This is a genomic window from Pseudomonas sp. FG6 (assembly GCF_057809015.1).
Window position 1 is genome coordinate 55,347 of the sequence record NZ_JBMDJD010000009.1, and the last position, 56,383, is coordinate 111,729.

Sequence of the window (56,383 nt, forward strand, 5' to 3'; positions counted from 1 at the left end):
GGATCGGTGAGCTGGCGGCCAAGGCCGGCCTGGCCTGGCAACGTGACGACGGCCTGGACGTGCTGGCGGTCCGCTGGGCCACCGGGCGCGGTAACCGCAACGGGCGCTGCGCCTACCAGTTTGCCCGTTATTGGGTGGGCCTGAAACTGTTGGAGAACAAGGCATGATCGACTTGAAAAGTGCAGGCGAAGGCCTGGACGGCTATGGTTTGTTATCGGCACAGCTGGCGTCCTTGCTGGCCGATGAGCGCGACTTCATCGCCAACGCCGCGCAGTTCTCGGCGTTTCTGTTCAGCCAGCTGGACGACCTGAACTGGGCGGGTTTCTATCTCAACCGCGATGAAGAGCTGGTGTTGGGGCCGTTCCAGGGCCAGATCGCCTGCGTGCGGATTCCTTTCGGTCGCGGCGTGTGCGGCGCGGCGGCAGCGAGCCGTCAGACCCAGCGCGTCGAGGACGTCCATGCGTTCCCTGGTCACATCGCCTGCGACAGCGCGTCGAACAGCGAGCTGGTGGTGCCGCTGGTCAAGGAGGGACGCCTGATCGGCGTGCTCGACCTGGACAGTCCGAAGCTGGCGCGCTTTACCGAACATGACCAGGCCGGCATCGAAGCGTTGGCGGCGATATTCCTGCGCCTGACGGATTGCTGATCATGGCTTGAGCCCCGCTTTGGCCAGCAGGCTGTCGGGATCGACGTCATCGATCTGCTGCGGTTCGAGGAACTGGCTGGCGTAGTCCAGGTAGATCCTCTTCTCGATGAACAGGCCGAACAGCTCGGGATCGATATGGGCGTCATGGCACAGGGTCGCCATGATGCCCAGGGCTTCGCTCAGTTTCTTGGCTTTCTTGTAGGGGCGATCGGCCGCCGTCAGTGCTTCGAAGATATCGGCGATGGCCATCATGCGTGCCGGCAGGCTCATCTCTTCGCGCCGGAGCCGTTTGGGGTAACCGCTGCCGTCCATTTTTTCGTGATGACCGCCGGCGATCTCCGCCACGTTTTGCAGATGGCTGGGGAAGGGCAGTTGGCTGAGCATCAGGATCGTCTGCACCATGTGGTGATTGATGACATAGCGCTCCTCGCGGGTCAGCGTGCCGCGCGTGATGCTCAGGTTATAGAGCTCGCCGCGGTTGTATTTCCAGGTCGGGACATCGAGCTGGAAGCCCCACGGATTGTCCGCCGGAATCAGTTCTGACTCGTGGCGCTCGAACAGGTGCTCGGGTTTGTCCGCCAGCAGCGGCTCGGAGACCGGCAGTGTTGGCTTGGGCGTGCGCGCCTGGCGCCGACCTTCTTCCCAGGAGACGCCGAGGCGATCATCGAGGGTCCGGGTCCATCGACGTTGGGCAATGTCTTGCAAGCGTTGCAGGTCGGCACCGGCCATGGCCTCGGACCCCAGGTTGCAGTGGGCGACGAAAACGAAGTCGTCGTCGAGGCCGGCCAATGTCGCGTCGCGCCGTTGCGCCAGGGCTGACGGTTCGCCGCCGCCCGTGGCCATGGCCTGCCAGTAATCGACCCAGGCATCGCGCTTGAGCACCTCGAAGCGGGTGCGTATCTCGTGGATCCGGTCGTTCAGGGTTTCCAGCTTGGTGGCTTTGTCCACCACGTACTCGGGGGTGGTGACCTTGCCGCAGTCATGTAGCCATGCCGCGATGTGCAGCGCTTCCCATTCGTCTTCGGTGGGCTGGTAGCCGTCGAAGGCCGGTGCCTGGCTCGCGGCAGCCGCCTGGGCGAGCATCAGCGTCAGCACCGGCACCCGCTGGCAATGGCCGCCGGTATAGGGGCTCTTGGCGTCGATCGCACCGGCCAGCAGTTGAATGAATGAATCCAGCAATTGTTTCTGCCGGGCGTGCAGGCGTTGGCTTTCGATGCTCACGGTGGCGGCACCGGACACGGCTTGAAGGAACGCGATGCGGTCGGGCTGCAATTTTTCCAGCTCGGCTTCGGTGCCGCTGTCGTTGATCAGCAGCACCAGGAATCCGACGGTTTCCTGGTGACGGTTGCGCAGGCGGATGCCGATCAGGTGAACCCGCGGCGCCTCCAGCACCCGAAGGATGCCCTGCAGGTCGGCGGCCTGTTCAAAGCCCAGGGAGGTGACGAGATTGTCCGAGGCCGCCAGTTGCTGTAGCCATGGGGCGCTGTCGTTCGCCTGTAGCGAATGGTCTTTCAGGGCAAAGGTGTCGAGGTCGCGAGGCGTTCCATCGATCACCAGGCCGCATGGCCTGACCCGGTCCTCGTCATTCTCGCGCAGGTAAATCAGGCCGGCCTGGGCCTGGCCGATTTTCACTGTCTCGAACAACACTCGCTCCAGCAGCGGGCCCAACCGGGTTTCGGCGCGCAGGCTGGCGGTGATTTCAAAGAAGCTGGCCAGGGTCTCTTTCATGCGGGCCATCGAAACGCTCAACTGATCGACTTCCAATACCGGGGAACGACGGGACACCGGGTAATGGAAATCGAAGCTGCGGATGGCATCGGCCTCCTGCACCAATGCGCGCAGCGGCTTGACCAGGATCCTGGAAGTCAGCCAGCCCAAGGGCAGGCACAGCAGCAAGGTCGCAAGCGTGATCAGCGCGCCTTGCCAGCGCATGCGATAGGCGTCGGCGAGCAACTCGTCCTCGGGCACCAGCAATGTCAGCTCAAGGCCTTGGGGACCACCTTCCTGCATGTGGCTGCGGGAAACGATCCATTCACGTCCCGCGGCGTTCAGGCGCGGGTTGTCGGTGCTGTGGTCGAGCGCTGCCGCGATGGCCGGGTTCAGGTCCCGGGCCTTGATCAGGCGGGCCGATTGGTTGTCGACCAGCAGCCGGCTGCTGTCGGGATAACCCACGGCGTTGCCTTGGGGATCGACCAGCACGAGCTCGGTGCCTGCGCTGACCTTGTGCTTGGCCAGGGTCTCGGAAAGGGCTGCCAGGGTCAGGTCGGCACCGATGACCGCTTGCTCGCCGCTGCGCCGGGCGAGGGTGGTGCCGATGTTGCGGATGGAGAAGAACACGTAGGGCTCGGTGGTGATCTGGCCGGGGGTTTCCATTGCGCTGCGAAACCAGCCGCGACTGCGCGGATCGTAGGTTTCGCTGGTAATGTCCAGGCGACCGACAGGCATCAGGGCCTCGTCGTAGAACAGCGACTGGCCGTGGACCTGACCGTTGTCAGCGCGTTCCACGGTCCAGGCCTGGTAGGCCGCGTTGGCGGGTGCACTCAAGGCTGTCTTCAGCGCCTGAGTGCGCAACGGGCGGACCATGAGGAAGTTGCCCTGGCTGTCGCCCAGGTACAAGGACGCCAGGTTCGGGTTGTCTCGCAATGCCTGGCTGAACGGTTGGAGTAGGGCCAGGCGTTGCGCCATGCCGGGCGCGCGCGTCGCCGGATAGTCGGCCAGCAGGCCCAGCAGGTGCCGGATCGGTTCGTAGGTGTCGTACAGGTCCAGGCGCACATCCTGTTCAATCCGGTTGAACAGTTTCTCACTGCTGGACAGGATGATCTGCGTGGTCTGTTGGTAATTGAAAATGCCCAGCACCACCCCGGTCAGCAACAGCAGCAGGGTGAACATCGCGCTGATGTGGACATGCAGGGGAAACCGGCGTTGTTCCGGACGCGGTGCGCTGGGCATTTCAGTCACTCCAAGTGTCAGGGGCACGGCGGGTTCGTCACCCGCGCAGGCCGCTCGTACGCACTGCTGAGCAAGCAGCATAGTAAAAGTGCAATCATTTTGCCTTACCGATCTCCGTTTCCAGCGCTTGCTCCAGCTCGACCATGGCCTGGTCGAGGGCCGCGATGCATTCGTTGACTCGTTCGGGCGCCTGCGCCTCAAGGCAGGCTCGCTCCAGTGCCTCGCACTGCTGGAGCAAGGTGGTCGCCTGGACGATCCGTGCAACGCCTTTTATCTTGTGCGCCGTTTCAGTCAGCGCTTGCCGGTTGCCGCCACGAGCGACGCCAAGCAGCTCCTGGCGGTCCGAGCGGTTGCTGCTGAGCAGTTCCGCCAACAACCGTTGATTGGAGGCCGGCAGTCCGCCGGTCAACGCTTGCAGGCTCTGCAGGCTGAAAACCGGCGCTGAGCTGGTTGACCTGACGGTTTTCATCCATTGGCTCAAGGCGTTCAGGCTGATCGGCTTGAACAGGCAGTCGTCCATGCCGGCGTCCCGGCAGCGGTGTTTCTCCTCCGGTTGTGCATTGGCGGTGAATCCCAGGATGGTGCAGGCTGGCCGTTGCTGTTCGGCTTCGAGGCGACGAATCGAGCGACTCAGTTCGTAGCCGCTCATGATGGGCATGTTGCAATCGGCGATGACCAAATCGAAGTGACCGTCCTGCCAGGCCGTCAACCCTTCGGCGCCGTCCTGGGCGACCTGGTAGGCATGGCCCAGGTATTCCAACTGCTGTGACATCAGCAGGCGATTGGCCGGATGGTCGTCGACGACAAGCACGTTCAGGATCGCCGTGGGCGTTTCGACCGTGGGGGTCGCTGGTTCGCGCAGCGCTGCCGCCGCGGGCAGGACGGTCAGTTGCAGGCAAACCTGCACGTGGGTGCCGGTGCCCGGTTGACTGCGCATGTGCAGGTTGCCGCCCATCATCTGGCACAGATCGCGACTGATCACCAGTCCCAGCCCCGCGCCCTTGCGGGCCATGCGGCTGGTGTTGTCGACCTGGGCAAACGGTTCGAACAGCCGTTGCAGGTCCGCCGGGTTGATGCCGATGCCGCTGTCGCAGACTTGCAGGTGCATGCGCAGGAGGTCGTGCCGGGCGGTGCGGGTCAGCCGGACTTTCACCGCGACCTGGCCCTGCTCGGTAAACTTGAGGGCATTGCTGATGAGGTTGGAGAGCACCTGCTTGAACCGCAAGGGGTCTATCAACACGTCCGGGTTATCCTCGGGTGACTCGAACTGCAAGGACAGCCTCAGGTTCTTCTGCCGGGCCAGGCCTTCGAATACGCGTATGACCGATTGCAGCAGGGCCTTGAGGTTGACCCGTTCGGGCGCCAGGCTCAGGTGGCCCGATTCGATGCGGGCGATGTCCAGGATATCGCCGATCAGGTCCAGCATGCCGGAGGCCGATTCGTAGGCCACTTCGATGGCCGAGCGGTCGACCAGGCCTTTGTCGGCCTGTTTCAGGGCCAGTTCAAGCATGCCGATCACGGCGTTCATCGGCGTGCGTATTTCGTGGCTCATGGTCGCCAGGAACGTGCTCTTGGCCCGGTTCGCATCTTCGGCCTGTTTCTTGGATGCTCGCAGTTCATCGAACAGCTGCCGCCGCTCGCTGATATCGATCCAGCCCCCGATGATGCCTTGCACTTGGGCGGCGGAGTTTCGGTAGGGCAGAATCCAGTGGTAGATGGTCAGTTGCCGGTCGCCGACGTGCAGCGGGCGATCGACGATCAGCGCCGTGCCTTCGGCCATGACACGCTGGTAATCCGCCTGGTATTCCTGCGCTTCGAAGGCATTGCTCATGGCGCCGGGCATGCTGTCCTTGCCGATGATGTCTTCGCGGTTGGCGCCGAACACCTGCAGGTAGCTGTCGTTGCAGCTTTGCAGGCAACCGTGGCGGTCCCTCACGTAGATGGGATGCGGGGTGCCGTTGAGCAACGCATGCATGAATTCGAGTTGATCATTGAGGGCGGTTTCTGCCCGTTGGCGCTGCCTGATCTGCCGTTGCATATAGGCATTCCAGGCCAGGGAAAGCAGGAGCAGCAGGCCGACACCGGCAGCGACCTGGAAGAACAAGCGGTTGTAAGTGCGCCAGGTGTGTTCGGATGCCGAGACATAACCCCGCCAGCGGTTGTTGATGACGCCCAGTTCGTCGGGGTCGATGCTGGTCAGGGCCTTGTCGAGGATGGCGCTCAACTCGGTCGCGTCCTTGGCGGTGGCCAGCGCGAACAGAGCTTGCTGGGTGCCTACGGTGCTGCTGATGTGCAGGGTGTCCCGCCAGGAATGGGAGGCGATGAAGTAGTTGGCCATGAGCAGCGAGTTGACGCTGCCGTCGACCCGGCCCTGGGCGAGCAGTTCAACGGCGTGCAGAGGGCCATCGGTCTCGGTGATCTTCACGCCCGGATACTGTTGGCGGAGCCATTCGATGACCGGGTTGCCCTTGGCGATCGCCAGGCTCCGGCCCTCGAACTGGTCGAGCGTCCCGGGGGTGTCGGACCGTTTGCGGGTCAGCAGGACGAACGAGCTGTCGAGGTAGGGGCGGCTGAATTTCAACTGATGCTGGCGTTCGCCGCTCGGCAAAAGCGCCGCGATCACGTCGGCCTGGCCGCTGCGGACCGCGGCAATCATTTCGCTGTCGCTCTGGCGGCGTTGCACCTCCAGGCGCAGGCCGGTGCGAAGGCGGATCAGTTCCAGCAGGTCGGCGCTGATCCCGCGAAAATCGCCCTCCGGATCGAAGAAAGTCAGGGGAGCGAGCGTTTCGTTCACCACCACCCGAACCACCGGATGGCTGGCCAGCCAGCGCTGTTCCCGCTCGGTCAGTTGAATCCTGTGGTCCGTGAGATACAGGTCGCTGCCAGCACTCCAGCGCTTGGCGATGGCGGTTTGTTCGGCGACGGGAACCTGTTCCAGCGTGGTGTTGATAATTTCCAGCAAGTGGCTGTCACGGCGGCGTACCGCAAAACCGAACCCGTAGGATTCATGCTTGCCGAAGCTGGCCATGCGGATGTTGCCCAGGTAGCCCTTGCTGATCAGGTAGTGGGTGGAAATGGTATCGCCGAGAAAGACATCGGCCTGGCCGAAGGCGACGGCGTTGATGGCGTTCTGGTAGGAGGGATAGGGCGTGACGAGCGCCTTGGGGTAGAGCTGCTCGATCTCCTGCGGTGGCAGGTAGTGGTAGACCATGCTCAGCCGCAACCCTTCAAGGCCCTCGGTCAAGGGCCGGATTTCATTCGTCCGGGTGACCAGGACTGGCTGATCCACCGCATAGGGCGTCGAAAGCACCAGCTCGGGGTCGCGGGCTTCGAAACCGTTGGCCGTGCCAAGCAGGTCGATTTGCCCATTCTTGAGCGCCGTGATGGCGGCTTCCCGGGAAGCGAAGCGCAGGACTTTCATCGGCAGGCCGGTCGCTCGGGCGATGAGGGCGGCGTAGTCGGCGGTCATGCCTTCATAGTCGCGCCCGCTGGTGGCAAGGTCGAAGGGGGGATAGTCGGGTGCAGAAGTTCCCAGTACCCATTCGTGCCGGCCCTGTAGCCAGGCGCGTTGGGTGTCGTCCAGCCTGGTTTCGCCATGAGCGTCGCTCGAACGTCCCAGGAGCCTGTAGTGTTCGGGTACATCCGACGCTGCGATTCCCGCTGTATAGAGCCCGGCGCTTAATAGCAGCAGGCATGCCTTCATGCACTTGAGCATCCTGTTTGTTCTCACACCAGTGCGTTGCGCTTTGCCATTTCAATCAGCTCTACCAAGGATTTGACTTTAAGTTTTTGCATGAGCCGCTTTTTATAGGTGCTGACGGTTTTATTACTTAGAAACATCCCCTTGGCTATTTCCTTGTTGGTTCGGCCTTGGGCAAAGAGTTGCAAGACCATCAACTCCCGGTCATTGACGCTTTTAAACAAGTCCAGCTCCAGGCTGCGCGGATCGTCGGGGCGTACCGGGTTCAACGCTTGGCTGGGGAAATAGTTGTAGCCGGACAATACGGCCTTGATGGCGCTGACCAGTTCACTGAGGTCTTCTTGTTTGCAAACGTAACCGGAAGCACCGGACTGCATGCAGCGGATGCCGAAAAGCGTCGGGGATTGCGCCGTCAGCACCAGCGTCTTGAGGGGGGTGGTCATGGCGTTGAAGCGAGAGAGGATTTCCAGCCCGTCAAGTTTAGGAATACTGATGTCCAGGATGACCAGATCCGGCATGCATTCGCGCACCATTTGCATCGCGTCGACGCCATTGTCCGTTTCCCCAACGACTTTATAGCCCTCGTGCTCCAGGAGCATGCGAACAGCGAGGCGGATGACCGGATGATCGTCGACAATGAAAACGGAGTTCATGAATAAAGTATCCTGCGCACTTAATAAAGGGCGCACCTTAGCCCAGTTGTTGCCAGGGCCGTACGAGCAGACAGGTATGCAACTACAATTTCGGAAGTTTCCTACAAAAAAAGAGGCAGGGTATTACGACGTAATCGGTTTTTTAGTAGGCGGGTGACAATAAGAAGTGTGGTTGCTCAAGTATGTGAAAGGATATTTCCTGGAATGAATGGTTGGCTACAAACAGATGGGAAGCGGGTTTATTCGATGTTTACGTTCAGGGCTCGGTGGACAGCCTTCAATTCTTTTTGAAGGGCTGCGAGGATCTGCGTTTACCGGCGATGTCCTGTGGGAGCCAGCAGGCCCGGCTCCCACAGGCGAGTCTCACTGGCGGGTGCGACCGGTCATTTCCTGGGCCATTTCGCTGGCATAGCTGTCAGTCATCCCGGCGATGAAATCGATCATGCGCAAGAAGGCGCTGTGCAAGGGGCCGTTGGGGTCGGGGGCGTTGTTGCCCAGCAGGTCAAGGATGCGGCGATTCTTGAACGAGGGCGATCGACCGCCGTGCTGTTCAAGGGCCGCGCCGCAGAAGCCGTTGAGCAGGATCTCCAGGGTGGTATAGGCGCCAATTTCATTCAGCGTCTTGCGCTTGTCCTGGAAAATCTTCTTGCGGGCCATGTCCTTGGCGTTCAACACGCAGCGCTTGGCCGGGCCATGCATGTGCTCCACCAGATCCCCCTGCAGGGTGCCGGCCAGCAACGCCTCCTGTTGTTCGACAAAGGCCCGGGCGGCGGCATTGGTCAGGTGTTCGATGGCTTTGCCCCGCAGGATCGCCAGTTTGCGTCGCCGTGAGTCCAGCGGACCCAGTTGGCGGTAGGTGTCCGGGAGATCGTCGCCCACCAGGTCCAGTAGCAGCGATTCCACCAGTGAGTATTCCAGGAGCTCCATCTCTACGCCGTCTTCCAGGTCGATGAGCGCATAGCAGATGTCATCGGCGGCTTCCATCAGGTACACCAGTGGATGCCGTGCCCAGCGCTGATCTTCGATTTGCGGCAGGCCGAGTTTATGGGCGATCTGCTCCAGCAACGGCAGTTCGCTCTGGTAACAACCGAACTTGTGCTTCTTGTAGCCCAGGGAGTCGGCGTGGCGGGCGGTCCAGGGGTACTTCAGGTAGGTCCCGAGGGTGGCATAGGTCAGCCGGGTCCCTCCGTCGAACTGATGGTATTCAAGCTGCGTGAGGACACGGAAGCCCTGGGCGTTGCCTTCGAAGTTGAGGAAGTCGCCGCGTTCGGCCTCGCTCATGGCGTCGAGCCAGCCCCGGCCTGCTGCCTGCTGGAACCAGTAGCGGATGGCGTCTTCGCCCGAGTGACCGAACGGCGGGTTGCCGATGTCGTGGGCCAGGCAGGCCGATTGCACTACCATGCCCAGGTCGCTTGGCTCGCACCAGTCGGGCAGGACGTTGCGGATGGTTTCACCCACGCGCATGCCGAGGGAACGGCCCACGCAACTGACTTCCAGCGAATGGGTCAGGCGTGTATGGATATGGTCGTTGCTGGAGACTGGATGCACCTGGGTCTTGCGTCCAAGGCGCCGGAAGGCACCGGAGAAAATGATGCGGTCGTGGTCTTTGTGAAAGGGGCTACGGCCCAATTCCTGCGGGCTGTGCAAGGGTTTGCCAAGACGTTCGCGATTCAGCAGGGTGTGCCAATCCAAGGCCGGTTGCTCCGTTTGATGAGGACGATGCCCTAGCTTCCCGGTTCCCGGATTGCGCCGCAAGGCCTGTGGGATGCGCAGGCCTGAAAAAACACGCGCCCCCTGAACAGGAGCGCGTTCCGCGAGGGCGCGGGGCAACCGGCTTTTTCTGTATCAAGGTTTGCGCATGGCCTTGGCCAGCTTGATCAGCGGCAGCACGGCGGTCGCCAGTCGGACCAGGCTGGATACGCCGGCGGTGCGACCGCCGCGGGTGCGTTTGCCAGTCAGGAAACCGAGCAGCGAAACCGCCGCGATGCCCCACAAGGGCGCGTGCTTGATGCCGAAGCCTTCGTGCCAGCCCTGGGTCAAGCCGCGCACCCGTTGCAGAGGTTGCAGCAATTGACGGGTTTCCTGGCGGATTTCCTGGCGGTGCATCTCCATGCGCAGGCGCACCAACGCCTTGCGCATTTCCTGTCGGGTCCGGGCTTGAGGAATATCAGGCAGGCTCATGGCAGCAGGCGCTCCCGGTCGTTGGCCAGTTCTTCGAGCGTGGCATGGAAGGGGGAGGACTCGTCGTAGATCGCCGCCTTGAGCCGCAGACCGCAGAACAGCGCCGCCAGCAGGTAGAACAGGCAAAGGCCGAGGATGCCCGCCAGACGATAGGTGTCCCACACCAGGATCAGCACCAGCGCCGAAAGCCCGACCAGCAGAAGCAGACCGAACACCAGCGCCAGGCCCGCGAACAACAGCAGGCTGACGGTGCGCGCCTTCTGTTCCTGCAATTCCATGCCGAACAATTCGACGTGGCTGTGCAGCAGGCCGAGAAACGCTGCGCCCAGGCGGCGCGCTGTAGGTTGTGTGCCCGTTTCGGACGAGCCGGATTCGTCAATACCCATCATCAGCGCCGCGTCGCCAGCAGGCCGATCAGGAAACCCACGCCAGCGGCAATGCCGACCGACTGCCAAGGGTTGGCTTGTACGTACTCCTCGGTGGCGGCCACTGCGGCCTGGCCGCGTTCGCGCATGGAGTCTTCGGTCAGCTTGAGGGTTTCGCGGGCGCGCAACAGGGTCTCGTGGATCTGGTTGCGCAATTCGTCGGCCTGGTCACCCGCCAGTGTCGCGGTGTGATCGAGCAACCGTTCGGTGTCGCTGACCAGCGTCTGGAAGTCTTCCTTCAGGAGTTCTTGAGCAGTCTTTGCCTGGGTTCTGGCCATGGATGAATCTCCGTAGATAACGTCTGAAGCGTTCGAGTATGAGCCTTGCCTGAAGGTTCAGTGAAAGTGACTGGTACAACTTTTGCTCAGGGTTTTGCCATGTACTGGTGCGTCACGGTGTGCCAGTGCGCTGAAGCTGGGCGACAGCCCGGAAACCTTAACCCAAATGAACAGAACCCGCGAAGCACCTCCAAGCGGCACCTCATTGCTGGCGGTTTTGTGCACCAAAGCGGTTCGCCGTCCTTCGCCAGGCGCGCGAATCGTTTCAAGTTGGTGCGTCGGCAGGGCAGGCGAGCCGCTTTGGTGCCTATTTCAACTTTTTCAGGTCTGCCAACACCATGGAAACTATGCAAAGCGCTGTGGACAGCCTGGTCCACAGCTCCAACACGCTGTTCATCCTGCTCGGTGCAGTCATGGTCCTGGCCATGCACGCCGGTTTTGCGTTCCTGGAAGTGGGGACCGTCCGGCAAAAGAACCAAGTCAATGCCCTGTCGAAGATTCTTAGCGATTTTGCTGTCTCGACCCTGGCTTACTTCTTTATAGGCTATTGGGTGTCCTATGGCGTGTCCTTCCTGCAACCGGCGGCGGTGCTCAGTACCGATCACGGCTACAGCCTGGTGAAATTCTTCTTCCTGCTGACCTTTGCCGCCGCGATCCCGGCGATTATTTCCGGCGGGATTGCCGAGCGCGCCCGGTTCGCACCGCAACTGTGCGCCACGGTGTTGATCGTGGCGTTTGTCTACCCATTCTTCGAGGGGGTGGTGTGGAACGGCAATTTCGGCCTGCAAGCCTGGCTGCAAGCCCGCTTCGGTGCCGGGTTCCACGACTTCGCCGGTTCCGTGGTGGTGCATGCCATGGGCGGCTGGCTGGCCCTGGCCGCGGTGCTCTTGCTGGGCGCGCGCAATGGCCGCTACCGGGATGGGCGACTGGTGGCGTTTGCTCCTTCCAGCATCCCGTTCCTGGCCTTGGGTTCGTGGATCCTGATTGTCGGCTGGTTCGGGTTCAACGTGATGAGTGCCCAGACCCTGCCCGGGGTAAGCGGGTTGGTGGCGGTCAATTCGTTGATGGCAATGGTGGGCGGCACCGTGGCGGCGTTGATCGTCGGGCGCAATGACCCCGGCTTCCTGCACAACGGTCCGCTGGCCGGGCTGGTGGCGGTGTGTGCCGGTTCCGACCTGATGCATCCGGTCGGTGCATTGGCCACCGGTGCCATCGCCGGCGCCTTGTTCGTCTGGTGTTTCACCGCCGCCCAAGGCAAATGGAAGATCGACGACGTGCTTGGCGTCTGGCCACTGCACGGCTTGTGTGGCGTCTGGGGCGGCATCGCCTGTGGTGTCTTTGGCCAAGGCGCCTTGGGCGGTCTCGGGGGTGTCAGCCTGGCCAGCCAATTGGTCGGCACGTTGCTGGGGGTTGCCATCGCACTGTCTGGTGGGTTCGCCGTCTATGGCCTGGTCAAAGCCCTGCTGGGGCTGCGACTGAGCCAGGAAGAGGAGTACTACGGCGCCGACCTGTCGATCCACAAGATCGGAGCGGTCAGCCAGGATTGACTGGCCCATCAAGGCTCCTTGTCCTGGTCGCCGGGGTAGAACCCGTGCAGCAGGCGGTAGCGGTCGTGACGGACCTGGTCCACGTGGTAGCGCACTTGCTGCTCCGGCAACCCGAGCATGATCAAGGCATGGGAAGCCAGCATCAGGCTCGATTCCAGTAGTTCGGGGACCACTTCGCTGGCCCCGGCGGCCTGGAGCTCGGCCAATTGGCTGTCATCACGGGTGCGGACCAGGATCGGCACCTGGGTGTTGACCCGCCGGGCTTCCTTGAGCACGGTGATGGCGATGTCGGTCTGGTCGACCGCGATCACCAGCAACCTGGCGCGACTCAGGCCGACGGCTGCGAGCAGGTCTGCACGGCGAGAATCACCGTAGTGCACGCAACTTTCCCCCACGCAGGCTTCCTGAATGATCACCGGGTCGTCATCCAGGGCAACGAACGCCTGGCCTTCCCGGCGCAGGAAGCGTCCGATGGACTGGCCGACGCGCCCATAGCCGCAAATGACCACGTGGCCGGACAGGCCCGCGTTGAGGGCGCTGATCTGGTCGAGCTGCGCCTCTTCGTTGGGTTTGCGATGCAGGTGGGCGGCGATGCGCGGCGCGGCGCGCAGCAAAAGCGGCGTCAGCAGCATCGAGCAGAAGGTCGCCGCCAGCAACAAGCCACTGATCTCAAGAGGCATAAGATGGTTCTGCTGCATCAGGGCCATCAGGGCGAAACAGAACTCGCCGCCCTGGGCCAGGGCCAGGCCACTGCGCCAGGCGGTTTCCACGTCGCTGCCGCGCCACTTCACCAGGACGGCGACCACGCCGCCCTTGATCAGCATCAAGGCGAGGGTCAACCCGAGGATCAGCAGTCCGTCATCTATGAGCAATTGCAGGTCGATGAGCATGCCGATGCTGACAAAGAACAGCCCCAGCAAGATGTCGCGGAACGGGCGTATATCGGCTTCGATCTGATGGCGGTAATGGCTTTCCCCCAACAACATGCCCGCGAGGAAGGCTCCCAGGGCCGGTGACAGTCCGAGCAAGTGGGTCAGCCAGGCCGTCAGCAACACGATCACCAGCGCCAGCAGCACGAACAACTCGGCGGACCGGGACGCGGCCACTTCATGGAACAACTTGGGCAGCAACAGGCGACTGGTTAGCAGCAGGCCAGCGAACAACACCAGCGTCTTGCCCAGGGTCAGGGGCAGCGCCCAATACCAGGCATGCTCGCTGCTCCCGGCGAACACAGGTACCAGGGTCAACAACAGCACCGCGATGACGTCCTGGAACAGCAGTACACCAATGGCGTTCTGGCCATGGCTGCTGAAAATCTCACCCAGGCTGCCCAGTTCTTTGCTGACAATGGCCGTGGACGACAAGGCCAGCCCGGCGCCCAGCAACAACGCCGCCAACATCGGTGCGCCACAGAGCACCAGCAGTGCGCCCAGAAGGGCGCCGGAACACACCACCTGCAGGCTACCCAGGCCGAAAACGACCCGCCGCAGCGCGAGCATCTTTGTCAGGGAGAACTCCAGCCCCAGCGAAAACAGCAAGAAAACCACCCCGAGTTCAGCCAGGTCCGGCAGGTCTTCGCTGTCGTTTACCCAATCCAGCGCGGTCGGACCGACGGCCAGGCCGACACACAGATAAGCGAGCACTGGAGGTAGGCGCAGGCGCCGGAACAGCGCGATGGCGACCAGGGAGGAGGCAAGGATGATCAGCAGATTGGCAAACAAGGGGAACTCCGTTTCACAACAACAGGCACACAGCGTAGAAGGCGAGAAAGTGCCAAGCATTGCCGTAAAGGCGTTAGCGCTCAATGATTTGCATCAGCATTTTACTGAAGTGCCTCGGGTCGACGGTTTCCCGAGGCGAGCCGAGTGTCCTAGAATGACCGTCTATCTTTTGTGGGTCTACCTGCCATGTCTCCTGAATGCCAGTTGTTCGGTACCTTGGGTTGTCATCTGTGCGAAGTGGCCGAAGGGGTGTTGATGCCTTTCGTTGAGCATGGCCTGTTGGTCGAGTTGGTGGATATCGCTGAAAGCGAGGCACTGTTCGAGACCTACGGGCTACGGATTCCGGTGTTGCGCCGGGTCGATACCGGCGCCGAGCTGGAGTGGCCGTTCGATGACCCTGACCGGGTCGCCGCGTTTCTGCGTTGAGTCCTTTCCGTACGTCGCATCCCTGCGCGCCGACATTGGCGAAAAAAACCTGCTTCGGTTACTGTATGTCCATACAGCTATCTGGAGAGTGTCCCCTTGGTCAATGTCGAACAACTGAAAAACAGCGTGAACCGGATGTCCGCGGACGTTGTACGCGAGGCCGTCCTGGAGTTGCGCCTGGACGGGCTGGTTACCGAAGGCAAGACTCCCTTCAATAAACTGCATTTCAATACCTGCTTCGCGGAAATCGAAGCGTTGTTCCAGCGTGCCGGCTATCACAAGCAATTGGATGTGGTCGGCTACCAGGGGCTGTTGTACGCCTTGTACGACCCGGGTCGCTGGGAGGCCGTGGAGGTGCTGCGCTGGTTGAAGGAATTCACCGAGGCGGCAGCGAAGCCTGCGTCGATCACGGCGTGAAGCAATCAGCGCTGGGCTGACGGGCATCGCTGGCAGATAATGCCCGCCTGCCTACATGATCAAGAGTTGCCAATGTCCGGTTCGTCGTTTTGTCCTGCGCGCCATCAAGCCAGCACGCTGTATCTGCCCCCCGGCGCGTGGTCGACGGTGCTGGATTGCCTGTGTGAACACTTCAGCAGCATCCGCCGTGAGCAGTGGCTGGACCGCATCGCCCGGGGCCGGGTGCTGGACGCGCAGGGCCAGGCCATTGCCGTGGATTTGCCCTATCGTGAAGGCCTGCGCATCCACTATTTTCGTGAGGTGCCCGACGAGCAGCCGATCCCGGTGGTGGAGTCGATCCTGTATGCCGACGAGCATCTGGTGGTGGCCGACAAGCCGCATTTCCTGCCAGTCACTCCGGCGGGCGAGTATGTCGAGCAGACCTTGCTGCGACGGCTGATCCGGCGGTTGGACAATCCCCATCTGGTGCCCTTGCACCGCATCGACCGGCACACGGCCGGGTTGGTATTGTTTTCGGCCAACCCACAAACCCGGTCGGCGTACCAGTCGCTGTTTCCCACGCGCCAGATCGAAAAACGCTACCAGGCCATCGCCCGCGCGTTACCCGGGTTGTCCTTTCCCCGGGTGCACAAAAGCCGGATGGTCGACGGCGAGCCTTTTTTCAGGATGCAGGAAGTGCCGGGCGAGCCCAATACCGAAACGGCCATCGACGTGTTGGAAAGAAACGGTGAGCTGTGGCGCTATGGGTTGTCGCCGGTGACGGGCAAGAAGCACCAGTTGCGGGTGCATATGAACGCCTTGGGGGCTGGGATCTGTAATGATCCGTTCTATCCGGATGTGCTTCGGGATGTCGAGGATGATTATGATCATCCGCTCAAGCTGTTGGCCCAGGCGCTGCGGTTCATTGATCCGGTCACGGGGCAGGAGCGGGTGTTTCAGAGCGGTATTGAGTTGCAGTGGTAGCAAACCGAAGCCAAAAAAAACGGTGCTATCAACATGACGCACCGTCTTTTCTTACCCCATCTCTATCGGGCAGCAACGTCGCAGATTACAGATCCTTGACGGTACGAACCTGATCCTTGTTCACGCGGGTGTGCTTTCCGTCCAGCTGTTCGAATTCGTAGAAGCCGCTTTCTTCGTCGTACTTGGGAGTGTCGACGGCCTGGATTTCTCGACCGTCATTCAAGGTAATCACTGTTGGCGATGCGCACCCGGCGAGAGTGGCGAGGCCCAGTGCGAGCATGAAAGTGGCGAGGGTCCGTTGAGTCATGGTGTTTCTCCGAAATGGATTCTTCAAGTTACTGACATTCAGACGTATACATCGCGTGCAAGTTCCTGGCTAGTGGCCTTTATGCCGCGCCAGCAGCTCCGGAGTATTCAGGTTGGCCAGGCGGGGATCGTCGGCCGGGCACTGCAGGGCAGTGGCGTGCAGTGAGCGCATGAGGCGGCCGGGGCTGCGTTCTCCCTCGCTCCAGGCTTGCTCGAAGGCTGGCGCCAAGGCCAGCGGAATGACGCACAGCAACGGTTCCCAATGTTCACCGTGCCGGATCATCAGCGGCGTGTGGGGCTGCAGGCTGGCGGTTTCGCGCATGCTGTCGAGCAGGTCGGCGTCAATCTGCGGTACATCACATGGCAGCACCAGCAGAAAGGAATGCTTCGCCGCCTTCAGGCCTGCCCGGATGCCGGCCAGCGGACCGGGGAAGTCGCCTTCGTCGTCGTGCACCAGTTGATCGGCGTACAGCGCGTAACGTTCACGATTGCGGTTGCACGAAATGATCAGGTCATCGCTCATGGCCCGGGTCCGGCGGTGCAGGTGGGCAATCAAGGGTTCGCCCTGCCAAGGCAACAGGCCTTTGTCTTGCCCGCCCATGCGTTGTCCGCGGCCACCCGCCAACAGCAGGACGGAGCAGGGTGGCAGGGGCGTTTTCGAGGTCATGGTGTGTCTCCGCACGGGCGAAAAAATCAAGGGCTGTGATATAACACCAGGCTATTTCCCATACAACTGGACGAGCCTATGAAAGCCAAGGCTGATGTACCTTTCGTGCCGCTCAACATAGCGGTGCTGACTGTCAGTGATACCCGTACCCTGGAAACCGACACGTCCGGGCAGCTCTTCGTGGACCGGCTCACGGCAGCCGGCCACCACCTGGCGGCGCGGGTCCTGCTCAAGGATGACTTGTACAAGATCCGAGCCCAGGTCGCGACCTGGATTGCCGAGGAGCTGGTGCAGGTGGTGTTGATCACCGGCGGCACCGGTTTCACCGGTCGTGACAGCACGCCGGAAGCTGTTGCGTGCCTGCTGGACAAGCAGGTCGATGGTTTCGGTGAGTTGTTCCGGCAGATTTCCGTGGCGGATATCGGCACCTCCACTGTGCAGTCCCGGGCGCTGGCGGGGCTGTCCAATGGCACGTTGGTCTGCTGCCTGCCGGGCTCCACCAATGCCGTGCGCACCGGGTGGGACGGGATCCTGGCCGAGCAACTGGACGTGCGGCATCGGCCGTGCAACTTCGTGGCCCATTTGAAAAAGGCGGCCCCTTGTGAATCCCGTGGGTAAACCGGGCAAGACCGGCGCCTTGATGGCGGTCGAGGTTGCACAGCAGCGGTTGCTGGAAATGGCGACGGCTACGCCGATCATCCAGCGTGAGCACGTGCCCTTGGCCGCCGCCCAAGGGCGGGTGCTCGCCGAAGACCTGGTGTCGACTCTCGATCTGCCGCCATGGCCCAACAGCGCAATGGACGGCTACGCCTTGCGACGGGCTGACTGGAACGGCGAGCCGTTGGTGGTCAGCCAGCGGATATTCGCTGGGCAGGCTCCGGAGCCGCTGGCTGCGGGCACCTGTGCGCGCATCTTCACCGGGGCGCCAGTCCCTGCCGGCGCTGATTGCGTCGAGATGCAGGAAAACGCCGTGATCGAGAGTGACCAACGGGTACGGTTTACCGAGCCCCTGGTCAGCGGGCAGAACATCCGAGCGCAAGGGCAGGAAACCACGGTCGGGGAGGTGGTGCTTTCGGCCGGCACTCGCCTGGGACCGATCGAACTGGGGTTGGCGGCTTCCTTGGGCTGTGCGTCGTTGGACGTGGTGCGCAAGGTGCGCGTCGCGGTGCTGTCCACCGGGGATGAACTGGTCGAGCCTGGCCAGGCACTGGGCCCGGGCCAGATCTATAACAGCAACCGTGTGCTGCTCTGCGGCTGGTTGCAACGGCTGGGTTGCGAGGTGGTGGACGCAGGCATCTTGCCCGACGACTTGCCGGCCACCCGCGAACGCCTGGCGCAGCTGTCGGATGTCGACCTGATCCTGTCCACGGGCGGCGTGTCGGTGGGAGAGGCTGACTTCCTTGGCGTCGCATTGCGTGAAGAAGGTGAACTGAGCCTGTGGAAACTTGCCATCAAGCCGGGCAAACCACTGACATTCGGGCATTTCCGTGGCGTGCCGGTAATAGGCCTGCCCGGCAACCCTGCGTCGACACTGGTGACGTTCGCGCTACTGGCGCGGCCCTACCTGCTGCGACGCCAGGGTGTCCAGTCGGTGGCGCCGCTCAAGTTCACGGTGCCGGCCGGTTTCGTCTGGCCGAAGGCTGGCAATCGGCGAGAGTACTTGCGAGGCCGTCTGGAGAATGGTCGGGCGATCATCTACCGCAACCAGAGTTCTGGTGTTCTGCGCAGCGCAGCCTGGGCCGACGGTCTGGTCGAGGTGCTTGAAGGCAGGACGCTGGCCGAGGGCGATGAGACAGGTTTCATCCCGTTGAGCGAAGTCCTGGGTTAGCGACCTGTTCCGGCCCGGACAAGGATGCCCGGGTCGCTCGCGGTACGCGTCTCTTGCATTGCCTTAGGGCGTGAGCAGCGTCACCAACTGCTCGAAGCGGCTGTTGGCAATCCAACCCAGCAAGCCGACCACCACGGCTGCCGCCCCGGCCGAATAGGCCACCCGGTGGCGGATCACCTTTACATCGGTGCGGATCTCATCCATGTCCCTGCGGATGTATTTAAGGTGGGTTTCCAGTTCAACGACGCGCGGTTCCAAATCAATTCCTCCGGCGGGACGCTTGCAATGCTTGCATTCGTCTTGGGTATCGGTTCGCCCGCTTCCGAAAGACGCGGGTCGTCGGTGCGGCAGTTTGTATTCACGGCTATGCATGGGACGGTATATCCCCTTGGCTACCCGTGTTCGAACTGCTGATCTGGCCCTCGCGGGCCATGACGTCTCCATCCATGGCTTGCTACATCCTTGTGTCATGAGCGTTTTATTGGTCCAACCAAAGTCTCTCAATACCGCCGGAGGGTCAATTGAGCGGATTCGCCAGGTCTTGTAAGAAAACTCTTCGAATGCGGAACGATGGGCTGATCTGTCCGGCCGCTGGCTCTCGGCACGCCATTACGGCTTTTCATTAATTTGCGATACGCCGGGCTTTTTCGCGCGCGGGCGCGGTCCCATCTCCTGAGCCTTCTATTGACGGAGACCACGATGAGCAAAGGCAAGGCGCTGTTGATCCTGCATGGCAAGCAAGCGCTCAACGAAGAGGTTCGGGCGGCGGTGATGCTCAAGCGCAAGCAAGGCTGGGACCTGGCGGTACGCTTGACCTGGGAGGCCGGTGATGCCCGGCGATGTGTCCATGAGGCGCTGGACGCCGGCTACACACGGCTGATCGCCGGTGGTGGAGACGGCACCGTGCGGGATATCGCCGAAGCGATCGCCCTTCGATCGAGTGAGGCCAGCCTGGTGTTGCTACCGTTGGGCACGGCCAATGATTTTGCCCGGGCGACGGGTGTCCCGCTGGAGGTGGAGCAGGCGCTGGACCTGCTGGATGTCGCGCCACGGGCCGTTGACCTGGGTGAAGTCGGTGGCCGGGTTTTCCTGAACATGGCCACTGGCGGTTTCGGCAGCCAAGTGACGGCTAATACATCGGAAGATCTCAAGAAAGTCCTGGGGGGCGCCGCCTATCTGTTTACCGGGCTATCGCGATTCAGTGAGCTGAGCGCGGCCTACGGCGAGCTTCAGGGCCCCGGTTTCCACTGGCGAGGCGACTTGCTGGCCCTGGGCATCGGCAACGGCCGGCAGGCCGGAGGAGGGCATGTGTTGTGTCCGCAAGCGCTGGCGGATGACGGGTTGCTGGACATCAGCATCCTGCCGGCGCCGCAGGAGGTGGTCAGTACGTTGAAAGACTTGCTGGCTGGCGGCCTGGGCATCGACAACATGTTCGTGCGGGCCCGTTTGCCGTGGGTGGAGATCAAGGTCGCCCAGGGGTTGGACATCAACCTGGATGGCGAGCCGCTGGAAGTCGACAGCCTGCGTTTTGCGGTGCGTGCAAAAGCCCTGCGCGTGCACTTGCCGGCCGATTCGCCGCTGCTGGGCGAGGCGGTGGTGCTCAATCGTCCAGGCTGATGATCTGCTCGCGCACGGCGAACAGCACGAGGCCGGCCACGTCGTGGATCTGCAGGCGCTTCATGATCTGTGCACGGTGGGTTTCCACGGTCTTGATGCTCAGGCTCAGGCCGTTGGCAATTTCCCGGGTGGACTTGCCGCGCACGATCAGCCGCAGGATTTCCAGCTGGCGTGCCGTCAGGTTGTGGGCCTGGGCAGGATCGGGGCGTTGTCGCTGGGCGCGGGTCAGCGCCTGGTTGATCACCGTGTGGGCGATGGCCGGGCTCAGGTAGCGTTCGTTATTGCGCAGTGCCTTCAAGGCGTGTTCCAGCTCGTTGGCCGTGGTGTCCTTGAGCAGGTAGCCATGGGCGCCGGATTCCAGCGCCTGCATGATCAGCGCCGGGTCGGTGTGCATGGAAAGGATCAGCACCTTGCTGTGGGGGCGCACCCGCTTGAGCTGTTGCAAGGCATCCAGGCCGCTGGTGTTCTTCATGGAAATGTCCAGCAGCACGATGTCGGGGTTGAGCCGCTCCACCAGCTCCACCAGTTGCGCACCGTCGTTGGCTTCGCCGATGACGGCATAGCCTGGGATGTCCATGACCAGGGCGCGCACACCGGCGCGGATCAGCGAATGGTCGTCTACCAGGAGCAAATTACAGATCAATGGAGCACCTTATTCTTACTGGCCCGTTCCAAGGCGCGTGGCGCCCAGGGCAAGCGTGCCTCGATATGCGTGCCTTTGCCGGCCTCGCTGATGACTTGCAAGGTACCGCCCAGTTGTTGGGCGCGCTCGGACATGCCCGCCATGCCACGTTGGCCTTCTCGAGCGGGATGGATGGCCGGGATGAATCCCTGGCCGTCATCGATGATCTGCAGCGTCAGGCCTTCCGGCAGGCGTTGCAGGCGCACCAGCAGGTTCTTCGCCTGGGCATGGCGCAAGACGTTGGTAATCGCTTCCTGGGTAATGCGAAACAGCGCGACGGTCATTTCTTCGGGAATGCCGGTCATGCGTTGCTGGCAGTCGAGGCTCCATTTTACCGGGGCGTTGGCCAGGGTCTTGAGCAGATGTGCCCGCAGGCTGGCCTCCAGGCCCAGGCTGGTCAGTTGCCTTGGGTTGAGGATCGCCGATACGTCACGGACTTTGTCGAGGGTTTCTTCCAGGGCTTCGCACAGTAGCGCGCATTGGCCTTGCAGTTCTTCCGGCATCCGGCGCTTGAGCCATTCGCCTTGCAGTTTCGCGGCGGTCAGCAACTGACCGATGTCGTCGTGCAATTCGCGGCTGAGGCGATGCCGCTCGTTTTCCTGGACCTCGAGCAATCGGTCGGCCAGTTCCTGGGGTTGGAACTTGATGGACTTGCGCGAGAGTCGGTAGCGGACCCAGACACAAGCCATGGCCGCCATGTTCAATGCCAGCAAGCCCAACGACACCGTCTGCCCCAGCACGTAAGCCTGCAGGCAGCCGAGGGCCGAGCAGATGCACAATAACAATGTGAACCGGCGGGCGTTTTCTCGGGAGGGTGGCCAGGTGATGAATGACTTGAGGCTGGCGTGCATAGCGGATGGAGCCAATGAATGTTCGCTGCGGGCAGGGCTGGTCAGCGGATCTGACAGGCCGGGTCGGGTAAACGTTTCAGGTCGAGGGTGGCTTCAGCTGGCGAATGGCCGGTGCGGTCTTGAAGCGACTGACGCGCGAGATAGTACCACTTCGTATATCGTTGGTCGCGCTCGGCTTACAAGCTTGCTGGCGCGACGAATCAGGCACATCGTGCACAGCCGGGTTCATCGCTCTCAGGCTTGTTTCTGGGCGTAGTTCACCAGGGTCATGGGGCGTGAGGTCGCCAATACCTGGCATGGGCTCTGGCCTACCTGGAACGCAAAGGCTTCGATCAACGAGGCCTGTTCGCTGTTGTCCAGGCCCAGCTTGCCGGTGGTGGGGTCCACCAGCTCCAGTTGCCAGGCCATCAGGGTGAAGCAATCCTTGAGGGCGCCCAAGGCCTGGTCATGCAGTTCCATGTGGTTCTGCGCGTGGCTGAGCAAACCATGGATGTGCAGCGAAAATTCCGACACGGCTTCCAGCGCCAGGGCGTTGGCCTTGTTTGCCAGCTTCAGCAAGGAGCTGAGCATGCAATCGATGGCGTCCTTGTCGTTGCTGATCAACTGCAAATGACTCAGGCATTCCTCTGACTTGGCCAGAAGCGTTTCCGCTTCGGTCAGGAATTCGGGAAGGCGTTGGTTCCAGTTCCTACTGTCGTTCGGCATGATTATCTCCACAACTTCAAGTCAGGCGACGGAAAACCGTGTATGGCGAACGGCTGGATCTCGCGGCTGGCGGCGAACGGACGCATGTCGACACGTCCATGCGATTGAGCGCGGGCGAGATCGGCCGATAGGTGGAAAGTCCGATGTCCTGCGGATGCGCACAAAAGCCTGACTCCGTTCAGCAATGAGAATGGCGTCACATTAATGGCTATTGGATAGCGGGAATATCAGGTTGGACCTGATTGTGCCTAGGGGAATCCCTTAGGCAGGGGAACCTTTAGCGAAAAAAGAGGTCGCGCGGCGAGAAAAAGAGCGAAATGAGATTCGTGAAGCCAGTAAAGCATGATGTTACCGTGATATCAATTCCCCTGATTTGTATTTTGTAGAGGGGTCAAGATCTGACGCATGCCGCCGATACCTCCTTCATAAGGTTTATTCGAACAAGCCCAGGAGTCATCGATGGCCGGCATTCTCGACACGGTAGATCAACGAACCCAATTGGTGGGTGAGAATCGCCTGGAAATTCTCATGTTTCGACTGGCGGGCCGGCAACTCTTCGCCATCAACGTGTTCAAGGTCCAGGAAGTGCTGCAACTGCCGAAGTTGACCTTGATGCCCCAGCGTCATCCGTTCGTGTGCGGCGTGGTCAATCTGCGGGGCCAGACCCTGCCGGTGATCGACTTGTCCCAGGCCATCGGCATGCGCCCGCTGGTGCCGGGGCCTAACAGCACTATTATCGTCACCGAATACAACCGTTCGGTGCAGGCGTTTTTGGTGGGCGGCGTGGACCGCATCGTCAACATGAACTGGGAAGCCATCCTGCCGCCGCCGAGCAGCGCCGGCCGCGAGCATTATCTGACCGCCATCAGCAAGGTCGATGATCAGTTGGTGGAAATCATCGACGTGGAAAAGGTCCTGGCCGAAATCGTGCCCTACAACGCCAAGGTTTCCCGGGACAAACTCGAAGACCCGTTGCTGGAGCGTGCCCGCGGACGCGAAGTCCTGCTGGTGGACGACTCCAACGTCGCGCTCTCGCAATTGCGTGACACCCTGGGCCAGCTGGGGGTGAAGATGCACATCGCCAGTGACGGCCTGAAGGCCCTGAACATGCTCAAGGCCTGGGCTGATTTCGGCGAGGTGATGACCGACAAATTGCTGATGATCTTCACCGATGCGGAAATGCCCGAAATGGACGGCTACCGTCTCACCACGGAAATCCGCAACGATCCACGCCTGCGTGGCCTCTATGTGGTGCTGCACACCTCGCTGTCAGGCAGCTTTAACGAATCGATGGTGAAGAAGGTCGGCTGCGACAACTTCTTGTCCAAGTTCCAGCCGGACAAACTCGTCGACGTGGTGCGCCAGCGCCTGGCCCTCGACGTGAAGTGATCATGGTTTGATTCAATGGCCGGCTCGTATATGGTGGCACTTTTTCGCCTCCAGGGAAGTTGACCATGTTGCGGCTCAGTGCGCTGTATCGTTATCCGTTGAAATCCGGCAAGGGCCAGTCCCTGCAAGGGATTGGCCTGGACGAGCTGGGCCTGGACGGAGACCGGCGCTGGATGCTCGTGGATGAGGCCAGCGGGCGTTTCCTGACCCAGCGGGCCGTGGCGAAGATGAGCCAGCTCTCGGCCTTGTGGAACGAAGCGGGTGGCCTGACGCTCAGTGCGCCGGGTTATGGCGCCATCGACGTGCCGCTGCCGCCCGTCGTGGAAGAGCAGCGGCGCGGTGTGATCATCTGGCGCGACACCTTGCGCGTGCCGGACGCCGGGGAGGCGGCCGCCGCCTGGGTCAGCGAGTTCATCGGCGCTCGCACCCGGCTGGTACATGTGCCGGTGGAATTGGCACGTACCACCGCCGCCGGTTATGGCAAGGATGACGACAAGGTCGCCTTCGCGGACGGTTTCCCACTGCTGCTGATCGGCCAGGCTTCCTTGGAGGACCTGTCGAACCGGGTCGGGCGTCCCCTGGAGATGCTGCGCTTTCGTCCCAACCTGGTGATCGAGGGCAGCGAGGCGTTTGCCGAGGACGGTTTCAAGCGCATCCGTATCGGCGATGTGGAGTTTCGGGTGGTCAAGCCCTGCTCGCGTTGCATCATGACCACCGTCGACCCACAGACCGGCGAGCGCGATCCGAACCGTGAGCCTTTCGCTACGCTGCAGCAATACCGCTCGACGCCGGACGGCGCGATGTTCGGCCAGAACCTGGTCAATGACGGCGATGGTTGGCTTGAGGTCGGCATGCCGGTCGAAGTGCTCGAATAGCAAGATCCATGAACAAGAATGCCCGTGTCACTGGACACGGGCATTCTTTATTTACGCTACAGCTTTTTTGTAGCTTCTGTGGCGAGGGAGCTTGCTCCCGCTGGGCTGCGAAGCAACCCATTGCACTACTGGGGACTCAGCCGCGGTATTCGCACAGGTAAGCGGTGTCGACGGCCACTTTGAGCTGGAACTTGCTGTTGGCCGGTACGTTGAACTGGCTGCCCGCCTGGAAGGTTTCCCAGTCAGTGCTGCCCGGCAGTTTTACGGTCAGGGCGCCGGAGACGACGTGCATGATTTCGCGCTGGGCAGTGCCGAACTCGTATTCGCCCGGTGCCATGACACCGATGGTCGCAGGGCCTTCGGCAGTGCCGAAAGCGATCGACTTGACGGTGCCGTCGAAGTACTCGTTGACTTTGAACATGGGCGATTCCTCAAGAAAAGGGGCTGAAAAAGGCCGGCCAGTATGCACAAGGCTTTAGCGTTCGTCATCTGCTGCGCCGCAGGGCTGTTGTTCAGCCGGCAAGCACCAGGGGCAGCAGGCGCGCGGTATTGCGGGCATCTTCCAGCGCCCGGTGTTGTTGACCGCTGAATTGCAGCCCGGCCAGTTGCAGCGCGCCGTTGAGCCCCAGCGGGCGTTCCAGCCGGCGAGCCTTGGCGAAGCGCTGCTTGAGATTCATGTGCGGCACCTGGCCCAGTACGCTGGCCAGTCGCTGCTGCTGCCATTCCTGAAGCAGCTGTTTACGGTCGTAGTCGCCCCAGCTGACCCAGCTTTCCAGTTTCGCGTGATACGGCGCCAGCCAATGTTCGAAGGCCGGCCAGACCTCGGTCAAGGGCGCGGCCCGGTCGATGTCGGCCTGGGTGATGTGGGTCAGCTCGCGGCAGAACGGCGTCAGCAGCGGTCGCCTCAAGGGGCGCACGAAACGCTGGAAGTGATCGACCTCGCGACCGTCACGATTCACCAGCGTGGCGCCGATTTCGATAATTTCCATTTCGGTTACCGGCCAGCCACCTTCATCGGTGGTGGCCTCCAGATCAATCACCAGCCAGTGAGGCATTGCAGGATTCCCGGTATCGGCGTGCAGATGGGGTTGAGCATAGACAAACCCTGCGCTGGCGTCTCGATCCGCAGTCAACGACCACCCGCTGCGCTGCCCGAGCGCTTGCTTGGTTGCCCGGGCCGGCATAAATTGCCCGCGTCACCCCGCCGCTTCGGTGGAATGGCCGCACCTTGATAGAGCCACAGCAGGAGAAAACGGGTGGACGAGCAAAAAGCCCAGGTCGTGATGCGAGCACTGATCGACAGCGGGCAACTGACCGACCCGGACAGTGCGCGCGGCAAGTTGCTGCAGACCGCCGCCCACCTGTTTCGCAACAAAGGCTTTGAGCGCACCACGGTGCGCGACCTGGCGAGCGCCGTGGGCATCCAGTCGGGGAGCATCTTTCACCATTTCAAGAGCAAGGACGAGATCCTGCAAGCGGTGATGGAACAAACCATCCGCTATAACACGGCGTTGATGCGCGCGGCCCTGGCCGAGGCGGGCAGCGTGCGCGAGCGTTTGCGCGCGCTGATTCGCTGCGAATTGCAGTCGATCATGGGCGGAACCGGCGAGGCCATGGCCGTGCTGGTCTACGAATGGCGCTCCTTGTCTGCGCAAGGGCAAGCGCAGGTGCTGGCCTTGCGTGATATTTATGAACACTTGTGGCTGGAAGTCTTGGGTCAGGCCAAGGATGCCGGGTATATTCGCGGGGATGTATTCATTACCCGGCGTTTCCTCACCGGCGCATTGTCCTGGACCACCACCTGGTTTCGCGCCGAAGGCGGCATGAGCCTCGATGAGCTGGCCGAACAAGCCCTGATCCTGGTACTTGAAGAAAAACAATAATCGCACAAGGCCTTTAAATGACCTTGTGACTGGCTAAGTGGCGCAAACCGCCTAGCTTGAGTGTATGGATGGATACTTTTGGGGGAGTGGGTGATCTTGACGTTTTCGCCGATGGGGATGACTGCGCGTGTCCTGCTGGCTGTTCTGGCCATTTTCCTGGCGCTGCCGGCTTCGGCGGCGCAATTGGTCCGGATCGGTGCAGCACATTTTCCGCCTTACACCGTTCGCCCTGAAAATGGGGCCGATACGGGCCTGCTGCCGCAATTGGTGGAGGCCTTGAATCAGTCGCAGGCCGATTACCAGTTCGTGCTGGTGCCGACTTCGATTCCGCGTCGTTTCAACGATTTCAAGCAAGGCCGGGTCGATATGGCGATCTTCGAGAACCCGGACTGGGGCTGGCAGGATGTGCCGCATACGGCCGTCGACATGGGGCTGGAAGACGCGGAGATCTTCCTGACCCAGCGCCAGGCGGATCGCTCGCAGGCCTATTTTGATGACTTGCGGGGCAAGCGCCTGGCCTTGTTCAGCGGTTATCACTACGCGTTCGCCCAGTTCAATGCCGATCCCAAGTACCTGGCTGGCCAGTACAACGCCACGCTGACCTATTCTCACGACAGCAACATCCTGATGGTGCTGCGCGGGCGTGCCGACATCGCGTTGGTGACCCGTTCGTATCTCAATGACTACGTGTTGCGCAATCCCGAGGTCGGCCCGCAGTTGCTGGTGTCCGAGCGCATCGACCAGGTTTACCATCACTACGCACTGATCCGCCCGCAGGCGCCCATCACTCGGGAAGCGTTTGGCGCATTGCTGCAAAAGCTGCGTGACAACGGTCAGTTGCTGAAGATCTTCCAGCCTTACCAGATCGAATTGGTGCCGAACCACAGCCATTGAAGCGGCACTGAGTTTTCGTTCCGGGGGCTCGTCATGGGCGGTTTGTCGGCCGCGACCTGGAGCAGCATTAAGGAGAACATTGATGCCCTTTGCAACGATCGACGGACAACCACTCCACTATCTGGACCAGGGGCAAGGCCCGGTGGTGCTGCTGGGCAGCAGCTATCTGTGGGACCACACCATGTGGGCGCCGCAGATCGAGGCGTTGTCCCGGCATTACCGGGTGATAGCCCTGGACCTGTGGGGCCACGGTCAGTCCGGTCGCTTGCCCGAAGGCATGACCTCGCTGGATGACCTGGCCCGCCAGGCGTTGGCGTTGATGGATCATCTGCACATCGATGGCTTCAACCTGGTGGGGCTGTCGGTGGGCGGGATGTGGGGCGCGCGGCTGGCGCTGATGGCGCTCAAACGGCTGCAGAAACTGGTGTTGCTGGACACCTACGTGGGTGTCGAGCCGGAACCGACCCGCCAGTATTACTTCTCGCTGTTCGACAAGATCGAGGCCAGCGGGAGCATTCCCGAACCGTTGCTGGACATCATCGTGCCGATCTTCTTCCGGCCGGGCATCGACTCGCAGTCGCCGCTGTACCAGCAGTTGCGCGGGTCGCTGGCGGCATTGCCGGCCCAGCGCCTGCGCGACAGCATCGTGCCGCTGGGGCGGATCATTTTCGGCCGGGACAGCATCCTGTCGCGCCTGCCCGAACTGGATGCCCAGCGCACGCTGGTGATGTGTGGCGACCAGGACAAGCCACGGCCACCGTCCGAAGCGCTGGAAATGGCCGAGTTGATCGGTTGCCCTCAGGTATTGATCCCGGAGGCAGGGCATATCTCCAACCTGGAGAACGCCGCATTTGTGACCGAGGCGCTGCAGGGGTTCTTGCGTAGCTGATCTGCTCGCGATGAGGCCCGCACAGTCGACCTTATTTCGGCCCGAGTATCTTCACCAGCTTATCCGCCGACGGCGCGCCTTGCTGCTGTTGCAGTTCACCTTTCTCATCCAGATAGAAAATCGCCGGGGTGGCGGACAGTTCCAACTCGTCCATCAACTGCTGGTTGGCGTCCAGTTTCGCCTGGATGGCCGGCGGTACGTCCTTGAGCGGTTTGAGCGCGCTGCCCTTGCCGGCCTTTTCGTGTTCTGCCAGGGCCTTCTGCGGGTCGTTGGCGGCCAGCAAGGCGGCGGATTTGCCTGGGCTGTCTTCGCGGATGATGCCCACCATGATGTGGCGCAACTGCACCTTGCCCGCCTTGACCCATGGCCGCGCCTGCTCCCAGAACATGTTGCAGTACGGGCAGTTCGGGTCGCTGAACAGGTACACCGTGCGCGGTGCGTCCTTGTTGCCGTCGGCGATCCAGTTGCTCGCTTCCATCTTTGCCCAGATCTGCTTGGCCATCGGTGCGTAGACCAGTTTTTGCAGCGGTTCGGCGCTCAGGTCCTTGCCATCGGCGTCATACAGGTTGCCCAGCAGAACGTGCTGCCCGTCTGGGGTCAGGTACAGCGCCATGCCTCGGTTCTGGTATTGCGCCGCGTAGCCGCGCAATCCGTCAGGTGCTTCGAAGGTACCGACGATTTTCGCACCCTTGGCTTCGATCTTCTGGATGGCCGCGGGCAACTCTTCGGCCTGCAGCAGTGGCGCCTGGGACAGGGTGGCGGCGACAGCCAGGGTCAGCAGGTGGCGGAGGCAGGGCATGGCGGTTTCCTTGTGTCGGAGTGGGGTGCCGTGGTCGAACCCGGCGTTTCGAAGTTTTCCAGGGCACGGGCCAGGCTCGCTTCGGACAATTCGCCCAGGTGGCTGCCCAGTAGTCGACCATCGGCGCTGTAGAACAGGGTAGTCGGCAAGGCCATGGAACCGACGGCCTGGCTGAGGCGACCACTGCCATCGAACAGCACGTTGGTCAGGCTCAGGCCTTGGGTTGCGAGGTAGGTGCTGACGCTTTGCATGCTTTCGGCCTGGTTGACGAACAGGAAGGTCAGGTCCGGACGCTGCTGTTGGGCTTCTTCGAGCACCGGCATCTCGCGCCGGCACGGGGGGCACCAGGTGGCCCAGAGGTTGATCACCAGGGGCCCGCCCTGATAATCGGTGAGCTTCACCGTTTCGCCATCGGCATTGCGCAGCTCGATTTCCGGCAATCGCGTGCCTTGCTCATAGATCGTCAACGACAGGCTCGCTACCAGCCAGAACAGCAAGCCGCTGCCGACACCCAGGCCCAAGGGTCGACGCAGGGCCGGGCGCCGCCGGGCCCAGAGCAACGCGCAGATCACCAGGGCAACGGTGCCCGGCCAGGCCAGGAAACCGCCGTCGCGCAAATCGACGATCTGCAGCGGATCGTCCCGGTAGTGTTCCCAATAGGCGATGACAAAACCGATCCGCGCGGCCAGGAGCCCGAGCAAAAACAGCACGAAGAGTACCGACTCGGGGTTCTCGCCCCCGCGTTTGGCGACTCGCCAGCCCACCACCGTCGCCAGCGCCAGGGCGCTGATCAGCAGCAGGTGGTTAAGGGCGATGGCAAAGGTGCCCAGGGTCAGGGTCAACATCAGCGCGCGTTCCGGGTGATGTTCCAGCGCTCCAGGAACGCCTTGGCATCGACTTCCCCGGTGATCCGCTGGCTACGCCGCTCGGCACCGTCGGCACCGAGCCATAGCAGGCTCGGCGGCCCGGGCACCTGGTAACGGCTCAGCAGTTCGCGACTGGCGGCGTTGTCGGCAGTTACATCGAGGCGCAGCAGGCGCACACCCTTCAACGCGTCCAGCACCTCGACGCGGCTGAAGACCTGTTTCTCCATGATCTTGCAGGACACGCACCAGTCGGCGTAGTAATCCAGCAACACCCATTGGCCCTGGGCCTTGGCGGCGTCCAGTTCCCTTTGCAGGGCAGCGGGCTCGCTGACGGTGACGAACGCATCGTGGGCGCTGGTCGCCGCGTCGGTCTCGGTGCCGGCGTACACCTTCAACGGCTGGAAGAAATCATCGCCGCCGCCCGCCGCACCGATCACCAGCAGGCTGCCCCACAGGCCGAGCAGCAACGCGGCACTGCCGCAGACATAGGCGATGCGGCCGAACCCTTCGGTCTGGCGCCAGGCGCTGTAGGCGGCGATCAACAACAGCACGCCCCACAGACCGACCCACAGGGAACCGTCGACAACCGGCCGTATCATCAACAGCGCTGTGCCCAGGAACAGGAAGCCGAACACGCCCTTGAGCACATTCATCCAGGCGCCGGGCTTGGGCAGGAAGCGGTTGCCGACGGTCACCAGGAGCAACAACGGCAGGCCCATGCCAAGGCCCATGGTGAACAGGATCAGCCCGCCATGCAGGGCATTGCCGCTCTGGGCGATGTACAGCAGCGCGCCAGCCAGTGGAGCGGTCATGCAGGGGCCCACGAGCAGGCCGGACAGCGCACCGAGAATACCGGCGCCCAGCAGGCTGCCGCCGCGTTGCTGGCGCCCGGCGTTTTCCAGGCGGTCACGCAGGGCGGCCGGTAATTGCAATTCGAAGAAGCCGAACATGGGCAGCGCCAGGACGACGAACACCGTCGCGAAGGTGCCCAGCAGCCACGGTTGTTGCAGCAGCGCCTGGAGGTTGGCCCCCAGCAGCGCGGCGAGCACGCCCATGGCGGCGTACACCAGCGCCATGCTGATCACGTAGCTGGCCGCCAATGCCAGGCCACGCCGGGGGCCGGCGCCGCTGCCCACCACCAGCCCGGCCAGGATCGGCAGCATCGGCAGCGAACAAGGCGTGAAGGCCAGCAGCAGTCCCAGGCCGAGGAAGGCCAGCAGGCTCCAGCCCAGCGCCCGCTGCTGCAAGCCGCTGGCGAGGGCCTGGTCCGGGGCTTCGCCGCTGGCGGACGCCGGTGCATTGCCGCCCAGGTCGACGACTTGGGTCTGGGGTGGATAGCACAAGCCGGCGTCGGCACAGCCCTGGAAGCCGACCTTGACCTTGCCCGTCGCGCCGGCGGGAATCTTCAGCTCCAGCGCCTGGCGGTAGACCTGCTGGTTGCCGAAAAACTCGTCGCTGTGGGCCTCGCCCTCCGGCAGTGGCGGTTTCTGCACGTCGGCCAGGCCATCGAACTTGAGGCGTTGCTGATAGAGGTAGTAGCCGTCGGCGATCTGCCAGAACAGCTGGGTTTCACCCGAATCCAGGCGCTCGGAGGTAAACACGAAGGCCTTTTCCACGGGCAGGAAATCGGGTTTGGTCTCGAAGGGATTGGCGGCCTGGGCCAGGCCTGAGACCAGCAGCAGCCACAACAAAAACAATCGACGCATGGATAAAGCCTTAAGAACGAAGAGAAACGAAGCAAGTGGAAAGCACAATGGCGGCCATCGATTAACCGTCGATTAACCCGACGACGAGCGGCTGGCCTCGGTTTTATTAAAAGACTAAGGATCGCCCATGTTTGCCGTACTCGTCGCATAATGTCGGCTTAATCGGCCGGCGGCCTAATGTACCCTTTTCCACGAGGCTTACCATGCACGTACTGGTCTGCGAAGACGATGAGTTGATCGCCAGCGGGATCGTCGCCGGGCTCACGGCCCAGGGCCTGGCGGTCGAGCACGTGGGCACGGCCTCGGCGGCGCGGGCGATGGTCGGCGCCGCCGAGTTCGACGTCATGGTGCTGGACCTGGGGCTCCCCGACGAAGATGGGCTGAAGTTGCTCAGGCAATTGCGCCAGCAAGGCCTGGAGATTCCGGTGCTGATCCTCACGGCCCGCGACTCGGTGACGGATCGGGTCGACGGCTTGCAGGCCGGCGCCGATGATTACCTGCTCAAGCCCTTCGACCTGCGCGAACTCGCGGCGCGCCTGCACACCTTGTTGCGGCGGGTGGCGGGGCGCAGCGTCAATCTGATCGAGCACGGTCGCCTGACCTACGACCCGAGCAACCGCGAAGCCACGCTGGATGGCCAACCGGTGGACCTGTCACGGCGCGAACAGTCGCTGTTGCAGGCGTTGCTGCACAGCCGTGGCCGGGTGCTGTCCACCGAGCAGCTCAAGGACAGCGTCTATGGCTTCAACGATGAGCTGGAAAGCAACGCGCTCAACGTCCATATCCATCACCTGCGGCGCAAGCTCGGCAATGGGATTGTCGAGACGGTGCGCGGCCTGGGTTATCGGCTGGGGTCGGCCGATGGCGGGGAATCGTCCAAGTGATGAGCCTGCGACTGCGCTTGAGCCTGACCCTGGGCGCCGCCTTCGTCCTGATCTGGGCGCTGGCAGCGGCGTGGATGCTCAGCGACCTGCGCAACCAGATGATGTTTTCCCTCGATCAGCGCCTGGTGGCGTCGGCACGGATGGTCGCCGGGTTGCTGGAACAGATGCCGCCACTGCCCACCAAGGGTGACGGCACGCACCTGAGCACCGAGCAGTTGAGCATTCCCGGCGGCATGGCCTGCCAGGTCAGCTCCTTGCGCGGAGAGATCCTGGCGCGCAGCCACGGTACGCCGGAACAGACCCTGGAAGCCGAGAAGATGGGGTTTCACGACCAGATGATCGACGGCGCGCCCTGGCGCAGCTTCACCCTGGCCCGGGGCGACGTGCGAATTACCACGGCGGACCGGCAGATCGAGCGCGAGGCCTTGAACCTGTCGATACTGTTGGCGGCGTCGGTGCCGGTGGGTGTCGCGTTGCTGGGTTGCCTGTGCCTGCTATGGCTGGGTATCGGCCAGGGGCTGGCGCCGCTCAATCGCATGCGTGACGCCTTGATGCGGCGCAACGCCGATTCCCTGGAACCGTTGCAGATCCATCCGTTGCCCAGTGAGTTGCGGCCATTGCTGGAAACCCAGAACCAGTTGTTCCAGCGTATCGGCAAGACCCTCGAACGCGAGCGCCGGCTGACGGGCGATGCCGCCCACGAACTGCGCAGCCCCCTGACTGCCATCAAGACCCACTTGCAAGTGGCACGCATGACCGAAGGCGCGGCCCGCGACCAGTCCCTGGCCCGGGCGGAGGAGGGCGCCGACCGCATGCACCGCACGCTAGAGCAGTTGTTGCTGCTGGCGCGGGTCGAAGGCAGCCTGTCCTTTGACGACGGCGTGCAATGCAACGCCGAGCAGGTGGCGCGGTTGGCGATCCAGGACGCGACCGGCGGCGCGCCCCGGCGGATCAAGCTGCACGTGGCGCCTGATGTGTCCGATGCGCCCGTGCAGATGCCGGCGGTGCTCTCCATCGCCGCCGTGCGCAATCTGCTGGATAACGCCTTGCGTCATACCCCGGGCGATACCGATGTGGAGCTGAACCTGGAGATGATCGGCCAGCGTGTGCGGTTCCAGGTTCGCGATCACGGCCCCGGCATTGCCGCCGACGATATCCAGCACCTGACCCAGCGCTTCTGGCGCAATGGCCAGAGTACCGGTTGCGGGCTGGGGTTGGCGATTGTCCAGGCGATTGTCCAGCGTTGCGGCTGCGGGCTGCATTTCGACAGCCGTGCCGACGGGCTGCGGGTCGAGTTGACGGTGCCGGTGGGTCAATAAGGATTCGATTTGGCCAAGCAGTTGAAGCGCGGATCCCAAAACACCACATGCCCCGGTGGGAGCGAGCCTGCTCGCGATGGCGGTAGATCAGCGATATTGATGTCGACTGACACGCCGCAATCGCGAGCAGGCTCGCTCCCACAGGGTCTTGTGGGGGCGTTACTTTATTTGAACCGCCGCTCCACCCCTTTCTCCACCAGGATCTTCGCCGAAATCTCTTCCACGGAAAAATGCGTGGAGTTGATATGGGGAATGTTCTCCCGCCGGAACAGGTTTTCCACTTCGCGCACTTCGAACTCGCACTGGGCGTAGCTTGAGTAGCGGCTGTTGGGCTTGCGCTCGTTGCGGATCGCGGTGAGGCGGTCCGGGTCGATGGTCAGGCCGAACAGCTTGTGCTGGTGGGCGCGCAGGGCGTTGGGCAGTTGCAGGCGCTCCATGTCTTCCTCGGTCAGCGGATAGTTGGCCGCACGGATGCCGAACTGCATCGCCATGTACAGGCACGTCGGTGTCTTACCACAGCGCGACACCCCCACTAGGATCAGGTCGGCCTTGTCGTAATAATGCGTGCGTGCGCCGTCATCGTTATCCAGGGCGAAGTTGACCGCCTCGATCCGCTCCATGTAGTTGGAGTTATGGCCGATGGAGTGGGATTTGCCGACCGAATAGGAAGAATGTTCGCTCAGTTCCTGCTCCAGGGGCGCCAGGAACGTGGAAAAAATGTCGATCATGAAACCATTGGACGTTGCGAGAATCTCACGGATGTCTTGATTGACGATGGTGTCGAAGATAATCGGACGAAAGCCGTCTGTTTCGGCGGCCCTGTTGATTTGTTGTACCATGGCCCGCGCTTTGTCGGCGTTGTCGATGTACGGGCGTGTCAGTTTGGTGAAGGTAATGTTTTCGAACTGCGCCAACAGGCTCTGGCCCAGCGTTTCGGCCGTGATGCCGGTGCCGTCGGAAATAAAGAAAGCAGATCGTTTCATTTGCGCCTTGGGCCCTAGTGAGCTAGTGACAATTCTTGGATATGATAGGCGCGATTTGCCGGCCGCCAGTGGCCCGCATTCTCACTTATTTTCCAGGTCCAGGCCATATCGCCGGCAGAGGCTCCGCTGGAGCCGCCGGTACCTTGAGCGTTTCCAACACAGTTAGTGGAGAGATCACCTTGGTAGAGTACGTAGTTTCCCTCGATAAGCTCGGCGTCCATGATGTGGAGCACGTAGGGGGCAAGAACGCATCCCTGGGCGAGATGATCAGTAACCTCGCCGGCGCCGGCGTATCGGTGCCAGGTGGCTTCGCCACGACCGCTCAGGCTTATCGTGATTTCCTGGAACTGAGCGGCCTGAACCAGCAGATCCATGATGCACTCGATGCCCTGGACGTCGATGACGTCAATGCCCTGGCCAAGACCGGCGCCCAGATCCGCCAGTGGATCATGGAAGCCGAGTTCCCCGAGAAACTGAACACCGAAATCCGTACCGCCTTCGCCAAGTTGTCCGAAGGCAACCCCGACATCGCCGTCGCCGTACGTTCCTCGGCCACCGCCGAAGACCTGCCGGATGCCTCCTTTGCCGGCCAGCAGGAAACCTTCCTGAACATCCGTGGCGTGGAAAACGTCATCCGTGCGGCCAAGGAAGTCTTCGCTTCCCTGTTCAACGACCGTGCCATTTCCTACCGCGTCCACCAGGGCTTCGACCACAAGCTGGTGGCCCTGTCCGCTGGCGTGCAGCGCATGGTCCGCTCCGAAACCGGCACCGCCGGCGTCATGTTCACCCTCGACACCGAGTCGGGCTTCCGTGACGTGGTGTTCATCACCGGCGCCTACGGCCTGGGTGAAACCGTCGTGCAAGGCGCCGTGAACCCGGATGAGTTCTACGTCCACAAGAGCACCCTGCAAGCCGGTCGCCCGGCCATCCTGCGCCGCAACCTGGGCAGCAAGGCCATCAAGATGATCTACGGCGACGAAGCCAAGGCCGGTCGTTCGGTCAAGACCGTCGACGTGGACAAGGCCGAGCGCGCGCGTTTCTGCCTGACCGATGCCGAAGTCAGCGAGCTGGCCAAGCAGGCGATGATCATCGAGCAGCACTACAAGTGCCCGATGGACATCGAGTGGGCCAAGGACGGTGACGACGGCAAGCTGTACATCGTGCAGGCCCGTCCGGAAACCGTGAAGAGCCGCACCCAGGCCAACGTCATGGAGCGCTACCTGCTCAAGGAAACCGGCACCGTGCTGGTGGAAGGCCGTGCCATTGGCCAGCGCATCGGCGCCGGCAAGGTACGGATCATCAAGGACGTCTCGGAGATGGACAAGGTCCAGGCCGGCGACGTGCTGGTCTCCGACATGACCGACCCGGACTGGGAACCGGTGATGAAGCGCGCCAGCGCCATCGTCACCAACCGCGGCGGGCGTACCTGCCACGCGGCGATCATCGCCCGTGAACTGGGCATCCCGGCCGTAGTGGGTTGCGGCAACGCCACCGAGCTGCTCAAGGACGGCCAGGGCGTGACCGTTTCCTGCGCCGAAGGCGACACCGGCTATATCTTCGAAGGCGAACTGGGCTTCGACATCAAGAAGAACTCCGTGGACGCCATGCCGGAGCTGCCGTTCAAAATCATGATGAACGTCGGCAACCCGGACCGTGCCTTTGACTTCGCACAGCTGCCGAACGCCGGCGTGGGCCTGGCCCGCCTGGAATTCATCATCAACCGCATGATCGGCGTGCACCCCAAGGCGCTGCTGAACTACAGCGGCCTGCCGACGGAAATCAAGGACAGCGTCGACAAGCGCATTGCCGGCTACAACGATCCGGTCGGTTTCTACGTCGAGAAACTGGTCGAAGGCATCAGCACCCTGGCGGCGGCCTTCTGGCCGAAAAAGGTCATCGTGCGCCTGTCGGACTTCAAGTCCAACGAATACGCCAACCTGATCGGCGGCAAGCTCTACGAACCCGAAGAAGAGAACCCGATGCTGGGCTTCCGCGGGGCTTCGCGCTACATCAGCGAATCGTTCCGTGACTGCTTCGAGCTCGAGTGCCGTGCCCTCAAGCGCGTGCGCAACGAAATGGGCCTGACCAACGTCGAGATCATGGTGCCGTTCGTGCGCACCCTGGGCGAAGCGAGCCAGGTGGTCGACCTGCTGGCGGAAAACGGCCTGGCCCGTGGCGACAACGGCCTGCGCGTGATCATGATGTGCGAGCTGCCGTCCAACGCGATCCTGGCCGAAGAGTTCCTTGAATTCTTCGACGGTTTCTCCATCGGCTCCAACGACCTGACCCAGCTGACCCTGGGCCTGGACCGCGACTCCGGGATCATCGCCCACCTGTTCGACGAGCGGAACCCGGCGGTCAAGAAGCTGCTGGCCAATGCCATCGCCGCGTGCAACAAGGCCGGCAAGTACATCGGCATCTGCGGCCAGGGCCCTTCGGACCACCCGGACCTGGCCAAGTGGCTGATGGAGCAGGGCATCGAAAGTGTGTCGCTGAACCCGGACTCCGTGCTGGAAACCTGGTTCTTCCTGGCTGAGGGGCAGGCGACAGTCTGATCGAGTGAAGGGGCTGACGCAGATGTCAGCCTCCTAAATCCTTGTGGGAGCGAGCCTGCTCGCGATGGCGGAGTGTCAGTCAATATTGATTTTGCTGACCCACCGCCATCGCGAGCCGGCTCGCTCCCACAGCCGTTTTCTTTGTGCAAGAGCATTATGCAAAGCAGCAGCAACCTCTTTCCTGTCGCTCTGATCAGCGCCGAGCGGCGCGGCGATCTGAGCGAAGACGTCTATCGCTTGAAGCCTGGCAACAGTCCCGACTACAGCGTCGAGCTGGCCGTCACCCGGTTGGGCATGGCCGATGCCGCCGAAGCCCGCGGGGTGCCGGTGATTCTGTTGCACGGCAGTTTTTCCAACCGACGCTTCTGGTATTCGCCCAAAGGCGTTGGCCTGGGTGCGTACCTGACACGCCTGGGTTTCGATGTGTGGATTCCCGAGATGCGCGGTCACGGGCTGTCCCAGCGCAACCACGACTACCGCAAGAACCGCGTCGCCGACTACGCCCGGTACGATCTGCCGGCCATCGGTGCCTTCGTGCGCGAGCAGAGTGGGCAAGTGCCGCACTGGATCGGCCATTCCCTGGGCGGTATCACCCTGGCTGCCGCGCTGGGCGGTCAATACCTCGGCGAGCCGGCCGTGGCGTCGGCGGCGTTTTTTGGGACCCAGGTCAGTCGTACCTACTGGCCGTTGAAAATTCCGCCGGTGGAATGGAGCGGACGCTTCATTCTCAAGCGTTTCGCCCAATTGTCCGGCTCACGGCTCAAGCGCGGCCCGGAGGACGAGCCCATCGGCCTGGCCCTGGAGAGCATGCGTTGGTATGGCCTGTTCGGGCGATTCGGCGATGCCGAGAAGAACTGGTGGACGGGCCTGGCCGATGTGCCGGTGCCGGTGCTGGCGGTCAGCGCGGCGGGCGATCACCAGGATCCGACCTGGGCCTGTCGCAAGCTCTTCGAACAAATCGGTTCGGCGCACAAGCAGTTTGTCTGCCTGGGGCGCGAACACGGCTTTACCGGTGATTTCGGCCATGTCGAGATGCTGGTGAGCAAGGCTGCACAAGCCGAGGTCTGGCCCTTGGTGGCGCGCTGGCTTCAAGAGCGGCAGGCCCCGGCGCAGGACGAGTCGCCTATGCTGGCCGAAGCGGTTTGACGCGAAGGCTCTGACAAGGGCATTCCGCTCTGGTCGGCTTGCGGCTAAGATATGACGCGTTATGCGGTTCCGGTCATAAACGGTTGCTCTTTCAGTCTGACGTTCCAGCCTTTCAGGAGTTGTTCGATGAACCATTACCTCACGCCCGACCTGTGCGATGCCTACCCCGAGCTGGTGCAGGTGCTGGAGCCGATGTTCAGCAATTTCGGTGGCCGCGATTCCTTCGGCGGCGAAATCGTGACCATCAAGTGCTTCGAAGACAACTCGCGGGTCAAGGAGCAGGTTGAGCTCAACGGCAACGGCAAGGTGCTGGTGGTCGACGGCGGTGGTTCCCTGCGACGGGCGTTGCTGGGCGACATGCTCGCGGAGAAAGCCGCGCACAATGGCTGGGAAGGACTGGTGATCTACGGCTGCATCCGCGATGTCGATGTCATCGCCCAGACCGACCTTGGGGTCCAGGCCCTGGCCAGTCATCCGATGAAAACCGACCGTCGCGGTGTCGGCGAGCTCAATGTGGCGGTGACCTTTGCCGGCGTGACGTTCCGTCCGGGCGAGTATGTCTACGCGGACAACAATGGCGTGATTGTCTCGCCAAGCCCGCTGAAGATGCCTGAATGAAGCACCACAGCAAGGGATGAGGATGTTCGAGGAAGAAAACGCGCAATGGGGGCTGGTGCACGCCCTGGTGTTGGATGGTAAAGGCGGCGCGCGTTCCATTGCCCGGACCGAACTCGACGATCTGCAGTTGCAGGCCCACGAAAGCCTGTGGCTGCACTGGGATCGCAGTCACCCACAAACCCACACCTGGTTGCGCAAATCCAGTGGCTTGAGCGAGTTCAACTGCGACTTGCTGCTCGAAGAGAACACCCGGCCGCGCCTGTTGCCGCTGCCCGATGCCGAATTGCTGCTGTTTCTCAGGGGGATCAACCTCAACCCCGGGGCCGAGCCGGAAGACATGGTGTCGGTGCGGATCTTCGCGTCTGCCCAGCGGGTCATCTCCCTGCGCCTGCGACCCTTGCGCGCCACCGATGAGCTGCTGGAGCAACTGGCCGAGGGCAAGGGGCCGAAAACGGCGTCGGAACTCATCCTTTATATGGCGCAGTACCTGACCAACAAAGTGCAGGACCTGGTCACCTGCCTCTCGGAAATCGTCGACGGCGAGGAAGAGGAGCTGGATGCCGACGAACGGTATACCCCCGAACATGACGCCATTTTGCACATCCGTCGAAGGGCGGCCGGGTTGAAGCGGTTCCTGGCGCCACAGCGGGATATCTTCGGCCAGATGTCACGAATCAAGTTGCCCTGGTTCGTCGAAGACGACGGGGACTATTGGAACGAATTGAACAACAGCCTGACCCGCTACCTCGAAGAGCTGGAATTGACCCGCGAGCGCGTGGGGCTGGTGTTGGAGGCCGAGGACCGGCGTCTTTCGGTGCGCATGAACCGCACCATGTACCGCTTCGGCATCGTCACCGGGATCTTCCTGCCGATGAGTTTTCTCACCGGGCTGCTGGGCATCAACGTCGGTGGCATTCCGTTTTCCGCGAGCCCCTACGGTTTCATGGTTGCCTGCCTGTTGATGGTCTGCGTGGCCTTGGGGCAGTGGTGGCTGTTCCGCCGTTTGCGCTGGGTGTGACGGGGTTTCATGTGACCCGACGAAATTTGATCGCGTCTTCCACAGACATCACGAGAGGTGCGTATGCACGATCCGTTCGAACAGTCTTTGCGCGACATGCTCAGGGCTTCGCCGTCCAGCCGGGACGACGACGCCTGCCTTGGGCGTGTACTGAAAACCGCCAACCGCCAGGTCGGCGCCGGCGATCTGTTCAGCCTGCTGGGCCGCTGGTTGCCCGCGCTGATGATCGCCCTGAATAACGGGTCGGCCCATGTCTCGCCGGTTTCCCGCCGTAAACCTGTTACCCGCACCGCTGATAAGGCTGATTGAATATGGAACTTGATCTCTGGACCCAGAGCCTCGTCACTGCGATGACTGCGTTGTGGACCAAGGTGGCTAACTTCATCCCGAACCTCTTCGGCGCCCTGGTCGTGCTGTTGCTGGGGTTCGTCGTGGCCAAGTTGCTGGATACCCTGCTGTCCAAGCTGCTCGCCAAGCTGGGCCTCGACCGCCTGATGGGCGGCACCGGCCTGACCAAACTGTTGTCCCGTGGCGGCATCCAGGTACCGATTTCGACCCTGGTGGGCAAGATCGTCTACTGGTTCGTGGTGCTGATCTTCCTGGTCTCCGCCGCCGAGTCCCTTGGCCTTGAGCGCGTTTCGGCGACGCTCGACATGCTCGCGCTGTACCTGCCGAAGGTCTTTGGCGCGGCGCTGGTGCTGCTGGTCGGGGTCCTGCTGGCGCAACTGGCCAATGGGCTGGTGCGCGGCGCAGCCGAAGGCGTGGGCCTGGACTACGCTGCGGGTCTGGGGCGCATCGCCCAGGGCCTGGTGATCATCATCAGTATTTCTGTCGCGATCAGCCAGTTGGAGGTCAAGACTGACCTGCTCAACCACGTGATCGTGATCGTCTTGATTACCGTTGGTCTGGCGGTGGCATTGGCGATGGGCCTGGGAAGCCGGGAAATCGCCGGCCAGATTCTGGCGGGAATCTACGTGCGTGAATTGTACGAGGTGGGGCAACAAGTGCGTGTTGGCGAGGTCGAAGGCCAGATCGAAGAGATCGGCACGGTGAAGACCACATTGCTGACCGAGGAGGGCGAACTGGTGTCGCTGTCCAATCGGATCCTGCTGGAGCAGCATGTGAGTAGCCGCTAACCCGGCAAATCCTGCTAATGTATGCCGCCGCAAAAATGCCTGCCACCCGCAGGTTGCGGCGCACATTGACCTAGACTGTCGGCCCGACTTGTTTTGAACAAACCCCAATCGCTATCCACGCGCTACGACCCCCGTGAACTCTCCGACGAGGAGTTGGTCGCTCGCGCGCACACGGAGCTGTTCCACGTAACTCGTGCTTACGAAGAATTGATGCGCCGTTACCAGAGAACACTATTTAACGTTTGTGCACGTTATCTGGGGAACGATCGCGACGCTGACGATGTCTGTCAGGAGGTGATGTTGAAGGTGCTGTATGGCCTGAAGAACTTCGAGGGGAAATCGAAGTTCAAGACATGGCTTTATAGCATCACGTACAACGAATGCATCACCCAGTACCGTAAGGAACGACGAAAGCGTCGCTTGATGGACGCTTTGAGCCTGGATCCTCTAGAGGAAGCGTCTGAAGAGAAGGCGCCCAAGCCCGAGGAAAAGGGTGGGCTTGATCGTTGGCTGGTTTATGTGAACCCGATCGACCGGGAAATTCTGGTGCTACGATTTGTCGCAGAGCTGGAGTTCCAGGAGATCGCAGACATCATGCACATGGGTTTGAGCGCGACAAAAATGCGTTACAAGCGCGCTCTTGACAAATTACGTGAGAAATTTGCAGGCATTGCTGAAACTTAGTTCGGCGCAAATATCTCTTACGTGTGGGCAAGTTCTGTTAGACTTGCCGCCGAGTTGTCCCCCGGTTTGCGGGACTGCTTCACAATCACCAGATGGGGATTTAACGGATGAAACTGAAAAACACCTTGGGCTTTGCCATTGGTTCTTTGATTGCTGCCACTTCGTTCGGCGCTCTGGCACAAGGCCAAGGCGCAGTTGAAATCGAAGGCTTCGCCAAGAAAGAACAATTCGACAGCGCTCGTAACTTCAAGAACAACGGCAACCTGTTTGGCGGTTCGGTCGGTTACTTCCTGACCGACGACGTTGAACTGCGTCTGGCCTACGACGAAGTGCACAACGCACGTTCCGACGACGGTCGTAACATCAAAGGCGCCAACACTGCCCTGGACGCCCTGTACCACTTCAACAACCCAGGCGACATGCTGCGTCCTTACGTATCGGCTGGCTTCTCCGATCAGAGCATCGGTCAGAACGGCTCCAGCGGTCGTAACCGCTCCACCTTCGCCAACGTTGGCGGCGGCGCCAAGCTGTACTTCACCGAGAACTTCTACGCCCGTGCTGGCGTTGAAGCTCAATACAACATCGACCAGGGCGACACCGAGTGGGCTCCTAGCGTCGGTATCGGTGTGAACTTCGGTGGCGGCTCCAAGCCTGCTGCTGCTCCAGTTCCAGCACCGGCTGAAGTCTGCTCCGACAGCGACAACGATGGCGTGTGCGACAACGTCGACAAGTGCCCTGACACCCCAGCCAACGTAACCGTTGACGCTGATGGCTGCCCAGCTGTTGCTGAAGTCGTACGTGTTGAGCTGGACGTCAAGTTCGACTTCGACAAGTCGGTCGTCAAGCCAAACAGCTACGGCGACATCAAGAACCTGGCTGACTTCATGAAGCAGTACCCATCCACCACCACTACTGTTGAAGGTCACACTGACTCCGTCGGTCCTGACGCTTACAACCAGAAACTGTCCGAGCGTCGTGCAAACGCCGTTAAGCAAGTTCTGACCAACCAGTACGGTGTTGAATCGTCCCGCGTTCAGTCCGTTGGCTACGGCGAATCCCGCCCAGTTGCTGACAACGCCACTGAAGCTGGTCGCGCTGTAAACCGCCGCGTAGAAGCGCAGGTTGAAGCCAAAGCTAAGTAATTAGCCCACCGCTTTGGAAAAGCCCGGCCTAGGCCGGGCTTTTCTTTGCCTGCGATTTTTGAGCGGATGCAGACTCCCTGTGAGAGCATGGATTTGGCATTGAGCTCAAACCTCTGTGGGAGCAAAGCTTGCTCGCGCTGGCGGTGGATCAGTCACAGCAATACTGACTGATAGACCATTATCGCGAGCAAGCTTTGCTCCCACAGGTTCTAGCCGGGCTGTGAGATCTGCGCTGAAACCTGGCCCCATTCAGATGGCGATCCTGCCAGTTCGGCAGCGCCCGCCACGGCGCCAATCACCAGGATGGCCGGGCTCTTGAGTTGAAAGGCGCTGGCATCGGCTTCCATCGAGGCCAGGCTGCTGCGGCAGTCGCGCTGATGGGGCAGGGACGCGTTTTCGATCATGGCCACCGGGGTGTCCGCGGCCAGGCCGCCGACCAGCAGCTGCTCACGGATCTCGCTCAGCTTTGCCACGCCCATGTACACCACCAGGGTGGTTCCGCTTTGCGCCAAGGCTTGCCAGTTCAGGCTGCTGCCGTCCTGGGTGTGGGCCGTCACCAGCGTTACGCCCCGGGCGATCCCGCGCAGGGTCAGCGGAATATCGCACTGGGTCGCGCCCGCGAGGCCGGCGGTGATGCCGTTGACCAGTTCTACCTCGACACCGTGCCCGCGCAGCCACTGCGCTTCTTCACCGCCACGCCCGAAGATGCAGGGGTCGCCGCCCTTGAGGCGCACCACGCATTTGCCCTGGCGGGCGTAGCGCAGCATCAGGCGATGGATAAAAGCCTGTGGCGTGGAACGGCATCCGCCGCGCTTGCCCACGGCAATGACGCGCGCGCTGGGGCAGTGCTCCAGTACGGCGTCGTTGACCAAGTCGTCGATCAACACCACGTCGGCCTCGCGCAGGGCGCGCACGGCTTTGAGGGTCAGTAATTCAGGGTCACCGGGACCTGCACCCACCAGCCAGACTTTTGCGTTCATAGTGTTTTCCTCACGAGATAGCCGCCAGCGGTTGCGCGGTGGCAATCAGCAGGCGCTTGATTTCCGGTACGCAGGAACCGCATTGCGTGCCGCAGCCCAGTTCCTTTTTCAGTCCCGGCAAGTCCAGGCCGCGTTCGATGCCTGCGCAGACCGCGCGTTGGCTGACGTTCATGCAGTTGCACAGTGTCTTGCTGCCGCCCGCTGTCGCGCCGACGTTGCCCGGCGGCGCACTCAACGGCGCCAGTAGCCAACGCCGCAACTGCTCATCGGTACGCCCCTCCAGCCACAGGTTCTGCAACCAGTGCCGGGCCAGGGTCTCGCCGGCCAGGCGAATGGCGGTGATACGACCGTGTTCGATCCGTACCCGTTTACCGATGGCGCGACGCGGGTCGTCATAGGCCAGCACGGGCCCTTCGATCAACCCCAGTTGCTCGTCGATCGCCTGGAGCAGTGGCGCCTCGGGGGCGACGGCGCTGGCCGCACGGATCAGCAGTGCCGGACGTTCACGCCCGGTCAGGCTCAGGCTGACGTAGGCAAACGCCTCACACAGCGGTCGCAATGTCTCCAAATGCTGTTGAACATCACCTTCGACCAGGGCGAAAAGCTGCCAAGGCAGATTCACTGGCTCCAGGCGCACGCCGCTGTGCTTGAGTTCGGGTTGTTTCGACAAGGGGTCGAAGGCCGGTTGCGTGAGGGTATTGACCCCGCCCTTGAGGAACCGATCGCCCCAGTGCATCGGCAGGAAGGCCTGGCCGGGACGCACGCTGTCGTCGCTGTCCACCGCCACGATCACGCTGCCGCGACGGCTCTTGAGGTTGACCAGGTCGCCGGCCTGCAGGCCATGGCGGAGCAATTCGTCAGGGTGCAGGCTGAGCACCGCTTCGTTCACATGGCCGAACAGCTGAGCGGCAGTGCCGGTGCGGCTCATCCCGTGCCATTGGTCCCGCAGGCGACCGGTGTTCAAGGTCAACGGGTAGCGTGCATCGCGCAGTTCCTTGGCGGCGCGATAAGGGTCGGCGACGAACCGCGCCCGGCCGCTGTCGGTAGGAAAGATCCCGTCCACATACAGGCGTGCCGTGCCCACGGTGGCGCCTTCCGGGAAGGGCCATTGCTGCGGGCCGAGCCGGTCGATCAGGGCGTGGCTGATGCCGGACAGATCCAGGTCGCGGCCACGGGTCAGTTGTTTGTACTCATCGAACAACTGGGCCGGGGATTCAAAGGCGAACAGGCTGGGTTGGCCCGCACGCAATCGCTTTTCCAGGCGTTGTGCGAAATCCACGGTAATCGCCCAGTCCGGCCGCGCTTCACCCGGTGCGCCGATTGCCCGGCGAACGTGGGAAATGCGTCGTTCGGAGTTGGTCACCGAACCTTCCTTCTCGCCCCAACTGGCTGCCGGCAACAGCAGATCGGCAAACGCGGCGGTCTCGGTGGTCTGGAAGGCCTCCTGCAACACCACGAACGGGCAGGCTTGCAGTGCGGCCCGTACCAGCTTCTGGTCTGGCATCGACTGGGCCGGGTTGGTGCAGGCGATCCACAGCGCCTTGATCTTGCCCTGGCGCACCTGTTCGAACAGCTCGATGGCGCTCAAACCGGTGGTGGCAGGCAGTTGGTCGACCCCCCAATAGCGCGCCACTTCGGCGCGATGCTCCGGGTTGGCGGCTTCGCGATGGCCCGGCAGCAGGTTCGACAGGCTGCCGGTTTCCCGTCCGCCCATGGCGTTGGGTTGGCCCGTCAGCGAGAAAGGGCCCGCGCCCGGCCGGCCGATCTGTCCGGTGGCCAAGTGCAGGTTGATCAGCGCGCTGTTCTTGGCACTGCCGGCGGTGGACTGGTTCAGGCCCATGCACCACAACGACAGGAAGCTCGTCGCGCTCCCGATCGACTCGGCGCATTGCTGCAGTTGTTCGACACTGATGCCGCACAACTGGGCGACCATGGCGGGCGTGTAGTCGCGCACCAGGTTCTTCAGGTCGGCCAGGCCCTCGGTGTGAGCCTTGATGAAGTCGCGGTCGACCCAGTCTTCCCACAACAGCAGGTGCAAAATCCCATGGAACAAGGCGACATCAGTGCCCGGCAGGATCGCCAGGTGCAGGTCCGCCAAGTCGCAGGTGTCGGTGCGCCGGGGGTCGATGACGATGATTTTCATCTGTGGTCGGCGGGATTTCGCTTCTTCGAGGCGGCGAAACAGGATCGGGTGGGCGTAGGCCATGTTGCTGCCGACGATCATCACGCAATCGCTCAGTTCCAGGTCTTCATAGTTGCAGGGCGGAGCATCGGCGCCGAGGCTGCGCTTGTAGCCCACCACGGCGGAGGACATGCACAGCCGTGAGTTGCTGTCGATGTTGTTGGTGCCCACCAGCGCCCGGGCGAGCTTGTTGAACGCGTAGTAGTCCTCGGTCAACAGTTGGCCGGAAATGTAGAACGCCACGCTGTCGGGGCCGTGTTCGGCGAGGGTGTCGGCGAACACGCTGGCGGCGTGATCCAGGGCGCTGTCCCAGTCGGTACGGGTCCGGGCCAGGCCCTTGCCCAGGCGCAGCTCGGGGTACAAGGCGCGGGCGGCGAGGTCGCCGGTCAGGTGCAAGGTCGAGCCCTTGCTGCACAGTTTGCCAAAGTTGGCCGGGTGGGCGGGATCGCCACTGACGCCGAGGATGCGCTCGCCGTCATGCTCGATCAGTACGCCGCAGCCGACCCCGCAATAACAGCAGGTCGAGGCAGTGGTCTGGCGGTTCATCAGCTTGCGTCCCGCAGCGCCAGCATCACCCGGCCGTTCTCGACCCGTACCGAGTGGTGATGGGCGCAGCCCACATCCGGGGCTTGGGCCTGGCCGGTTTCCAGGTCGATCTGCCAGTTGTGCAGCGGGCAGGCTACGCGCTTGCCGTAGACCAGGCCCTGGGACAGCGGCCCGCCCTTGTGCGGGCAGCGGTCATCGAGTGCGAAGACCTCGTCGTCGCTGGTGCGAAAAATCGCGATGTCGCCCCGGGGGCCGGTGACGATGCGCGAGCCCAGGGCGTTGATTTCTTCCAGGGCGCAGATATCCAGCCAGTTCATGCCGGCACCTCCAGGTTTTTCACGGGGATGACTTCAAACTCTTTTTTCAGCTGGGGTTGTTCCAGGCGCTGTTTCCACGGGTCCTGTTCCAGCGACAGGGAAAACTTCAGGCGTTCGTGGAGCGCCTTGCGCCGGGCCGGGTCTTCGAGCACGGCCTTCTTGATGTGCTCCATGCCGACGCGCTGCATGTAATGCACGGTGCGTTCGAGATAGAAGGCCTCTTCGCGGTACAGCTGCAGGAACGCACCGTTGTATTCGCGCACCTCTTCGGCGGTCTTGAGCTTGACGAAAAACTCGGCGACTTCGGTCTTGATCCCGCCGTTGCCGCCGATGTACATCTCCCAGCCCGAATCGACGCCGATGATGCCGACGTCCTTGATGCCCGCTTCCGAACAGTTGCGCGGGCAACCGGAGACGGCCAGCTTCACCTTGTGGGGCGACCACATGTTGAACAGGTCATGCTCCAGTTCGATGCCCAGTTGCGTGGAATTCTGGGTGCCGAAGCGGCAGAACTCGCTGCCCACGCAGGTCTTCACGGTGCGGATGGACTTGCCGTAGGCATGGCCGGACGGCATGTCGAGGTCCTTCCAGACGCCGGGCAGGTCCTGCTTCTTGATCCCCAGCAGGTCGATGCGCTGCCCGCCCGTGACCTTGACCATCGGCACGCTGTACTTGTCGGCCACGTCGGCAATGCGCCGCAGTTCCGAAGGATTGGTCACGCCGCCCCACATGCGCGGCACGACGGAATAGGTGCCGTCTTTCTGGATGTTGGCGTGGGCGCGTTCGTTGATCAGGCGCGATTGCGGATCGTCCTGGGCTTCGCCGGGCCAGGTGGAGATCAGGTAGTAGTTCAGCGCCGGGCGGCAGGTGGCGCAGCCATTGGGGGTGCGCCAGTTCAGGTAGCTCATGGTCCCGGCGATGGTCAGCAGGTGCTCGTCGCGGATCGCCTGGCGGATCTGGCCGTGGTTGAGGTCGCTGCAACCGCAGATGGCCTTTTCGCTCTTGGGCTTGACGTCCGCCGCGCCGCCGACGGTGTTGATCAGGATCTGTTCCACCAGGCCGGCGCAGGAACCGCAGGAACTGGCGGCCTTGGTGTGTTTTTTCACGTCGTCGACGCTGAACAGCCCGTGTTCCTGGATCGCCTTGACGATGGTGCCCTTGCACACGCCGTTGCAACCGCAGACTTCGGCGCTGTCGGCCATGGACATGGCTTTGTCCTGGCCCTGGTGGCCGACGTCGCCCAAGGCGTTTTCACCGAACATGAGGTGATCGCGGATTTCGCTGATGCCGGCGTTTTCACGGATCTGGCGGAAGTACCAACCGCCGTCCGCCGTATCGCCGTACAGACAGGCGCCCACCAGCACGTCGTCCTTGATCACCAGTTTCTTGTACACGCCGCCGATGGGGTCGGAGAGGGTGATGGTCTCGGTGCCTTCGCCGCCCATGAAGTCCCCGGCAGAGAACAGGTCGATACCGGTGACTTTCAACTTGGTCGACGTGACCGAGCCTTTGTAAGTGGCAAAGCCCAGTTGTGCGAGGTGGTTGGCGCAGACCTTGGCCTGTTCGAACAGCGGCGCGACCAGGCCGTAGGCGGTGCCGCGGTGGCTGGCGCATTCGCCGATGGCATAGATGCGTGGGTCGTAGGTTTGCATCGTGTCGTTGACCAGGATCCCGCGGCTGCAAGGGATGCCGGATTTTTCCGCGAGTTCGGTGTTGGGGCGGATACCGGCGGCCATCACCACCAGGTCGGCGGGAATGATGTCGCCGTTCTTGAACTGCACCGAGCCGACCCGGCCATTGCCGGCGTCGTGCAGGGCCTGGGTCTGCTCGCTGAGGCGAAATTTCAGGCCTCGGCTTTCCAAGGCGGTTTGCAGCAGTTGGCCGCTGGTCTTGTCCAGTTGCCGTTCCAGCAGCCATTCACCGATGTGAACGACGGTCACGTCCATGCCGCGCAGTTTCAGGCCATTGGCGGCCTCCAGGCCCAACAGGCCACCGCCGATCACCACGGCGTGCTTGTGGGTCTTGGCGGTGTCGATCATCGCCTGGGTGTCGGCGATGTCGCGGTAGCCGATCACGCCCTCCAGGGCGTTGCCGGGGATCGGCAGGATGAACGGCGTGGAGCCGGTGGCGATCAGCAGGCGGTCATATTCAGCCTCGGTGCCGTCTTCGGCGATGACCCGGCGCTTGACCCGGTCGATCTCGACCACCTTGCGGTTGAGCAGCAGCTTGATGTTGTGTTCCTGGTACCAGCTCAGGTCGTTGAGTACGATCTCTTCGAAGGTCTGCTCACCGGCCAGCACCGGGGACAGCAGAATGCGGTTGTAGTTGGCGTGGGGCTCGGCGCCGAACACCGTGATGTCATACAGCTCATTGCTCAGCTTGAGCAGTTCTTCAAGGGTCCGAACCCCGGCCATACCGTTGCCGATCATCACCAGTTTGAGTTTTTTCATCAGGGTTCTCCGCGAGCTCATGCCCGTGTCATCACGGCGATCGGGCTGGCTCGGCAACTTTTTCGAAAACAAAAAAAGGCGTCCCGCTAGCAAGCTAGCGAGGACGCCTTTGTCCGGGTCCCGTTCTCTCGGGAAGCACCGCCTTCATCGTTGGAGGCGTTGCGTTATGTCTGTTGATAGGGGTTATGCAGTGGTTGTGCCAAGTGGCTTGAGGGCGCGGATTTATTGGGCGGGTCGCTGGTCGGGTACGGTGCAGGGGGAGTTATTGCACCGAATCAAAGCGTGTTGCCCGGTAATGGAGCGTGGGGCGGTGAAAGTGCCTTTGTGGCGAGGGAGCTTGCTCCCGCTCGAGCGCGCAGCGGTCGCCGGTTTTCCGGGGCTGCTGCGCACCCCAGCGGGAGCAAGCTCCCTCGCCACGGTTATGAGTGGAATACCAGAAACAGCAGCACCAGATTCACCACCAGCGACACCAGCGCCAGCGTCCGCCAGACCTTAAGCGGCTCGCGTTCCAGCAACGGCCGGGGCCTGACGCTCAAGCTGCGGCGCTCGCCCTGTTCCAGCAACAGCAACCATTCTTCGGCGGTTTCAAAGCGCTGGCCCGGATCCGCGGCAACGGCACGCTCCAGGCTTTGCCCGAGCCATTCAGCCAGGTCCGGCCGATAGCGGCTGGCACTGACCGGGACGCCAAAGCGCGGGCGCTGGAAGGCTTCGATTTCGCCGTAGGGGTAATGCCCGGTCAGCAGGAAATACAAGGTCACGCCAACGGCATATAAATCCTGTTGCGCTGTCGGGGCGGTGCCACCGAACGCTTCCGGCGCGATATAGCTGGGTGTGCCGGGCAATGCGTTGGCCTGGTCCTCGGACAGGCCCGGGCAGTATGCCAGGCCGAAATCCAGCAAGCGCAATTCGCCGTCGTCACCCAGGTGCAGGTTGTCCGGCTTGATGTCGCGGTGGTAGATCTGCCTTCGATGCAACAGGCCTACTGCCCGTACCAACCGCTGGGCCAGGTCCAACCACTGAGCCAGAGTGAGTGGCCCGCCCTGGTCGAACAGCTCGGCCAGGGTGATGCCCGGGTATTCGCGCATCACGTAATACAGGTGCTGGCGTTGCGCAACGCCATGGACCTCGGGGAATTGCCGGCCAGCGACCCGCTTGAGAAACCACTCTTCCGAAAGCAGTGCCTGGCCGGCCTGGGTGTCGTCGCGCAGATGCCCCGGCAAGGTTTTCAACAACCATGGTTGGCCCTGGCCGTCGTGCACGCGGTAGAGCAACGATTGCTGGCTCTGGCCCAGCAGGCCTTCGACCTGCCAGCCCTCGAACACCTGGCCAGGTTTCAGCGTCGGCGGCAGGGGCCACTGCTGCAACTGGATCAGGGCATCGCCGATGCTCGCTTCGCCCACGGCATCGACCCGCACCAGCAGGGCGCTGGCGTTGTCCTGGCTGCCGGCCAGGTGCGCGGCGTTGACCAGGGTCTGGGCGGCGAGGTCGAGCTCCGGCTGGTCGCGCAGGATGCCGGCGATGGCCGTGTCCCCCAGGGCGGCCCAGACGCCGTCACTGAGCAGGACGAAGGTTTCGTCGGGACGCAACTCACCGTCGAGGAAGTCCAGGACCAAGTGTTGATCCAGCCCCAGCGCACGCTTGAGCACGTGCTGCATGCCTTGTTGGTCCCAGACGTGATCCTCGCTGATCCGTTGCAGTTGATCGGCGTGCCAGCGGTAGACCCGGCAGTCGCCGACGTGGGCGAGGGTGAAGCGTCGCCCGCGCAGGACCAGGGCGCTGACGGTGGTAAGCAGCGGTTGCCCGCCACCATTGGCCTGCAGCCAGCGATTCTGCGCCAGCAGCAGCCGGTCCAGGGCCTGGGCCACGCCCCAGGTCTGTGGCGTGGCGTAGTAGTCCAGGGCCAGCGCCTGCAAGGTCGAGCGGGCAGCCAGCCCGCCATCGGCGCACTGGCTCACGCCGTCGGCGATGGCGAACAGGTAACCCTTGCTGGCGGCCAGGGCGGGGGCGGGGGTGACCAGGCGCAGGGCGTCCTGGTTTTCTTCCCGCGGGCCGATGGCACTGGCTTCGGCGAAACTCAGTTGCAGGCTCATGGTGGTTATTTATACCCGGGCGGCGGTGACAGCGGCCGAACCCCAAGTGGTTCTCCAGCGACGCTTGACGCCGTGTAGGCCGAACCAGGCCAGGACGCCAAGGCTGGCGAACAACCACAGCGCCAACTGGTAGCTGCCGGTGCTCTGCTTGATCGCGCCCATGCCCGCCGCCAGGGCGAAACCGCCGATGCCGCCGGCCATGCCGATCAGCCCGGTCATCACGCCGATTTCACGACGGAAGCGTTGTGGCACCAGTTGGAACACTGCGCCGTTGCCCGCACCCAAACCGAGCATGGTGCAGACGAACAGGGCCAATGCCGCGTAGGAACTCGGCAGGTTGAAGCCCACGGCAGCGATGCAGACCGCTGCCACGGTGTACATGCCCAACAGGGTGCGGATGCCGCCGAACCGGTCCGCCAGGGCACCGCCCAAGGGCCGCATCAGGCTGCCACCGAAGACGCAGGCGGCGGTGTAGTAGCCGGCGGTCACCGGGCTCAGGCCGTATTGGTCGTTGAAGTAGCCAGGCAGGGCGCTGGCCAGGCCGATGAAGCCGCCAAAGGTCACGCTGTAGAAGAACATGAACCACCAGCTGTCACGGTCGCCCAGGGCCTTGAGGTAGTCGGTCATGGATTTGGCCTTGGGGCGCTCGGGCGCGTTCTTGGCCAGCCAGGCGAAGAGGACCAGGGTCAGCACCAGAGGGATCAGGGCGAAACCGAATACGTTGGTCCAGCCGAAGGCCACGGCCATGAGCGGTGCGATCAACGCAGCGAGCACGGTGCCCGAGTTGCCGGCACCGGCGATGCCCATCGCCTTGCCTTGGTGTTGGGGCGGATACCATTGCGACGCCAGGGGCAGGGCGACGGCGAACGATGCACCGGCCACGCCCAGGAACAGGCCCAGCAGCAGGGCTTGTTCGTAGCTGTGGATGCCCAGTTTCCAGGCGCAGAACAACGCGCTGATCACGATCGCCTGGCCGACCATGCCGGCGGTCTTGGGCGAAATCCGGTCGGCCAGCAGGCCCATGAACAGACGCAGCACGGCGCCGGCCAGGATCGGTGTCGCCACCATCAGGCCGCGTTGCTGGGTGGTCAGGTGCAGGTCGGCGGAAATCTGCACGGCCAGGGGACCGAGCAGGTACCAGACCATGAAACTCAGGTCGAAATAGAGGAAGGCCGCGAACAGTGTCGGGGTATGGCCGGATTTCCAGAAGCTTGAATTCATCGCGCACCTCAGCGTTAAAAGTCTCGAGAAATGAGTCAGTGCTTTGAGCAGTGCGCCGTCTGTGGTCGCACCACCGGCCCCGAAGGGCCAAAACAAAAAAACGCCGCAACCCGGATCGCCAGAGAGGCAAGGAGGGTGTGCGACGTCTTTGTCGTAGGTGGGGCAACCGCCGTTGGTTACCTGTGAGGTTGTCTAAGCGAGATCTGTGCCAACCCTGGAAATGGATGGGCCGCCTATCGCGAGCAGGCTCGCTCCCACAGGTTCCGAGGTGAACATGGCCCTTGTGAACGCTCCGATCCAATGGGGGAGCGAGCCTGCTCGCGATGGCATCAGCCCAGGCGCCACAAGGCTCTCAGCCGAGCAGCTCATTCATGGCAATGATCTGCTCCGCCACCTGGATCAGTTTCTGCTGGCGGCTCATGGCCTGGCGGCGCATCAGGGTGTAGGCCTGTTCCTCGTTGCATTCCTTCATCTTCATCAGCATGCCCTTGGCCAGTTCGATGCGCTTGCGTTCGGCCAGTTGCTGGTCCCGGGCCAGGAGTTGGGCGCGCAGGGCCTGGTCGCTTTCGAAGCGGGCCATGGCCACGTCGAGGATCGGTTGCAGGCGTGCGGCGTGGATGCCTTCGACGATGTAGGCGCTCACGCCCGATTTGATCGCCTGGCGCATTACATCCGGGTCGTGCTCGTCGGTGAACATGATGATCGGTCGTGGCTGGTCGCGGCTGACGAGCACCACTTGCTCCATCACATCACGTCCGGGTGACTCGGTATCGATCAGGATCACGTCCGGACGCACCGTTTCGACGCGCGCTGGCAGGTCGATGGTCAGGCCCGATTCGTCGATGACTTCAAACCCGGCTTCGGTCAGGGCGGCCTTGAGGCGGCCGACTTTTTTCGCGGTGTCGTTGATCAGCAGGATACGCAGCATGGTCGAGGCTCCTGTCAGCGGCTGGCGAAAAGGGGAGCCGCATCGCTCAAGGCGTGCAGTTTGAAGCGCTTGGCATAGCCGGCCGGGTCCGAGCCGTCCCAGAGGGTGCCGTCGATCAACTGGCTGCTGCGCATGTCCTGGCGCGGCGATGCGATGTCCAGCGCCGCGCTGGCTTCACGGTACAGATCCAGTTGCTGGACTTGTCGGGCCACGGCCAGGTAATCCGGGTCTTCGCGCAGCAGGCCCCAACGACGGAACTGGGTCATGAACCACATGCCGTCGGACAGGTACGGCAGATTCACTTCGCCATTGCCGTGGAAACGCATGGCGTGAGGGTCCTGCCAGCTGTTGCCCAAGCCGTCGGCATAGATCCCCAGCAAGCGGGGTTCGATGCAATCGAGCGGGGCATCGAGGTATTGCGGGGCGCTCAACAGTTGCGCCGTGCTGCGACGGTTCTCGCTGCTTTGTTCAATGAAACGGCTGGCCTCCAGGATCGCCTTCACCAGCGCCCGGGCAGTGTTGGGGTATTGCTCGACGAACGCGCGGGTGCAGCCGAGGACTTTTTCCGGGTGGTCGGGCCAGATAGTCTGGGTGGTTGCCAGGGTAAAGCCCAGGTTCTGTTTCACCGCGCTGGCACACCAGGGCTCACCGACGCAGAAGCCGTCGATACGCCCGGCTTGCAAGTGCGCAACCATTTGCGGCGGGGGCACCACCACGCTGTCGACGTCCGACAACGGGTGGATGCCCTGGGCGGCCAGCCAGTAATAGAGCCACATGGCGTGGGTCCCGGTGGGGAAGGTCTGGGCAAAGGTCAGTTTCGGGCGAGTTTGGTGCACATGCCGTTCCAGTGCCTCAGGACTGGTCACGCCCTGGGCCTGGAGACCGTGCGACAGGTTGATGCTCTGGCCGTTCTGGTTCAGCCCCATCAGCACCGCCATGTCGGTCGGGGCGACCCCGCCAATGCCCAGGTGCACCGCGTAGACCAGGCCGTACAGGCTGTGGGCCGCATCGATTTCACCGCTGACCAGCCTGTCGCGCAGGTTGGCCCAGGAGCTCTGGCGCTTGAGGTTCAGGGTCAGGCCATAAGGTTGGGCGAAGCCCTGGGTGGCGGCTACCACCAACGGCGCGCAGTCGCTCAAGGCCATGAAACCGAGGTTGACCGCGCTCTTTTCCGGGGCATCGCTGCCGTTGACCCACGCCAGGGCAGTGCTGGGAACTTCATTCATCGCGCATCACCTTCCACATGAAGAAGCGCCGTACCTGCACGGAGGACGACGCCATTGTTCTTTGAATCGTCCCTTGAATCGGCCTTTGAATCAGCCTGCACTCATTCCGTTTGCCAGGAGCCGATGAACACAACGGGTGCAAGGCATATGCCAGCGGGGGGCTCATCAGCTTTCCATCAAGATTCAAGGCGCCGCATCTTGCACCCTGCGCTCCTTCCATCGCCCCAGAGCATCACCCCGCAACAAAGGAGACGGCCGTGCAGGATCCATCCATTCGCTCCATGGCTTTTCCCGTTCAGCGCGAGCGCGTGCTGCACCTGCGTGTGGCCGCTGGCGCGGTCCGCTTGAGCGGTGCACGGTTTACGCCCGGTCATTGCCTGCCGGTCGGTTGGGAGGGCCTGGCGGTGCTGGACGACTCGCCGCAATGGCATGGCGGGGAGCTGCACGTCCTGCCGGTGTGCGAAGCACCGTTGGCGAAGCTGCAAGCCTTTTTCGACATGAGCACGGCGTTCGCCCGACAAGGGGCCCACGTTGCACCCTGTGCACTGTTGCCGGTGGCGGGTGATGTCGTCCGATCCCCCGAACGGCTCGATCGCTGGTACATCGAGCAGGCGATGAGCGGTTCAGCGGCCTATCACGCCCTCGCCAACCTGTTGCGCCGGCACGAAGGCTACGGGCTCGTGGGGTTTTTGCTGGCGCAGGGCACCCGCGGTGAAAAACTCAACACCCTGGCGCAGCGCTATGGCGTATCGGTCTCGCATTTTCGCAGGCTTTGCCAACAAGCCCTGGGCACGGCGGCCAAGCCGGCGCTGCGTGGCTGGCGCGCCGCCCAGGCGCTGCTGAGCATGAGCCTGCAAGACGGCTCGCTGACCGACGTGGCGCTGACGTCCGGTTTTGCCTCCTCTTCGCATTTTTCCAAGGAGATCCGCGAGCTCGTGGGGTTCGCGCCCAGCAGCCTGGCGGACATCACCTACCTGCCAGGCAAGTGAACCGATGAATCGCCGACCGTCATGCCTTCGATCCGTCTGCTTCAGCATGCTCATGCTGCTCCCGTTAGTGGAGGCGCGGGCCGATGTCTACACCTTCGAAGCTCGT

The 56,383-nt window shown here is 62.4% G+C and carries 54 protein-coding genes (2 of these 54 only partly in view); 26 read left to right on the top strand and 28 right to left on the bottom strand.

The genetic code is table 11. From position 1 onward, the window contains the following. Both ACODSJ_RS08030 and ACODSJ_RS08035 read left to right on the top strand, forming a co-directional pair. Positions 1–167, top strand: partial view of an ATP-binding protein gene (locus ACODSJ_RS08030; RefSeq protein WP_489101207.1) — the end only. The gene continues 724 nt to the left of window position 1, outside the view; 167 of the gene's 891 nt are visible here — the last part of the coding sequence; its start codon lies off the left edge, out of view; it ends in the stop codon at positions 165–167. Beyond that, complete coding sequence (locus ACODSJ_RS08035; protein WP_489101208.1) at positions 164–646, top strand: GAF domain-containing protein; 483 nt, start codon at positions 164–166, stop codon at positions 644–646. The genes ACODSJ_RS08030 and ACODSJ_RS08035 overlap by 4 nt, the downstream gene beginning before the upstream one ends. On the opposite strand, the gene ACODSJ_RS08040 is transcribed toward ACODSJ_RS08035, so the two are convergent. The 7 genes from ACODSJ_RS08040 to ACODSJ_RS08070 all read right to left on the bottom strand — a co-directional run bounded on the left by ACODSJ_RS08040 (position 647) and on the right by ACODSJ_RS08070 (position 10,832). Continuing rightward, on the bottom strand, positions 647–3,595 hold the full coding sequence (locus tag ACODSJ_RS08040) for an HD domain-containing phosphohydrolase (protein WP_489101209.1): 2,949 nt from the start codon (positions 3,593–3,595) through the stop codon (positions 647–649). It lies immediately after the preceding gene. Positions 3,596–3,689: 94 nt separating this feature from the next. Next, the gene (locus tag ACODSJ_RS08045) at positions 3,690–7,298 is read right to left on the bottom strand and encodes a transporter substrate-binding domain-containing protein (RefSeq protein WP_489101210.1); all 3,609 of its coding nucleotides are present in this window, start codon (positions 7,296–7,298) and stop codon (positions 3,690–3,692) included. Positions 7,299–7,321: 23 nt separating this feature from the next. Next, complete coding sequence (locus ACODSJ_RS08050; RefSeq protein WP_489101211.1) at positions 7,322–7,948, bottom strand: response regulator; 627 nt, start codon at positions 7,946–7,948, stop codon at positions 7,322–7,324. Between the two features lie 363 nt (positions 7,949–8,311). Next, positions 8,312–9,640, bottom strand: a complete 1,329-nt coding sequence (locus ACODSJ_RS08055) for a deoxyguanosinetriphosphate triphosphohydrolase (protein ID WP_489101212.1) — start codon at positions 9,638–9,640, stop codon at positions 8,312–8,314. A 153-nt stretch (positions 9,641–9,793) separates the two neighbouring features. Further along, positions 9,794–10,129, bottom strand: a complete 336-nt coding sequence (locus ACODSJ_RS08060) for a hypothetical protein (RefSeq protein ID WP_489101213.1) — start codon at positions 10,127–10,129, stop codon at positions 9,794–9,796. Continuing rightward, on the bottom strand, positions 10,126–10,515 hold the full coding sequence (locus tag ACODSJ_RS08065) for a phage holin family protein (RefSeq protein WP_489101287.1): 390 nt from the start codon (positions 10,513–10,515) through the stop codon (positions 10,126–10,128). Before ACODSJ_RS08065 ends, ACODSJ_RS08060 begins: the two co-directional genes overlap by 4 nt. A 2-nt stretch (positions 10,516–10,517) precedes the next feature. Then, a complete protein-coding gene (locus tag ACODSJ_RS08070) occupies positions 10,518–10,832 on the bottom strand; it encodes an ElaB/YgaM/YqjD family protein (protein ID WP_489101214.1) in 315 nt (104 codons plus the stop codon). A gap of 338 nt (positions 10,833–11,170) precedes the next feature. Between ACODSJ_RS08070 and ACODSJ_RS08075 the strand changes: the two genes are divergently transcribed. Then, positions 11,171–12,379: an ammonium transporter gene (locus ACODSJ_RS08075; protein WP_489101215.1), complete on the top strand. Its 1,209-nt coding sequence runs from the start codon at positions 11,171–11,173 to the stop codon at positions 12,377–12,379. 8 nt (positions 12,380–12,387) lie between these two features. On the opposite strand, the gene ACODSJ_RS08080 is transcribed toward ACODSJ_RS08075, so the two are convergent. Further along, a complete protein-coding gene (locus tag ACODSJ_RS08080) occupies positions 12,388–14,100 on the bottom strand; it encodes a cation:proton antiporter (RefSeq protein WP_489101216.1) in 1,713 nt (570 codons plus the stop codon). A 186-nt stretch (positions 14,101–14,286) separates the two neighbouring features. On the opposite strand from ACODSJ_RS08080, the gene ACODSJ_RS08085 reads away from it, so the two are divergent. From ACODSJ_RS08085 to ACODSJ_RS08095, 3 genes are all read left to right on the top strand, one after another. Further along, on the top strand, positions 14,287–14,526 hold the full coding sequence (locus ACODSJ_RS08085; RefSeq protein WP_489101217.1) for a glutaredoxin family protein: 240 nt from the start codon (positions 14,287–14,289) through the stop codon (positions 14,524–14,526). 96 nt (positions 14,527–14,622) lie between these two features. Beyond that, a complete protein-coding gene (locus tag ACODSJ_RS08090; RefSeq protein WP_489101218.1) occupies positions 14,623–14,943 on the top strand; it encodes a transcriptional regulator in 321 nt (106 codons plus the stop codon). A 72-nt stretch (positions 14,944–15,015) separates the two neighbouring features. Then, complete coding sequence (locus ACODSJ_RS08095) at positions 15,016–15,906, top strand: pseudouridine synthase (RefSeq protein ID WP_489101219.1); 891 nt, start codon at positions 15,016–15,018, stop codon at positions 15,904–15,906. An 85-nt stretch (positions 15,907–15,991) separates the two neighbouring features. On the opposite strand, the gene ACODSJ_RS08100 is transcribed toward ACODSJ_RS08095, so the two are convergent. Further along, positions 15,992–16,213 (bottom strand): YgdI/YgdR family lipoprotein, encoded by a 222-nt coding sequence (locus tag ACODSJ_RS08100; protein ID WP_210643568.1) that lies wholly within the window; start codon positions 16,211–16,213, stop codon positions 15,992–15,994. A gap of 69 nt (positions 16,214–16,282) precedes the next feature. Continuing rightward, complete coding sequence (gene mobA / locus ACODSJ_RS08105) at positions 16,283–16,879, bottom strand: molybdenum cofactor guanylyltransferase MobA (RefSeq protein WP_489101220.1); 597 nt, start codon at positions 16,877–16,879, stop codon at positions 16,283–16,285. Between the two features lie 78 nt (positions 16,880–16,957). On the opposite strand from mobA, the gene moaB reads away from it, so the two are divergent. Continuing rightward, entirely contained in the window at positions 16,958–17,497 is a 540-nt protein-coding gene (moaB, locus tag ACODSJ_RS08110) for a molybdenum cofactor biosynthesis protein B (RefSeq protein ID WP_489101221.1), read from the top strand. Positions 17,498–17,519: 22 nt separating this feature from the next. Next, positions 17,520–18,707 carry a molybdopterin molybdotransferase MoeA gene (locus ACODSJ_RS08115; protein WP_489101288.1) on the top strand — a complete coding sequence of 396 codons (1,188 nt, stop codon included), beginning with the start codon at positions 17,520–17,522 and terminating at the stop codon, positions 18,705–18,707. Between the two features lie 63 nt (positions 18,708–18,770). Here ACODSJ_RS08115 and ACODSJ_RS08120 read toward each other — a convergent pair whose 3' ends face one another. Beyond that, entirely contained in the window at positions 18,771–19,079 is a 309-nt protein-coding gene (locus ACODSJ_RS08120) for a hypothetical protein (RefSeq protein WP_489101222.1), read from the bottom strand. A 327-nt stretch (positions 19,080–19,406) separates the two neighbouring features. Between ACODSJ_RS08120 and yegS the strand changes: the two genes are divergently transcribed. Further along, a complete protein-coding gene (gene yegS, locus ACODSJ_RS08125; RefSeq protein WP_489101223.1) occupies positions 19,407–20,324 on the top strand; it encodes a lipid kinase YegS in 918 nt (305 codons plus the stop codon). On the opposite strand, the gene ACODSJ_RS08130 is transcribed toward yegS, so the two are convergent. The 3 genes from ACODSJ_RS08130 to ACODSJ_RS08140 form a co-directional block, all read right to left on the bottom strand. Further along, positions 20,308–20,967 carry a response regulator gene (locus tag ACODSJ_RS08130; protein WP_489101224.1) on the bottom strand — a complete coding sequence of 220 codons (660 nt, stop codon included), beginning with the start codon at positions 20,965–20,967 and terminating at the stop codon, positions 20,308–20,310. The genes yegS and ACODSJ_RS08130 overlap by 17 nt on opposite strands. Further along, positions 20,964–21,857: a sensor histidine kinase gene (locus ACODSJ_RS08135; protein ID WP_489101289.1), complete on the bottom strand. Its 894-nt coding sequence runs from the start codon at positions 21,855–21,857 to the stop codon at positions 20,964–20,966. Before ACODSJ_RS08135 ends, ACODSJ_RS08130 begins: the two co-directional genes overlap by 4 nt. 234 nt (positions 21,858–22,091) lie before the next feature. Then, complete coding sequence (locus tag ACODSJ_RS08140; RefSeq protein WP_489101225.1) at positions 22,092–22,562, bottom strand: hypothetical protein; 471 nt, start codon at positions 22,560–22,562, stop codon at positions 22,092–22,094. 459 nt (positions 22,563–23,021) lie between these two features. Here ACODSJ_RS08140 and ACODSJ_RS08145 point away from each other — a divergent pair, with 459 nt between their 5' ends. After that, positions 23,022–23,951: a chemotaxis protein CheV gene (locus ACODSJ_RS08145; RefSeq protein ID WP_489101226.1), complete on the top strand. Its 930-nt coding sequence runs from the start codon at positions 23,022–23,024 to the stop codon at positions 23,949–23,951. 65 nt (positions 23,952–24,016) lie between these two features. Beyond that, complete coding sequence (locus ACODSJ_RS08150; RefSeq protein WP_489101227.1) at positions 24,017–24,826, top strand: MOSC domain-containing protein; 810 nt, start codon at positions 24,017–24,019, stop codon at positions 24,824–24,826. A 136-nt stretch (positions 24,827–24,962) separates the two neighbouring features. On the opposite strand, the gene ppnP is transcribed toward ACODSJ_RS08150, so the two are convergent. Both ppnP and ACODSJ_RS08160 read right to left on the bottom strand, forming a co-directional pair. Further along, positions 24,963–25,247 carry a pyrimidine/purine nucleoside phosphorylase gene (gene ppnP, locus ACODSJ_RS08155; RefSeq protein ID WP_489101228.1) on the bottom strand — a complete coding sequence of 95 codons (285 nt, stop codon included), beginning with the start codon at positions 25,245–25,247 and terminating at the stop codon, positions 24,963–24,965. Positions 25,248–25,338: 91 nt separating this feature from the next. Continuing rightward, positions 25,339–25,881: a 3'-5' exonuclease gene (locus ACODSJ_RS08160; protein WP_489101229.1), complete on the bottom strand. Its 543-nt coding sequence runs from the start codon at positions 25,879–25,881 to the stop codon at positions 25,339–25,341. A 201-nt stretch (positions 25,882–26,082) separates the two neighbouring features. Between ACODSJ_RS08160 and ACODSJ_RS08165 the strand changes: the two genes are divergently transcribed. The 3 genes from ACODSJ_RS08165 (at position 26,083) to ACODSJ_RS08175 (ending at position 28,492) form a co-directional block, all read left to right on the top strand. After that, entirely contained in the window at positions 26,083–26,709 is a 627-nt protein-coding gene (locus ACODSJ_RS08165) for a TetR/AcrR family transcriptional regulator (RefSeq protein WP_489101230.1), read from the top strand. A gap of 117 nt (positions 26,710–26,826) precedes the next feature. After that, positions 26,827–27,603 carry a substrate-binding periplasmic protein gene (locus ACODSJ_RS08170; protein WP_489101231.1) on the top strand — a complete coding sequence of 259 codons (777 nt, stop codon included), beginning with the start codon at positions 26,827–26,829 and terminating at the stop codon, positions 27,601–27,603. An 82-nt stretch (positions 27,604–27,685) separates the two neighbouring features. After that, complete coding sequence (locus tag ACODSJ_RS08175; RefSeq protein WP_489101232.1) at positions 27,686–28,492, top strand: alpha/beta fold hydrolase; 807 nt, start codon at positions 27,686–27,688, stop codon at positions 28,490–28,492. Positions 28,493–28,523: 31 nt separating this feature from the next. On the opposite strand, the gene dsbG is transcribed toward ACODSJ_RS08175, so the two are convergent. The 3 genes from dsbG to dsbD are packed head-to-tail and all read right to left on the bottom strand — an operon-like array spanning position 28,524 to position 31,863. Then, entirely contained in the window at positions 28,524–29,291 is a 768-nt protein-coding gene (gene dsbG, locus ACODSJ_RS08180; RefSeq protein WP_489101233.1) for a thiol:disulfide interchange protein DsbG, read from the bottom strand. Continuing rightward, on the bottom strand, positions 29,267–30,136 hold the full coding sequence (locus ACODSJ_RS08185) for a TlpA family protein disulfide reductase (protein ID WP_489101234.1): 870 nt from the start codon (positions 30,134–30,136) through the stop codon (positions 29,267–29,269). Before ACODSJ_RS08185 ends, dsbG begins: the two co-directional genes overlap by 25 nt. Further along, positions 30,136–31,863, bottom strand: coding sequence for a protein-disulfide reductase DsbD (dsbD, locus tag ACODSJ_RS08190; protein ID WP_489101235.1), 1,728 nt, complete (start codon positions 31,861–31,863; stop codon positions 30,136–30,138). The genes ACODSJ_RS08185 and dsbD overlap by 1 nt, the downstream gene beginning before the upstream one ends. A gap of 203 nt (positions 31,864–32,066) precedes the next feature. On the opposite strand from dsbD, the gene ACODSJ_RS08195 reads away from it, so the two are divergent. Beyond that, positions 32,067–32,747 (top strand): response regulator, encoded by a 681-nt coding sequence (locus ACODSJ_RS08195; RefSeq protein ID WP_489101236.1) that lies wholly within the window; start codon positions 32,067–32,069, stop codon positions 32,745–32,747. Next, a complete protein-coding gene (locus ACODSJ_RS08200) occupies positions 32,744–34,066 on the top strand; it encodes a sensor histidine kinase (RefSeq protein WP_489101237.1) in 1,323 nt (440 codons plus the stop codon). The genes ACODSJ_RS08195 and ACODSJ_RS08200 overlap by 4 nt, the downstream gene beginning before the upstream one ends. Before the next feature lie 164 nt (positions 34,067–34,230). Here ACODSJ_RS08200 and ppsR read toward each other — a convergent pair whose 3' ends face one another. Next, entirely contained in the window at positions 34,231–35,049 is an 819-nt protein-coding gene (ppsR, locus tag ACODSJ_RS08205; RefSeq protein WP_260955063.1) for a posphoenolpyruvate synthetase regulatory kinase/phosphorylase PpsR, read from the bottom strand. A gap of 179 nt (positions 35,050–35,228) precedes the next feature. Here ppsR and ppsA point away from each other — a divergent pair, with 179 nt between their 5' ends. The 8 genes from ppsA (at position 35,229) to ACODSJ_RS08245 (ending at position 43,348) form a co-directional block, all read left to right on the top strand. Next, the gene (ppsA, locus tag ACODSJ_RS08210; RefSeq protein WP_489101238.1) at positions 35,229–37,604 is read left to right on the top strand and encodes a phosphoenolpyruvate synthase; all 2,376 of its coding nucleotides are present in this window, start codon (positions 35,229–35,231) and stop codon (positions 37,602–37,604) included. Positions 37,605–37,760: 156 nt separating this feature from the next. Next, entirely contained in the window at positions 37,761–38,750 is a 990-nt protein-coding gene (locus ACODSJ_RS08215; RefSeq protein WP_489101239.1) for an alpha/beta fold hydrolase, read from the top strand. 126 nt (positions 38,751–38,876) lie between these two features. Beyond that, on the top strand, positions 38,877–39,368 hold the full coding sequence (gene rraA, locus ACODSJ_RS08220) for a ribonuclease E activity regulator RraA (protein ID WP_489101240.1): 492 nt from the start codon (positions 38,877–38,879) through the stop codon (positions 39,366–39,368). A gap of 22 nt (positions 39,369–39,390) precedes the next feature. Continuing rightward, a complete protein-coding gene (locus tag ACODSJ_RS08225) occupies positions 39,391–40,386 on the top strand; it encodes a zinc transporter ZntB (RefSeq protein ID WP_489101241.1) in 996 nt (331 codons plus the stop codon). A 63-nt stretch (positions 40,387–40,449) separates the two neighbouring features. After that, complete coding sequence (locus ACODSJ_RS08230; RefSeq protein ID WP_025212679.1) at positions 40,450–40,695, top strand: hypothetical protein; 246 nt, start codon at positions 40,450–40,452, stop codon at positions 40,693–40,695. 2 nt (positions 40,696–40,697) lie between these two features. Then, entirely contained in the window at positions 40,698–41,522 is an 825-nt protein-coding gene (locus ACODSJ_RS08235) for a mechanosensitive ion channel family protein (protein ID WP_489101242.1), read from the top strand. Between the two features lie 93 nt (positions 41,523–41,615). Further along, on the top strand, positions 41,616–42,206 hold the full coding sequence (sigX, locus tag ACODSJ_RS08240; RefSeq protein WP_489101243.1) for an RNA polymerase sigma factor SigX: 591 nt from the start codon (positions 41,616–41,618) through the stop codon (positions 42,204–42,206). A 107-nt stretch (positions 42,207–42,313) separates the two neighbouring features. Beyond that, a complete protein-coding gene (locus ACODSJ_RS08245) occupies positions 42,314–43,348 on the top strand; it encodes an OmpA family protein (protein ID WP_489101244.1) in 1,035 nt (344 codons plus the stop codon). Positions 43,349–43,557: 209 nt separating this feature from the next. Here the strand turns inward: ACODSJ_RS08245 and cobA are convergent, their stop codons facing one another. From cobA to ACODSJ_RS08285, 8 genes are all read right to left on the bottom strand, one after another. After that, positions 43,558–44,328 (bottom strand): uroporphyrinogen-III C-methyltransferase, encoded by a 771-nt coding sequence (cobA, locus tag ACODSJ_RS08250; protein ID WP_489101245.1) that lies wholly within the window; start codon positions 44,326–44,328, stop codon positions 43,558–43,560. 10 nt (positions 44,329–44,338) lie between these two features. Continuing rightward, a complete protein-coding gene (locus ACODSJ_RS08255; RefSeq protein WP_489101246.1) occupies positions 44,339–47,056 on the bottom strand; it encodes a nitrate reductase in 2,718 nt (905 codons plus the stop codon). Further along, positions 47,056–47,373 carry a nitrite reductase small subunit NirD gene (nirD, locus tag ACODSJ_RS08260; RefSeq protein ID WP_489101247.1) on the bottom strand — a complete coding sequence of 106 codons (318 nt, stop codon included), beginning with the start codon at positions 47,371–47,373 and terminating at the stop codon, positions 47,056–47,058. Before nirD ends, ACODSJ_RS08255 begins: the two co-directional genes overlap by 1 nt. Beyond that, positions 47,370–49,823, bottom strand: coding sequence for a nitrite reductase large subunit NirB (gene nirB / locus ACODSJ_RS08265; protein WP_489101248.1), 2,454 nt, complete (start codon positions 49,821–49,823; stop codon positions 47,370–47,372). The genes nirD and nirB overlap by 4 nt, the downstream gene beginning before the upstream one ends. A gap of 419 nt (positions 49,824–50,242) precedes the next feature. After that, entirely contained in the window at positions 50,243–51,913 is a 1,671-nt protein-coding gene (locus ACODSJ_RS08270) for a bifunctional protein-serine/threonine kinase/phosphatase (RefSeq protein WP_489101249.1), read from the bottom strand. 9 nt (positions 51,914–51,922) lie between these two features. Then, positions 51,923–53,134 carry a nitrate/nitrite transporter gene (locus tag ACODSJ_RS08275; protein WP_489101250.1) on the bottom strand — a complete coding sequence of 404 codons (1,212 nt, stop codon included), beginning with the start codon at positions 53,132–53,134 and terminating at the stop codon, positions 51,923–51,925. A gap of 352 nt (positions 53,135–53,486) precedes the next feature. Beyond that, positions 53,487–54,062 carry an ANTAR domain-containing response regulator gene (locus ACODSJ_RS08280; RefSeq protein WP_489101251.1) on the bottom strand — a complete coding sequence of 192 codons (576 nt, stop codon included), beginning with the start codon at positions 54,060–54,062 and terminating at the stop codon, positions 53,487–53,489. A 14-nt stretch (positions 54,063–54,076) separates the two neighbouring features. Further along, entirely contained in the window at positions 54,077–55,288 is a 1,212-nt protein-coding gene (locus tag ACODSJ_RS08285) for a CmpA/NrtA family ABC transporter substrate-binding protein (RefSeq protein WP_489101252.1), read from the bottom strand. 257 nt (positions 55,289–55,545) lie between these two features. Between ACODSJ_RS08285 and ACODSJ_RS08290 the strand changes: the two genes are divergently transcribed. Further along, complete coding sequence (locus tag ACODSJ_RS08290; protein WP_489101253.1) at positions 55,546–56,277, top strand: helix-turn-helix domain-containing protein; 732 nt, start codon at positions 55,546–55,548, stop codon at positions 56,275–56,277. Between the two features lie 46 nt (positions 56,278–56,323). Next, positions 56,324–56,383: the 5' end (the start) of a type III secretion system outer membrane ring subunit SctC gene (sctC, locus tag ACODSJ_RS08295; protein ID WP_489101254.1), read on the top strand. 1,533 nt of this gene lie beyond the right edge of the window; 60 of the gene's 1,593 nt are visible here — the first part of the coding sequence; its start codon is at positions 56,324–56,326; its stop codon lies off the right edge, out of view.

Excerpts from the sequence above, each read along its gene's own strand:
- ACODSJ_RS08035 (WP_489101208.1), top strand. The coding sequence starts at position 164 with ATGATCGACTTGAAAAGTGCAGGCGAAGGCCTGGACGGCTATGGTTTG.
- ACODSJ_RS08040 (WP_489101209.1), bottom strand. The coding sequence starts at position 3,595 with ATGCCCAGCGCACCGCGTCCGGAACAACGCCGGTTTCCCCTGCATGTC.
- ACODSJ_RS08045 (WP_489101210.1), bottom strand. The coding sequence starts at position 7,298 with ATGAAGGCATGCCTGCTGCTATTAAGCGCCGGGCTCTATACAGCGGGA.
- ACODSJ_RS08050 (WP_489101211.1), bottom strand. The coding sequence starts at position 7,948 with ATGAACTCCGTTTTCATTGTCGACGATCATCCGGTCATCCGCCTCGCT.
- ACODSJ_RS08060 (WP_489101213.1), bottom strand. The coding sequence starts at position 10,129 with ATGAGCCTGCCTGATATTCCTCAAGCCCGGACCCGACAGGAAATGCGC.
- ACODSJ_RS08065 (WP_489101287.1), bottom strand. The coding sequence starts at position 10,515 with ATGGGTATTGACGAATCCGGCTCGTCCGAAACGGGCACACAACCTACA.
- ACODSJ_RS08070 (WP_489101214.1), bottom strand. The coding sequence starts at position 10,832 with ATGGCCAGAACCCAGGCAAAGACTGCTCAAGAACTCCTGAAGGAAGAC.
- ACODSJ_RS08075 (WP_489101215.1), top strand. The coding sequence starts at position 11,171 with ATGGAAACTATGCAAAGCGCTGTGGACAGCCTGGTCCACAGCTCCAAC.
- ACODSJ_RS08085 (WP_489101217.1), top strand. The coding sequence starts at position 14,287 with ATGTCTCCTGAATGCCAGTTGTTCGGTACCTTGGGTTGTCATCTGTGC.
- ACODSJ_RS08095 (WP_489101219.1), top strand. The coding sequence starts at position 15,016 with ATGTCCGGTTCGTCGTTTTGTCCTGCGCGCCATCAAGCCAGCACGCTG.
- ACODSJ_RS08100 (WP_210643568.1), bottom strand. The coding sequence starts at position 16,213 with ATGACTCAACGGACCCTCGCCACTTTCATGCTCGCACTGGGCCTCGCC.
- mobA (WP_489101220.1), bottom strand. The coding sequence starts at position 16,879 with ATGACCTCGAAAACGCCCCTGCCACCCTGCTCCGTCCTGCTGTTGGCG.
- moaB (WP_489101221.1), top strand. The coding sequence starts at position 16,958 with ATGAAAGCCAAGGCTGATGTACCTTTCGTGCCGCTCAACATAGCGGTG.
- ACODSJ_RS08115 (WP_489101288.1), top strand. The coding sequence starts at position 17,520 with ATGGCGGTCGAGGTTGCACAGCAGCGGTTGCTGGAAATGGCGACGGCT.
- ACODSJ_RS08120 (WP_489101222.1), bottom strand. The coding sequence starts at position 19,079 with ATGCATAGCCGTGAATACAAACTGCCGCACCGACGACCCGCGTCTTTC.
- yegS (WP_489101223.1), top strand. The coding sequence starts at position 19,407 with ATGAGCAAAGGCAAGGCGCTGTTGATCCTGCATGGCAAGCAAGCGCTC.
- ACODSJ_RS08135 (WP_489101289.1), bottom strand. The coding sequence starts at position 21,857 with ATGCACGCCAGCCTCAAGTCATTCATCACCTGGCCACCCTCCCGAGAA.
- ACODSJ_RS08140 (WP_489101225.1), bottom strand. The coding sequence starts at position 22,562 with ATGCCGAACGACAGTAGGAACTGGAACCAACGCCTTCCCGAATTCCTG.
- ACODSJ_RS08145 (WP_489101226.1), top strand. The coding sequence starts at position 23,022 with ATGGCCGGCATTCTCGACACGGTAGATCAACGAACCCAATTGGTGGGT.
- ACODSJ_RS08150 (WP_489101227.1), top strand. The coding sequence starts at position 24,017 with ATGTTGCGGCTCAGTGCGCTGTATCGTTATCCGTTGAAATCCGGCAAG.
- ppnP (WP_489101228.1), bottom strand. The coding sequence starts at position 25,247 with ATGTTCAAAGTCAACGAGTACTTCGACGGCACCGTCAAGTCGATCGCT.
- ACODSJ_RS08160 (WP_489101229.1), bottom strand. The coding sequence starts at position 25,881 with ATGCCTCACTGGCTGGTGATTGATCTGGAGGCCACCACCGATGAAGGT.
- ACODSJ_RS08170 (WP_489101231.1), top strand. The coding sequence starts at position 26,827 with ATGACTGCGCGTGTCCTGCTGGCTGTTCTGGCCATTTTCCTGGCGCTG.
- ACODSJ_RS08175 (WP_489101232.1), top strand. The coding sequence starts at position 27,686 with ATGCCCTTTGCAACGATCGACGGACAACCACTCCACTATCTGGACCAG.
- dsbG (WP_489101233.1), bottom strand. The coding sequence starts at position 29,291 with ATGCCCTGCCTCCGCCACCTGCTGACCCTGGCTGTCGCCGCCACCCTG.
- ACODSJ_RS08185 (WP_489101234.1), bottom strand. The coding sequence starts at position 30,136 with ATGTTGACCCTGACCCTGGGCACCTTTGCCATCGCCCTTAACCACCTG.
- dsbD (WP_489101235.1), bottom strand. The coding sequence starts at position 31,863 with ATGCGTCGATTGTTTTTGTTGTGGCTGCTGCTGGTCTCAGGCCTGGCC.
- ACODSJ_RS08195 (WP_489101236.1), top strand. The coding sequence starts at position 32,067 with ATGCACGTACTGGTCTGCGAAGACGATGAGTTGATCGCCAGCGGGATC.
- ppsR (WP_260955063.1), bottom strand. The coding sequence starts at position 35,049 with ATGAAACGATCTGCTTTCTTTATTTCCGACGGCACCGGCATCACGGCC.
- ACODSJ_RS08215 (WP_489101239.1), top strand. The coding sequence starts at position 37,761 with ATGCAAAGCAGCAGCAACCTCTTTCCTGTCGCTCTGATCAGCGCCGAG.
- rraA (WP_489101240.1), top strand. The coding sequence starts at position 38,877 with ATGAACCATTACCTCACGCCCGACCTGTGCGATGCCTACCCCGAGCTG.
- ACODSJ_RS08225 (WP_489101241.1), top strand. The coding sequence starts at position 39,391 with ATGTTCGAGGAAGAAAACGCGCAATGGGGGCTGGTGCACGCCCTGGTG.
- ACODSJ_RS08230 (WP_025212679.1), top strand. The coding sequence starts at position 40,450 with ATGCACGATCCGTTCGAACAGTCTTTGCGCGACATGCTCAGGGCTTCG.
- ACODSJ_RS08235 (WP_489101242.1), top strand. The coding sequence starts at position 40,698 with ATGGAACTTGATCTCTGGACCCAGAGCCTCGTCACTGCGATGACTGCG.
- ACODSJ_RS08245 (WP_489101244.1), top strand. The coding sequence starts at position 42,314 with ATGAAACTGAAAAACACCTTGGGCTTTGCCATTGGTTCTTTGATTGCT.
- cobA (WP_489101245.1), bottom strand. The coding sequence starts at position 44,328 with ATGAACGCAAAAGTCTGGCTGGTGGGTGCAGGTCCCGGTGACCCTGAA.
- ACODSJ_RS08255 (WP_489101246.1), bottom strand. The coding sequence starts at position 47,056 with ATGAACCGCCAGACCACTGCCTCGACCTGCTGTTATTGCGGGGTCGGC.
- nirD (WP_489101247.1), bottom strand. The coding sequence starts at position 47,373 with ATGAACTGGCTGGATATCTGCGCCCTGGAAGAAATCAACGCCCTGGGC.
- nirB (WP_489101248.1), bottom strand. The coding sequence starts at position 49,823 with ATGAAAAAACTCAAACTGGTGATGATCGGCAACGGTATGGCCGGGGTT.
- ACODSJ_RS08270 (WP_489101249.1), bottom strand. The coding sequence starts at position 51,913 with ATGAGCCTGCAACTGAGTTTCGCCGAAGCCAGTGCCATCGGCCCGCGG.
- ACODSJ_RS08275 (WP_489101250.1), bottom strand. The coding sequence starts at position 53,134 with ATGAATTCAAGCTTCTGGAAATCCGGCCATACCCCGACACTGTTCGCG.
- ACODSJ_RS08280 (WP_489101251.1), bottom strand. The coding sequence starts at position 54,062 with ATGCTGCGTATCCTGCTGATCAACGACACCGCGAAAAAAGTCGGCCGC.
- ACODSJ_RS08285 (WP_489101252.1), bottom strand. The coding sequence starts at position 55,288 with ATGAATGAAGTTCCCAGCACTGCCCTGGCGTGGGTCAACGGCAGCGAT.